Annotated in this window: 39 protein-coding genes and 2 pseudogenes; 14 read left to right on the top strand and 27 right to left on the bottom strand. The window is 60.7% G+C overall.

Features of this window, described 5'->3' with window-relative positions; all coding sequences use genetic code 11:
* Positions 1 to 403: 403 nt before the first annotated feature.
* A complete protein-coding gene (gene pdxB / locus G7020_RS19990) occupies positions 404 to 1,546 on the bottom strand; it encodes a 4-phosphoerythronate dehydrogenase PdxB (protein WP_181086753.1) in 1,143 nt (380 codons plus the stop codon).
* A gap of 109 nt (positions 1,547 to 1,655) precedes the next feature.
* Between pdxB and G7020_RS19985 the strand changes: the two genes are divergently transcribed.
* Positions 1,656 to 3,056, top strand: a complete 1,401-nt coding sequence (locus tag G7020_RS19985; RefSeq protein WP_181086752.1) for an MATE family efflux transporter — start codon at positions 1,656 to 1,658, stop codon at positions 3,054 to 3,056.
* Here the strand turns inward: G7020_RS19985 and G7020_RS19980 are convergent.
* Positions 3,025 to 3,780 carry a sulfite exporter TauE/SafE family protein gene (locus G7020_RS19980; protein ID WP_181086751.1) on the bottom strand — a complete coding sequence of 252 codons (756 nt, stop codon included), beginning with the start codon at positions 3,778 to 3,780 and terminating at the stop codon, positions 3,025 to 3,027. The genes G7020_RS19985 and G7020_RS19980 overlap by 32 nt on opposite strands.
* 109 nt (positions 3,781 to 3,889) lie before the next feature.
* On the opposite strand from G7020_RS19980, the gene G7020_RS19975 reads away from it, so the two are divergent.
* Positions 3,890 to 4,846 carry a LysR family transcriptional regulator gene (locus G7020_RS19975; RefSeq protein WP_181086750.1) on the top strand — a complete coding sequence of 319 codons (957 nt, stop codon included), beginning with the start codon at positions 3,890 to 3,892 and terminating at the stop codon, positions 4,844 to 4,846.
* 5 nt (positions 4,847 to 4,851) lie between these two features.
* On the opposite strand, the gene G7020_RS19970 is transcribed toward G7020_RS19975, so the two are convergent.
* From G7020_RS19970 to aroC, 8 genes are all read right to left on the bottom strand, one after another.
* Positions 4,852 to 5,193, bottom strand: a complete 342-nt coding sequence (locus tag G7020_RS19970; protein ID WP_181086749.1) for a ribonuclease E inhibitor RraB — start codon at positions 5,191 to 5,193, stop codon at positions 4,852 to 4,854.
* Between the two features lie 225 nt (positions 5,194 to 5,418).
* The gene (gene speE / locus G7020_RS19965; RefSeq protein WP_181086748.1) at positions 5,419 to 6,270 is read right to left on the bottom strand and encodes a polyamine aminopropyltransferase; all 852 of its coding nucleotides are present in this window, start codon (positions 6,268 to 6,270) and stop codon (positions 5,419 to 5,421) included.
* A 117-nt stretch (positions 6,271 to 6,387) separates the two neighbouring features.
* On the bottom strand, positions 6,388 to 6,576 hold the full coding sequence (locus G7020_RS19960) for a PLDc N-terminal domain-containing protein (RefSeq protein ID WP_181086747.1): 189 nt from the start codon (positions 6,574 to 6,576) through the stop codon (positions 6,388 to 6,390).
* Positions 6,577 to 6,579: 3 nt separating this feature from the next.
* Positions 6,580 to 6,789 (bottom strand): PLD nuclease N-terminal domain-containing protein, encoded by a 210-nt coding sequence (locus G7020_RS19955; protein ID WP_181086746.1) that lies wholly within the window; start codon positions 6,787 to 6,789, stop codon positions 6,580 to 6,582.
* 158 nt (positions 6,790 to 6,947) lie between these two features.
* Positions 6,948 to 7,256: a hexameric tyrosine-coordinated heme protein gene (locus G7020_RS19950; protein ID WP_181086745.1), complete on the bottom strand. Its 309-nt coding sequence runs from the start codon at positions 7,254 to 7,256 to the stop codon at positions 6,948 to 6,950.
* A gap of 133 nt (positions 7,257 to 7,389) precedes the next feature.
* The gene (locus G7020_RS19945; RefSeq protein WP_181086744.1) at positions 7,390 to 7,935 is read right to left on the bottom strand and encodes a 1,2-dihydroxy-3-keto-5-methylthiopentene dioxygenase; all 546 of its coding nucleotides are present in this window, start codon (positions 7,933 to 7,935) and stop codon (positions 7,390 to 7,392) included.
* 79 nt (positions 7,936 to 8,014) lie between these two features.
* Positions 8,015 to 9,166, bottom strand: coding sequence for an MFS transporter (locus G7020_RS19940; protein ID WP_181086743.1), 1,152 nt, complete (start codon positions 9,164 to 9,166; stop codon positions 8,015 to 8,017).
* 105 nt (positions 9,167 to 9,271) lie between these two features.
* The gene (aroC, locus tag G7020_RS19935) at positions 9,272 to 10,363 is read right to left on the bottom strand and encodes a chorismate synthase (RefSeq protein WP_181086742.1); all 1,092 of its coding nucleotides are present in this window, start codon (positions 10,361 to 10,363) and stop codon (positions 9,272 to 9,274) included.
* A gap of 254 nt (positions 10,364 to 10,617) precedes the next feature.
* Between aroC and G7020_RS19930 the strand changes: the two genes are divergently transcribed.
* The gene (locus G7020_RS19930; protein WP_181086741.1) at positions 10,618 to 11,403 is read left to right on the top strand and encodes a hypothetical protein; all 786 of its coding nucleotides are present in this window, start codon (positions 10,618 to 10,620) and stop codon (positions 11,401 to 11,403) included.
* A gap of 12 nt (positions 11,404 to 11,415) precedes the next feature.
* Here the strand turns inward: G7020_RS19930 and prmB are convergent, their stop codons facing one another.
* Entirely contained in the window at positions 11,416 to 12,336 is a 921-nt protein-coding gene (gene prmB / locus G7020_RS19925) for a 50S ribosomal protein L3 N(5)-glutamine methyltransferase (RefSeq protein ID WP_181086740.1), read from the bottom strand.
* A 191-nt stretch (positions 12,337 to 12,527) separates the two neighbouring features.
* Between prmB and G7020_RS19920 the strand changes: the two genes are divergently transcribed.
* The 4 genes from G7020_RS19920 to folE all read left to right on the top strand — a co-directional run bounded on the left by G7020_RS19920 (position 12,528) and on the right by folE (position 14,869).
* Positions 12,528 to 13,121 (top strand): cysteine hydrolase family protein, encoded by a 594-nt coding sequence (locus G7020_RS19920; RefSeq protein ID WP_181086739.1) that lies wholly within the window; start codon positions 12,528 to 12,530, stop codon positions 13,119 to 13,121.
* Positions 13,122 to 13,205: 84 nt separating this feature from the next.
* A complete protein-coding gene (locus tag G7020_RS19915; RefSeq protein WP_181086738.1) occupies positions 13,206 to 13,523 on the top strand; it encodes a hypothetical protein in 318 nt (105 codons plus the stop codon).
* Between the two features lie 96 nt (positions 13,524 to 13,619).
* Complete coding sequence (locus G7020_RS19910; protein WP_181086737.1) at positions 13,620 to 14,177, top strand: Smr/MutS family protein; 558 nt, start codon at positions 13,620 to 13,622, stop codon at positions 14,175 to 14,177.
* A gap of 146 nt (positions 14,178 to 14,323) precedes the next feature.
* A complete protein-coding gene (folE, locus tag G7020_RS19905) occupies positions 14,324 to 14,869 on the top strand; it encodes a GTP cyclohydrolase I FolE (protein WP_181086736.1) in 546 nt (181 codons plus the stop codon).
* A 205-nt stretch (positions 14,870 to 15,074) separates the two neighbouring features.
* On the opposite strand, the gene G7020_RS19900 is transcribed toward folE, so the two are convergent.
* Positions 15,075 to 15,677, bottom strand: a complete 603-nt coding sequence (locus G7020_RS19900) for a glutathione S-transferase family protein (RefSeq protein ID WP_181086735.1) — start codon at positions 15,675 to 15,677, stop codon at positions 15,075 to 15,077.
* 30 nt (positions 15,678 to 15,707) lie between these two features.
* Positions 15,708 to 16,874: a PLP-dependent aminotransferase family protein gene (locus tag G7020_RS19895; protein WP_181086734.1), complete on the bottom strand. Its 1,167-nt coding sequence runs from the start codon at positions 16,872 to 16,874 to the stop codon at positions 15,708 to 15,710.
* Between the two features lie 80 nt (positions 16,875 to 16,954).
* On the opposite strand from G7020_RS19895, the gene G7020_RS19890 reads away from it, so the two are divergent.
* On the top strand, positions 16,955 to 17,398 hold the full coding sequence (locus tag G7020_RS19890; RefSeq protein ID WP_181086733.1) for a MarR family winged helix-turn-helix transcriptional regulator: 444 nt from the start codon (positions 16,955 to 16,957) through the stop codon (positions 17,396 to 17,398).
* A gap of 82 nt (positions 17,399 to 17,480) precedes the next feature.
* On the opposite strand, the gene rpsA is transcribed toward G7020_RS19890, so the two are convergent.
* The 10 genes from rpsA to G7020_RS19840 form a co-directional block, all read right to left on the bottom strand.
* A complete protein-coding gene (rpsA, locus tag G7020_RS19885) occupies positions 17,481 to 19,166 on the bottom strand; it encodes a 30S ribosomal protein S1 (RefSeq protein WP_181086732.1) in 1,686 nt (561 codons plus the stop codon).
* A gap of 167 nt (positions 19,167 to 19,333) precedes the next feature.
* Positions 19,334 to 20,020 carry a (d)CMP kinase gene (gene cmk / locus G7020_RS19880; protein WP_181086731.1) on the bottom strand — a complete coding sequence of 229 codons (687 nt, stop codon included), beginning with the start codon at positions 20,018 to 20,020 and terminating at the stop codon, positions 19,334 to 19,336.
* Positions 20,017 to 22,242 carry a bifunctional prephenate dehydrogenase/3-phosphoshikimate 1-carboxyvinyltransferase gene (locus tag G7020_RS19875; RefSeq protein ID WP_219852772.1) on the bottom strand — a complete coding sequence of 742 codons (2,226 nt, stop codon included), beginning with the start codon at positions 22,240 to 22,242 and terminating at the stop codon, positions 20,017 to 20,019. Before G7020_RS19875 ends, cmk begins: the two co-directional genes overlap by 4 nt.
* A 14-nt stretch (positions 22,243 to 22,256) precedes the next feature.
* Positions 22,257 to 23,366, bottom strand: coding sequence for a histidinol-phosphate transaminase (gene hisC, locus G7020_RS19870; protein WP_181086729.1), 1,110 nt, complete (start codon positions 23,364 to 23,366; stop codon positions 22,257 to 22,259).
* A gap of 165 nt (positions 23,367 to 23,531) precedes the next feature.
* Entirely contained in the window at positions 23,532 to 24,629 is a 1,098-nt protein-coding gene (gene pheA, locus G7020_RS19865) for a prephenate dehydratase (protein WP_181086728.1), read from the bottom strand.
* Positions 24,629 to 25,714 (bottom strand): 3-phosphoserine/phosphohydroxythreonine transaminase, encoded by a 1,086-nt coding sequence (gene serC, locus G7020_RS19860; RefSeq protein WP_181086727.1) that lies wholly within the window; start codon positions 25,712 to 25,714, stop codon positions 24,629 to 24,631. The genes pheA and serC overlap by 1 nt, the downstream gene beginning before the upstream one ends.
* Positions 25,715 to 25,858: 144 nt before the next feature.
* Positions 25,859 to 28,663 carry a DNA gyrase subunit A gene (gene gyrA / locus G7020_RS19855; RefSeq protein WP_181086726.1) on the bottom strand — a complete coding sequence of 935 codons (2,805 nt, stop codon included), beginning with the start codon at positions 28,661 to 28,663 and terminating at the stop codon, positions 25,859 to 25,861.
* A 165-nt stretch (positions 28,664 to 28,828) separates the two neighbouring features.
* A complete protein-coding gene (gene mtnA, locus G7020_RS19850; RefSeq protein WP_181086725.1) occupies positions 28,829 to 29,905 on the bottom strand; it encodes an S-methyl-5-thioribose-1-phosphate isomerase in 1,077 nt (358 codons plus the stop codon).
* Between the two features lie 293 nt (positions 29,906 to 30,198).
* Positions 30,199 to 31,644 carry a cytochrome-c oxidase, cbb3-type subunit I gene (gene ccoN / locus G7020_RS19845; RefSeq protein WP_181086754.1) on the bottom strand — a complete coding sequence of 482 codons (1,446 nt, stop codon included), beginning with the start codon at positions 31,642 to 31,644 and terminating at the stop codon, positions 30,199 to 30,201.
* Positions 31,645 to 31,945: 301 nt separating this feature from the next.
* Positions 31,946 to 32,335, bottom strand: a complete 390-nt coding sequence (locus G7020_RS19840) for a hypothetical protein (RefSeq protein ID WP_181086724.1) — start codon at positions 32,333 to 32,335, stop codon at positions 31,946 to 31,948.
* Positions 32,336 to 32,928: 593 nt separating this feature from the next.
* Between G7020_RS19840 and G7020_RS19835 the strand changes: the two genes are divergently transcribed.
* The 4 genes and pseudogenes from G7020_RS19835 to G7020_RS19820 all read left to right on the top strand — a co-directional run bounded on the left by G7020_RS19835 (position 32,929) and on the right by G7020_RS19820 (position 38,436).
* Positions 32,929 to 34,407, top strand: a complete 1,479-nt coding sequence (locus G7020_RS19835; protein ID WP_021018595.1) for a benzaldehyde dehydrogenase — start codon at positions 32,929 to 32,931, stop codon at positions 34,405 to 34,407.
* Between the two features lie 20 nt (positions 34,408 to 34,427).
* A pseudogene (locus G7020_RS19830) lies at positions 34,428 to 35,552 on the top strand (NAD(P)-dependent alcohol dehydrogenase).
* Between the two features lie 67 nt (positions 35,553 to 35,619).
* On the top strand, positions 35,620 to 36,510 hold the full coding sequence (locus G7020_RS19825; protein ID WP_110995835.1) for a transporter: 891 nt from the start codon (positions 35,620 to 35,622) through the stop codon (positions 36,508 to 36,510).
* 96 nt (positions 36,511 to 36,606) lie between these two features.
* Positions 36,607 to 38,436 carry a sigma-54-dependent Fis family transcriptional regulator gene (locus G7020_RS19820; protein ID WP_021018598.1) on the top strand — a complete coding sequence of 610 codons (1,830 nt, stop codon included), beginning with the start codon at positions 36,607 to 36,609 and terminating at the stop codon, positions 38,434 to 38,436.
* 18 nt (positions 38,437 to 38,454) lie between these two features.
* Here G7020_RS19820 and G7020_RS24260 read toward each other — a convergent pair whose 3' ends face one another.
* The 3 genes from G7020_RS24260 to G7020_RS19805 all read right to left on the bottom strand — a co-directional run bounded on the left by G7020_RS24260 (position 38,455) and on the right by G7020_RS19805 (position 39,257).
* The gene (locus tag G7020_RS24260; protein WP_272872418.1) at positions 38,455 to 38,613 is read right to left on the bottom strand and encodes a hypothetical protein; all 159 of its coding nucleotides are present in this window, start codon (positions 38,611 to 38,613) and stop codon (positions 38,455 to 38,457) included.
* A 237-nt stretch (positions 38,614 to 38,850) separates the two neighbouring features.
* A complete protein-coding gene (locus tag G7020_RS24375) occupies positions 38,851 to 39,018 on the bottom strand; it encodes a transposase (protein ID WP_356632538.1) in 168 nt (55 codons plus the stop codon).
* Positions 39,015 to 39,257: a transposase gene (locus G7020_RS19805; RefSeq protein ID WP_079386423.1), complete on the bottom strand. Its 243-nt coding sequence runs from the start codon at positions 39,255 to 39,257 to the stop codon at positions 39,015 to 39,017. Before G7020_RS19805 ends, G7020_RS24375 begins: the two co-directional genes overlap by 4 nt.
* A gap of 133 nt (positions 39,258 to 39,390) precedes the next feature.
* Between G7020_RS19805 and G7020_RS19800 the strand changes: the two are divergent.
* Positions 39,391 to 40,011 (top strand): annotated as a pseudogene (locus tag G7020_RS19800) (Tn3 family transposase); the annotation flags it as partial.
* 198 nt (positions 40,012 to 40,209) lie between these two features.
* Here the strand turns inward: G7020_RS19800 and G7020_RS19795 are convergent.
* Positions 40,210 to 40,521 (bottom strand): hypothetical protein, encoded by a 312-nt coding sequence (locus tag G7020_RS19795; RefSeq protein WP_181086723.1) that lies wholly within the window; start codon positions 40,519 to 40,521, stop codon positions 40,210 to 40,212.
* Between G7020_RS19795 and G7020_RS19790 the strand changes: the two genes are divergently transcribed.
* The gene (locus G7020_RS19790; protein ID WP_181086722.1) at positions 40,509 to 41,897 is read left to right on the top strand and encodes a hypothetical protein; all 1,389 of its coding nucleotides are present in this window, start codon (positions 40,509 to 40,511) and stop codon (positions 41,895 to 41,897) included. The two genes, G7020_RS19795 and G7020_RS19790, sit on opposite strands and share 13 nt — an antisense overlap.
* The last annotated feature ends 195 nt before the right edge of the window (positions 41,898 to 42,092 follow it).

Here is a 42,092-nt window from a genome sequence, read left to right as displayed (position 1 = left end):
ACGTCTCACGACGGTGATAAAGGCTCTATGCCGAACAAGAGGGACGAAGTTCTACCCTGAGGGCAGAATTCACCCTCAGGGTCAGACATTATTTGTAACAATCCAGGCGGGCCGGAAAGCTACTTTCCTGTGTCTGCACCTCATTCTGAACCCATTTTGGGCGCGAACTGATGCAGATTTATTGCCTAGCTTCGCTAAAACGCAGAGCGTCCGAAGCATAGGTTTACCAGGCAGAGCCGGTACATTGACTGCTGTTTTAAGCATTAACCCCCTGATAGCAAAGGGTTTGGAGCCATGGTGCAGTAAACCAAACCAAGCACGACACGTACACACGTGTCGCACAGGACGGGTAATGCTAGCGGAGCAGGCCGCAAATTGCATCCGGCCTGTCATACCCTGCGCGCTAGCCTTTCAGACTACAGCCCAGCGCCCGGACGATCTGCTGAAGCTGTGCCTGGCCGTCGACATCGACTTGCAGCCCATCGATTTCCCGGCGTGGCGGATAGTCCTTGCGCAGCTGATCGAAAGCCATCCGGCGCTGTTCGTCATCGCCACCAAGACTTCGACGGAAGGCCGCATCGTCCCGACGTGGGTCGTAGACCGCTCGGCAGAGGGTCGTCAGCACCTCTTCCGGGGTAGCGCTGCTCGCGAAGGACAGCCCGCGAAGCGGCGCCTGCGGCATCAGTTCGGCCAGCGCTACCGTCGGTTCCAGCCCTTTGCTGGCGCAGAACGCCTGATAGATCTGCGCGGTGCCGCGCAACTTGCCATCCAGGCTGTAGCCGGCGATGTGCGGCGTCGCGATCCAGCACAGCTCGGCCAGCCCGACATCCACCTGTGGCTCGCTTTCCCAGACGTCCAGCACGGCCTGGATATCCTGGCGCAGGGCCAGTTGGCCGCGCAGTGCCGCGTTGTCCACTACCGCGCCTCGGCTGGCGTTGATCAGCCAACTGCCAGGGCGCAGCTGTTCGAGGCGCGCCTGGTCGAGCAGATGCAAGGTGGCATCTTCGCCCTCCAGCGTCAGCGGCACGTGCAGGCTGATGACGTCGCAGGTCTCGATGATTTCGTCGAGACTGGCGAAATCACCGGCCTCCCGCGCCTGACGCGGCGGATCACAAACCCGCACATCCCAGCCCAGGCCACGCAACACCTCCACCAGCCGCCCGCCGACCTCACCGGCGCCGACCACGCCATAACGCCGGCTGGCCAGCTCGACGCCCTCACCTTCGGCCAGCGTCAACAGGCTGCCAAGCACATAATCCACCACGCCACGGGCGTTGCAGCCCGGTGCGCTGGCCCAGGCGATGCCGGCTTGCGCAAAGTAATCCAGGTCCAGATGATCGGTGCCGATGGTGCAGGTGCCGACGAAGCTCACCTGACTGCCTTCCAGCAGTTCGCGATCGACCCGCGTCACCGAGCGCACCAGGAGCACGTCCACCTGCTCCAGCGCGGCCCGGTTGATGCGGCGCCCTGGCATGCGCCGGATCTCGCCACATTCGGCGAAGAAGGATTCAACCAGAGGGATGTTTTCGTCAGCAAGAATACGCATGTGCGGCTCCATCAGTGATAGGCCTATTCTAGACCGCCCGCACCTTCCGGGGGCGCTTCGCCGGGCGTAGACTACGCCGCCTCTTGTATACAACTCGGATTACCCGGAAATGCCTGCTGAGCCAAGACTCAGGCGCGTGCGCAGCGAACTGCGTGCGCTCTTCGCCATCGCCCTGCCCATGATGATCGGGCAACTGGCCAATACCGCCATGGGTTTCGTCGACACCATGATGGCCGGGCGCGTCAGCCCTCGCGATCTGGCTGCCGTCGCCCTGGGCAATTCGGTCTGGGTGCCGATGTTCCTGCTGACCAGTGGCGTGATCCTGGCGACCACGCCGAACGTGGCGAAGCGTTTCGGTGCCGGCGAGCACGGGCAGATCGGGCCAGTGGTGCGCCAGGCGTTGTGGATGGGGCTGGGGATCGGCGGCTTCTCCGCCGTGCTGATGTGGAATGCCGAGCCGCTGCTGCATCTGTTGCAGGTCGAAACGGATCTGATCGAACCCAGCATGGCCTATCTGCGCGCCGTGGCCTGCGGTTTTCCGGCGATGGCGCTGTATCTGGTACTGCGCTGCTACAGCGATGGCCTGGGGCACAGCCGGCCAAGCATGGTGATCGGCCTGCTCGGCCTGCTGCTGAACATTCCGCTGAACTACATCTTCATCTACGGCAAGCTGGGCGTGCCGGCCATGGGCGGCGTCGGTTGCGGCTGGGCCACGGCGCTGGTGATGCTGTTCATGTGCCTGGCCATGCTGTTCTGGGTACGTCGCGCCGGGTATTACCAGCCAAGCCGGCTGTTCGAGCGTTTCGACGCGCCATCCTGGCCGGAGCTCAGCCACCTGCTGGCCGTCGGTATCCCCATCGGCATCGCGGTATTCGCCGAGGCGAGCATCTTCTCGGTGATCGCCCTGCTGATCGGCGCGCTCGGCGCGACCGTGGTCGCCGGCCATCAGATCGCCCTCAACTTCACCTCGCTGATCTTCATGATTCCACTGTCGCTGGGCATGGCGATCACGGTGCGCATCGGCCAGGCGCTGGGCCGCAACGCGCCGCGCGATGCGCGCTTCGTGGCGGGCCTGGGCATCGCTACCGGTCTGCTTTTTGCCTGCTTCTCGGCCACGGCCATGCTGCTGTTCAGCGAACAGATCGCTCGCATCTACACCACCGATCCGGTGGTCATCCAGGTCGCGGCAGGATTGTTCTTCTATGCGGCGCTGTTCCAGTTCTCCGATGTCGTCCAGGTCACGGCAGCCGGCGCCCTGCGCGGCTATCAGGACACCCGCATGACGATGGTCTTCACCCTGGTCGCCTACTGGGGAATCGGCCTGCCGCTGGGTTACACCCTCGGGCTGACCGATACCTTCGGCACCGCCAGCGGGCCAGTTGGACTCTGGCAGGGGCTGATCGCGGGCCTGAGTTGCGCGGCGCTGCTGCTCAGCGTTCGTCTGGTGCGCAGCGCGCGCAAGGAGATACGTCGCGCGCCTAAACCTCAAGCGCCAGCAGCGCTGCACTGAGTAACAAAAAGCCGCTGAACAGCAGGCGCAACAGGCGCTCCGGCAGGGCGTGCGCCAGCTTCACGCCCAGGCTGATGCTGAGCAGTCCGCCGATGGCCAGCGGCACCCCCAGCGCCCAGTCGACCTGCCCGTGGAGTGCGTAGGTCGCCAGCGTCACCCCGGTGCTGGGCGCTGCCAAGGACAATGACAAGCCCTGCGCAACGACTTGCGAAGTGCCGAATATCGAAGTGAGAACCGGCGTGGCCAGCACCGCGCCTCCCACCCCGAACAATCCGCCCAGAGCGCCCGCGCCTGCCCCCAGGGCACCCAGCCAGGGCCAGGGGTGGCGCAGTTCGGTAGCACCGGTCTGCGGCCTGAGAAAGACGCGCAGCAAGGTATAGATAGCCAGGGCCAGCAGGAAGCCGACAAAGGCGATGCGCATTCGCCCCGCATCCAGCGATACCGCCAGTGCCGCACCGGCGATGGCGAAGCAGAAACTGGAGATTCCCAGCGCTGCCGCATGGCGGACATCGATACGATTGCGCTGGTGATAACGCCAGATCGCCAACAGCACGTTGGGCACCACCATGACCAGCGCCGTACCTTGCGCCAGGTGCTGATCCAGGCCGAACAGCACGCCCAGCACCGGAATCGCGATCAGCCCACCACCGATGCCGAACAGCCCCCCCAATGCGCCCAGCATCAGGCCCAGTGCAATATTCAACGCGATGCTGAACAAATCCATCTCTTAGTTTTTCCGTCAAAAAAAACGATGCTATAGCGCCCAGGTTGTTACGGATACGCACAGCCATGCACAATGACTATGCAATTCTTGCAAAGCCAGTGATGCCCGTATGCAATCAGACCCGCTCTCCGATCAGTTCAGGCTGTTTCTCGATATCCTCGACAGTGGCAGCTTCTCTGCTGCTGGCCGCCTGCATGGCCTGACGCCCTCCACCGTCGCCCGGCGCATCGATGCTCTGGAGAACAGCCTGGGCTGCCAACTGGTCAGCCGCAGTACCCACACCATCAAGCCCACCACGGCAGGCCAGGTGTTCGCCGAACGGGCCAGGCGTATCGTGCAGGAACTGCAGCTGGCCCGTGCTGAAGTCACTTCACTGCAAAACGCGCCGCGCGGTCGTATTCGCATAGACGCACCCGCCCCCTTCGGTCGCCGGCACTTGGCACCTGCGTTGGCAGAATTTCTCCAGAGTTATCCCGAGGTGGATATCCAGCTGCGTCTGATCGACAGCTTCGTCGATCTACGTGGTGAACACCTGGGCGAAGTGGATCTGGTGCTGCGCATCGGCCCGATGGCCGATACCCGACTGGTCGCCACGCCTCTGGCCCCGTTGGTGCGCATCGTTTGCGCCAGCCCCGACTATCTGGCGCGGCGCGGGGCACCACTGGATGCCAATCAATTACCAGCGCATGACGGCCTGGACTGGGATGCCCTGGCACCGCCTCATGCATGGCGTTTCGAGCATGACGGCAAGCGGCAACTGCTGCGCCCCGGTCGCATGCGGATGGTCGCCAACAACGCCGAAGCCTTGCTCAGCGGCACGCTGGCGGGCCTGGGTATCGCACATCTGCCGACCTGGCTGATTGCCGACCACCTGTTGCGCGGCGAGCTGTTGCCCCTGTTCTGCGAAAGCGGGCTACCCCAGCCCGAGCCCAGCGGCATCTATGCCCTGCGCCTGACACGGGAAGCCGATTCGCGCAGTCGTCTGCTGCTGGAGTTCCTGAAGAGCCGCTTCGGCCCGGTCCCACCATGGGACCAGGCACTGCAAGGGGGACTGGGTTTCGGATGAAGCTGTCAGACAGTGCAGCCGGATAGCTCCTGAGTCACGCCCCAGCCATCGACCACACCGCCCAGCGGTTCGACAAGATTCTCCAGATCCTGCTCGAAATCACCGATGCCATCGAAAGTGGCGTACATGACTTTGCTCACCTGAAGATTCCAGGCGCCATCGTCACGGGGAAAAACCTGTGTATTGACGCATTCGCCACGAAAATTGCTGGCGGCTGCGCATGCCTGTTCACGGTCGGAAAACACGGCATAAAACTCGATGGGATGAACGCGGGCGAAATCGAAACCGCCTTCCTTCATCCTCAAGAGCACGTTGCTGCTGACATCCTCATGGAAGGTGGCACTCATCTTTCAACCTCCTTTATGGATGGAATGGCTTTCGCAGAGAAAGCCTTCTTGTCGAGCCTCGTTGCGGGTGTTGAAGGGATGAATCGAGTGTGTGGATGATTTGCTCGGTCAGGCCCGGAACGTTATGGAGCCCAACCGACAGGTTCGAACATAGGGTATCTGGATCAGTGTCGCAATGAACTTGCCGCTTGGTGCATGCCGCAAGCCCCCTGCCAGGCTGCTGAGTCAGTCGTTACTGGCTTTGCCGATGGCCTGCAAAACGTACTGGGGCAGCGCAAAGGCCGCGAGATGGACATGCGGATTGTAGTAGCGCGTCACAACCCCGCTGCCGGCAAAACGCTGGGAAAGGGTTTCCAGCGGCAACCGACGACTGGCTGAATCGCAAGCACCCCAGGCGAAGGTCATCGCTCCACCGCTGCAAGTGGGCGCCGCCGCCTCGTAGAAATGCCAGTCTGCAAACAGGCCATTCATCCGTCTGGCCGCTGCCTGCACCTGCGTGAGCTGCATGAACGGGGTACCGGTGCGGGCGACCAGAATGCCGCCATCGTTCAGGCAGCGCCGGCAGGCCTGATAGAAGCCCTCCAAGGCCTCATCTGCAGCGCCGTTATCGGCGCTGCAGATGATCACATCGAACTTCTCTTCACAGGTATTGAGAACGTGCAGCCCGTCATCGATCAGCAGATTCAGGCGAGAATCGGTGAAAGCGCCTCTGGAATGCTCCGGCAGGAAGGTCTTGCACGCTTCCACCAGGGCGGCATCAGCCGCAACCATGGTGATGCTTTCGACCTCACGGTGCCTGGCGACCTCGCGCACGATGCCACCATCTGCGCCGCCGATGATCAGCACCCGCCGCGCCAGGCCATGGGCCAGGATCGGTACGTGAACAAGCATTTCGTGAGGAATGAACTCATCGGCCTCAGTGGTCTGAATCACCCCATCCAGCGCCATGATACGGCCCATGCGCGCATTCTCGAAGATGGCAAGTTGCTGATGCTCGGTGCGGGCGTCATGCAGCATCCGGTCGATGCTGAAGCGTTGGCCGTATCCCTCATAGAGAGCTTCCTGATAGTCACTCATGGGTGTCTCCCGTGATGGATAGCGTTGCAGAAGGCGCAGCGGCAAGCTGCCTTCGCCTTCAGGAAAGCACCGTATTCTACTTTGGTCCAATGCAGGCTAAACCACGGGGCGCTTTCGCTACAACCTGACCTTGGCGAAACGCCCGACTGCGATGACCCACATGATCAACCCGACCACTGGCAGAAGCGCGATCACCAGGCTCCAGATGATCTTGCGGCCATACTCGATACGGCTGAACCAGACGTGAAGAATCGCCAGAAAGTCCGCAATCAGCACCAGAACGGCCAACAATGGAGTCAGCTCCATCTATCAGCGCCTCAGGCTCATGTCGTCTGGCCGGTTACCGCGCGGGCCCATGAGAGCCCAGAGAATCAGGCCCAGCACCGGCAGGAAGAAGATGAGCAGAACCCAAAGCACTTTCTTCCCGCTGGCGGCATCACTTCGCACCACACTGACAATGGCCCAGATATCCAGCAGCAGAATGATAAGGCCGAAAATACCGCCGAAGGCATCGGTCATGGGTGGCTCCTCATTACGATGGGTTCGCAGTTTGGATGCCTGGCAAGCCCGAGGGTTCAGGCATGCAGACCGAAGCGGCCTGTATCTGCCCGCCGCAAAGAGCGGCACCCTGTCCTTTGGCCATGCCTGTGGACAGCGTTCAACTGGTGGAAACCGGATTATTTCCAGTAATTGTTTGCTGCTGCGACGGTCTGGAAGTGAATGGCGACCACTTCAGAAGCCTGCATCAACGCCTCGCCCTTCTGAGCGTACTTCTCACGTTCCCGGAACAGCACTTCCTTGTCTGGTTGGGTACTTTTGACGCCCATTCTGGACAACTTGACGGCCAGCTCGAAGCCCTCTTGCGGCGTTTCGGTGATCAGGCTGGGCAACCAGCTCTGAGGCGCCTTGTCCTGCGCCTGAAGTGAAAAGGGCAAGCCCAGAACAAGCACAGCGAACCCAATTGCGGCAGTACGTTTGATGGACATCGTTTTCTCCAATTTCCCTGACAGACGAAAGAGGCTTCGTGGTCGCGGTTTGCTCCAGCACCTGCTGGAGCCGTCGCATTAAGGGCCCAAAACGTCGGGTAGCTCAATGCCTCTTTGGAGTGACGACTTTGGATCAATCTTCCAGTCGCGGAAAACGACTCGCGATATCGTCGCCGGTGAACTGCGGAGCACGACCTGCCGGATTAACGAACAGGCAAATGGCAACCAGATACGGGTTTTCACCCCTGTCGAACCAGTGACGAACGCCCGCTGGTATCAGGATCAAGTCGCCTTTCTCACACAGCACGGCATAGACCCGATCTTCGATATGCAAATTGAACAGCCCCCTTCCGGCAATGAAAAGACGCACCTCGTCCCCGGACTGAACGTACTCTTCCAGTTCCTGTGCGCGCGAATCGCCCAGCCCGTAACGCTCCTGGGTCAACCTGAGCACTTCCACACCGGCATGGCCGTACGCGTTCTTCAAAAGGTTGATCTGCGGCTGATAAGCGGCGACCAGTTCTTCATCACTGGCATCCGGGCCGATGGCTGTGCTGGCTTGCCAGCGTTCCAGGTGTACACCCACCTCGGCCAGCGTGGCGGCAACGTCCTCGTGATGCGTGAGCACCTTGAAGGGCTGTTCGGGCGTGCTGTGGTGATAGACACTGAGGATGCTCATGGTCGCTGTCTCCGGGCCGGGCGATGACTGACCCGGTATCTGATCGATGATTCGTTGGCAGGGCGGCAGCCGTTGGCGGTCATGCCCGACTGCCCTGCACAGGGGTGGCCATGATAACGGCTGCGGCCAGGGCCGCCAGACTGGCGATGGCAAAGACCCAGACCGGCCCCAGACTGGTCCAGCTGTAACCTGAATACAACGCCCCCAGCGCGCCACCGATACCGGCCAGCGTCGCATACAGGGCCTGGCCCTGCCCCTGCTGGCGATGACCGAAACTGCGCTGGACGAAATGCACCGCGGCGGCATGGAAACTGCCGAAGGTGGCCGCATGCATCAGTTGCGCCAGCAGCAGCACGACGAGGTGATCGGCCAGCGTTCCCAGCAGCAGCCAGCGCAGCGCCGCCAGCAGGAAGCTCGCCACCAGCACCTGGCGCAGGGAAAAGCGCTTGAGCAGCGCCGCCATCACCAGGAACACCAGAATCTCGGCGATCACGCCCAAGGCCCAGAGCAGGCCGATGGTGCCTCGATCATAGCCGAGCGCTTCCAGGTGGATGCTGAAAAAGGTGTAGTAAGGCCCGTGGCTGACCTGCATCAGACCGACACAGGCATAGAACGCCAGCACGCCGGGGCGGCGCAGCTGACGCAGGAAACCGCCCTGCCCGGCGGCTTCCGGTCGCTGTTCGGGCTGCGCATTGGGCACCCAGACGCTGCTGAGGACGATGCCTGCCATGATCACCATGATCGCCACCGGATAGACATCCAGGCTGAGTCGCTCGAACAGCATGCCCAGCCCCACCACCGTAACGATGAAACCGATGCTGCCCCACAGGCGAATCTGGCTGTAGCGCGCCGCCTGTTCGCGCAGATGCGCCAGGGTGATCACCTCGAACTGCGGCAGCACCGCATGCCAGAAGAAGGCATGCAGGGCCATCACCAGTACCAGCCAGGCGTAGCTCTTGTCGAAGAAGATCAGCCCGAACGACAGCAGCGTGCACAGCGCCCCGAGGCGCACGATAGCCAGCCGCTGCCCCGTCGCATCCCCCAGCCAGCCCCACAGGTTCGGCGCCAGGCAGCGCATCAGCATGGGAATCGCCACCATCTCGCCGATGCGCTCGGCGGAAAAGCCGAGGTGGGCGAAATACAAACCGAAAAACGGCGCCGCCGCGCCAAGCAGCGCGAAATAGAAAAAGTAGAAGCCCGAGAGACGCCAGTAGGGTAGCTGTAAGGACATGCGATCTGCCATTTCGCTGAAAGCTGGAGGCTGAACGCTGGACGAAAAAGCGGCTTGTACTGTCCAGCCCTCCAGCGTCCAGCCTTACGCCACAGGCGTCGACCGTCAGGCCTGCCCCAATACCGGCGTCGTTACCTGCACATCGGCATTCTGCCCACGGTGGCGCAGTAGATGATCCAGCAGCACGATGGCCATCATCGCCTCGGCGATGGGCGTGGCGCGGATGCCGACGCAGGGGTCGTGACGGCCCTTGGTGATGACCTCCACCGGATTACCCTGGGTGTCGATGGAACGGCCCGGCGTGGTGATGCTCGACGTGGGCTTGAGCGCCAGGTGGGCAATGATCGGCTGGCCGGACGAAATCCCGCCGAGAATGCCACCGGCCTGGTTGGATAGAAAGCCTTCCGGCGTCAGTTCGTCACGATGTTCGGTGCCGCGCTGGGCGATGCTGGCGAAACCGGCGCCGATCTCCACGCCCTTGACCGCATTGATGCTCATCAGCGCATGGGCCAGCTCGGCATCCAGGCGATCGAAGATCGGCTCACCCAACCCCGGCGGTACGCCCTCGGCCACTACGGTGATCTTCGCGCCGACCGAATCCTGGTCACGGCGCAGCTGATCCATGTAGGTCTCCAGCTCGGGCACCTTGTCCGGATCAGGGCTGAAGAAGGCGTTCTGCTCCACCGAATCCCATGTCTTGAAAGGAATCTCGATTGGTCCCAGCTGGCTCATGTAGCCACGCACCTGGATACCCAGGCTCGCCAGGTATTTCTTGGCGATGGCACCGGCGGCGACGCGCATGGCCGTCTCGCGCGCGGAGCTGCGACCGCCACCACGGTAGTCGCGAACGCCATATTTGTGGTGGTAGCTGTAATCGGCATGGGCCGGGCGGAACTGATCCTTGATCGCCGAATAGTCCTTGGACTTCTGGTCGGTATTGCGGATCAACAGGCCAATCGGGCAACCCGTGGTACGCCCCTCGAAAACCCCCGACAGGATTTCGACTTCATCGGCTTCCCGGCGCTGGGTGGTGTGACGACTGGTGCCGGGCTTGCGCCGGTCGAGGTCACGCTGCAGGTCTTGCACAGACAGCTCCAGCCCCGGCGGGCAGCCATCGACGATGGCGACCAGCGCCGGCCCATGGCTCTCGCCAGCGGTGGTGACGGTGAACAGCTTGCCGTATGTGTTGCCGGACATGCAGGGAGCTCCGCGATCGACCTGAACAAAGGGCGCAAAGTATACCCGAGCCGCTGCGTATTTCGTCGTATCCGATGCCGACGCCACTTTCCGCAAGCGTTTATGGCACATCGCTACCCTTCAGTTGACAGGTCGACAGCCGACACGCACTTTAACAAGCCGTTGAAAAATGAAGTCTTGCCAACGCAGGTAGTTTTTCTACGGCCTTTAACCCGTCAGTAACGACTGATACCCACAAGGCCACGGACGCCATAATGACCGACAGCACAGCACCGACCGATAGCGACGCCCAGGCGCCTGATTCGCCGCAATCTCATCCCTGGGAAGAACTCGCACCGGATCGCTTTCGCCTGCTGCGCCTGGCGCCGTTGCCGACCGACAGTGACAGCGGTGCACGCCCGCTACGCTTCGTCGAACTGGGGCAGATCGAACGGCATTCACGGCAACTGAGCCTGCTGAAGCTCAGCATCAGGCTTCCAGGCCAGGTCCTGTCTAAAAAGTACAATGTGCTGGAAATCTGGGTGGATCATGAAGCCAAGGAGCTGCGCTTCGGCCCGGACTCGGGTCTGCATCTTGAGCCGAGCAATCGTGGCCTCGGACGCTTTCTGCTGGCCCAGGGCGCGCTCTGGGCGCAGAAACGCTGGGCGCACTACCTGGTCAAAGAGGGCGTCCTGCCTGCGGGGGATGTAGCCAACGACGATATGCGTCTGCGGCGGGATCATTGCCTACAGAGCCAGGGCCTCGACGTGACCTACCCCGATTCACAGCAGCTCAAGGCGCTCTACAGCGTGCCGCGCGTCAGCACGCTGCGCCCCGACTGGAACGCCGAGAAAGTACAGATCATCGAGCTGACCGATGCCGCGGCCATGCTCGAACAGGCCGACCGCAACCTGCTCGAACAGGAAAACACCATTCGCGACATTCAGGAACGGCTCAACCGGTTTCGTCGCGAAGACGGCACGCTACGCTTCACCATCGCCTGCCTGATCGCCTTTTCACTGTTTCAGGCGGGCCTGCTGATCTGGATCGCGACCCGCTGAAAGCACTGCCGCTCAGGGCCTGCTGCGTTCGCGAAATAGCGCCTGATGCTCACGACACTGGCTTGCCGCCAGTAGAAACACCCCATGCCCGCCCTCGGCGAATTCCAGCCAGGTGAAGTCCACCTCCGGGTAAAGCGCCTTGACGTGCACCTGGCTGTTGCCAACCTCGACGATCAGGCTGCCGCTATCGGTCAGGTGATCCGCCGCCTCGGCCAGCATCCGCCGCACCAGATCCAGACCATCGCTACCGCAGGCCAGCCCCAGCGCAGGCTCATGATGATATTCATCGGGCATATCGGCGAAGTCCTCCGCATCCACATAGGGCGGGTTGGACACGATCAGATCGAAGCGTTGCCCAGGCAAGCCCTCGAAACCATCGCCCTGCACCGTATAGACACGCTCGTCCAGACCATGATGCTCGATGTTGCGGTTGGCCACTTCGAGCGCTTCGAAGGAAATATCCGCCAGCACCACTTCGGCATCGAGGAACTCATAGGCGCAGGCAATGCCGATGCAACCCGAGCCGGTGCACATATCCAGAATGCGCGCCGGTTTCTGCGCCAGCCAGGGCTCGAAGCGCCGCTCGATCAGCTCGCCGATGGGTGAACGGGGAATCAGCACACGCTCATCGACGATGAACGGCAGGCCACAGAACCAGGTTTGCCCAAGCAGGTAGGCGGTGGGCACGCGCTCCTCGATACGCCGTCGCAGCAGGTTCTGGAGGTGCTCGCGCTCATCATCCTCCAGGCGGCAATCGAGGTAACTGTCGGCAATTTCCCAAGGCAAATGCAGCGCACCCAGTACCAACTGACGCGCCTCATCCCAGGCATTGTCAGTGCCATGACCGTGGAACAGCTGTTCGGCATGAAAATGGCTGACGGCCCAGCGTATGTAATCGCGCAGCGTACGCAATCGGGAAGGCGAAGCGGTCACGTCGGCATCTCCGGTCAAAAGTGCGAAAGTTTAGCCGATAGTGTGCAAGGTTTCTCAGCCTTCTGCTCGCCATCGGCGCTGGCCTATCGCCAGGATAAGATCCATTCAGCGAGCGAATCATGGGTTTCGACGGTTCACATATCCGTCATCTGAGGCCACAATCAGGCCCCTCACACAACAAGGAGTCAGTCATGTCCAAGCCACAGACCTTGCTACAGCTCAGTGGCCGCAGTTATGCACCGGCGACTCTGGCCAACGCGACGCTCGTGGTTATCGACGCGCAAGAGGAATATCGCACTGGAGCGATGGCCTTGCCGAACCTGGCGCCGGCGCTCGAGGAAATTACCCGCTTGCTGGCGCTTGCCCGTAAAAACGGCACGCCCATCGTGCATGTCCACCACCTGGGCATCACTGGCGGCCTGTTCGATCCTCAAGGCCTGCGCGGCCAGATCATGCCGGAAGCAGCCCCTCTGGCCGGCGAAGGCGTGATAGGCAAAACGCTCCCCAATGCCTTTGCCGGCACGCAGTTGCATGAACTGCTGCAGCAGCATGGCCGCCTCGATCTTGTCGTTTGCGGTTTCATGACTCACTCCAGCGTCAGCACCACCGTCCGCGCCGCCAAGGACTACGGCTACCGCTGCACCCTGGTCGACAAGGCCTGCGCCACCCGCGACCTGCCAATGGGCGATGGCTCGATCGATGCCGAACAGGTGCACCGCATGGAAATGACCATCCTTGCCGACAATTTCGCTGTCTGCGTGGCCGATGCCGGAGCGTTGGCCTGAATCGAATCGGAAAACGTACCTGACGGGCAAGTGAACCTGGCCGGGCTTCCTCGGTCACAGCCCTGCCCCTGAGAGGTAACCGAAATGAAACTGACCGATAGCTTCGATGCGCGCCGCCTCCGGCCACGCGAACCACGGCGATGGCGCTCACGCATCGGCATGCTTCTCGGTCTGCTGCTGATCATTCTCGGCATGCTTCTGGCACTTGCGGGTGCCGCATCCCTGCTTGGCAACAACGATACCCTTGGCAGTCTGACGCTTGATCCTGAAACGGCGATCGCCTCGCTGCTACCGGGGCTGGTTATGCTCTGGATTGGATTGCTTGTCAGGCGTCGGGTACGCCGCCGCCTCTACGGCCCGGGCAGCATCAGCCTGTCGCCTCGCCTCGGCAGGAAACGCTGAGCGCCCACCTTCTGCATCTGCAAAGACCAACGACCGAATCTCAAGTGCCATACGGCCAACCCCTGGGATAAAATTGCCGGCAAATGCGGAGGCAGCATGCAAGAAGACGATTTTTCCCTTTTCAAAGCAGCAGTTCGCGGCGTCAAACCCATCGAACACGATCGGGCCGACACCGGCAAACCACGCAGCAACAAGGCCCAGATCGCCACCCGTCGAGCGAATGCCAGCATCAGCAACGATGAAACCCGCATCGATGGTCTGTCCGATCAATTTGTCATCGACGTGGCCGCTGAAGACGAGCTCTACTGGGCGCGCGACGGCGTGCAGGAAAGCCAGATACGCAAACTCAAGGCCGGTCAGATCCCCTTCGAGGGCAGCCTCGACCTGCATGGGCTGAGCGTGGAAAAGGCGCGTGAGCTGCTCTGGGATTTTCTCGCCGAAGCCAGCAAGTTCGAAATCCGTTGCGTGCGCGTCACGCACGGCAAGGCCGCACGCATCGATGGCAGGCGGCCTCTCATCAAAAGCCATGTGAATACCTGGCTTCGTCAGCATCCCCAGGTGCTCGGCTTCACCTCATGCCTGCCCCGCCACGGCGGTACTGGCGCGATCTACCTGTTGCTCAAGCGAACCATGCTCGACGGACGAGACGAGTAAAGATTCTCAAGCTTCAAGTGAATGAGCCTCATGTCTCCTCTTGCGGCATATGGCTTGCGGCCCGCCGTTGGTTTTTCCCCTTGCCAGCGCGGCGGGTGCGTCCTACCCTTCGCGCTTGCGCTCACATGAAGCCCACAGGTAGCTCAATGTCACTGGAACAACATTACACCGCGATCCTTGGCCAGCTCGGCGAGGACGTTACCCGCGAAGGTCTGCTCGATACACCCAAGCGCGCCGCCAAAGCCATGCAGTATCTGTGCAAGGGCTACCAGCAGACGCTGGAGGAAGTCACCAACGGCGCGCTGTTCAGCTCCGACAACAGCGAAATGGTGCTGGTGAAGAACATCGAGTTGTACTCGCTGTGCGAACATCACATGCTGCCGTTCATTGGCAAGGCACATGTCGCCTATCTGCCCAACGGCAAGGTGCTGGGCCTGTCCAAGGTTGCGCGGATCGTCGACATGTATGCCCGACGCCTGCAGATTCAGGAAAACCTCACCCGCGAAATCGCCGAAGCAATTCAGCAAGTAACCGGCGCCTGGGGCGTTGCCGTGGTGATCGAAGCACAGCACATGTGCATGATGATGCGCGGCGTGGAAAAGCAGAACTCCTCGATGGTCACCTCGGTGATGCTCGGCCAGTTCCGCGAAAACCCCGCCACCCGCAGCGAGTTTCTCGGCCTGGTCAGATAATGGAGGCTGGAGGCTGGAGGCTGGAGGCTGGAGGCTGGAGGCTGGAGGCTGGAGGCTGGAGGCTGGAGGCTGGAGGCTGGACAGCGTGCGGCCTAATGCCAAAACTCCGTCAAGCTTTTCCGTCCAGCCTTCCAGCTTCCAGCGCTCTTAATCGGCTTTTCTCGTCCAGCCTTCCAGCCTCCAGCGCTTTTATCGTCTTTTACCTTTAATCGAACATGCCCACATGTCGCGGATGGCTCGCAACTCGCTGCAACCAGGTGCGGATTGCCGGATAGCCTTCCAGCTCGAAACCACCCTCCTCGGCGACGTGGGTATAGGCATACAACGCCACATCTGCAATCGAATAGTGCTCACCCACCAGGTACGGGGTGCGCAGCAATTGCTGCTCCATCACGTTCAGCGCGTGATAGCCATCGTAGCGCTTGGCCTCATATTCTTCACGACGCTCTTCCGGCATACCGAGATGCACTTTGATGTACCTGGCAACCGCCAGAAACGGCTCGTGACTGTACTGCTCGAAAAACTGCCACTGCAGCACCTGGGTACGCAGTCGCGCCTCGCCCGGTAGAAATTCGCTGCCCTCAGCGAGAAAGTTGAGGATGGCGTTCGACTCCCAGAGGCAGGAGCCATCCTCCAATTGCAAAACCGGTATCTTGCCGTTGGGGTTAAGCTTGAGAAACGCCTCTTCGCGCGTTTCACCGCGCAGGATATTCACCGGCACCCACTCATAAGGTTGCTCAAGCAAGTGCAGCATGAGCTTGACCTTGTAGCAGTTGCCGGAACGATAGTCGCCGTAAACCTTGTACATTTCATTCGCCCCTATGAGTGCACGTCGAAGCTAGGCCGCTTCGGCGGTAGATGCCTGACGAACCACAGCTGCCAGGCGGCATATCCCTTCAGCCAGCCGCTCCGGTGCCACGTGGCTGAAGTTAAGCCGCAAATAGCCCAGGTTGCAGTCAGGATTCACGAAGAAAGGCTCGCCGGGCATGAACACCACATCCTGCTCCAACGCTGCATCGAGCAGCGTGCGCGTATCCACGGGCTGATTCAATTTCAACCAGAAGAACAAGCCACCCTGGGGAAGCTGCCACTGGGCAAGATCGACGAAATGCTCGCTCAGCGCTGCCTGCATGGCATCGCGGCGTAACCGGTAGAAGCCGCGCAGCTCGGCCAGATGCTCGCGGTAGCGCTCACTGCCCAGCCACTGCAGGGCCTGCCACTGGCCAACACGGTTGGTATGCAGATCCGCAGACTGCTTCAGGCGCAACAGATAGGGAAACAGGTCAGGCGTTGCGATCAGGTAGCCGACGCGCAGCCCCGGCAGCAGCGTCTTGGACACCGTGCCGGTATAGATCCAGCTGGCGCTTCGCAAGCGGCCTGCAATAGGCCGTGCGAGTTCCTCATCGAAAACCAGCTCACGGTAGGGCTCGTCCTCGATCAGGGTCAAACCGAACTCGTCGAGCAAGGCCGCGACGGCATCGCGCTTCTCTTCGCTGTAACGCACCCCGGACGGATTCTGAAACGTCGGGATCAGATAGGCGAAGGCCGGCTTGTGACGCTCCAGTCGCTCGCACAAGGCCTGCAACTGCGGACCATCGTCCTCTTGCGGCACCGCCAGGCAGTCGGCGCCGAACAGCTGGAACGCCTGCAGCGCCGCCAGGTAGGTCGGTGCCTCGAGCAGCACTTCGGTGCCCGGATCGATGAACAGCTTGGCCGCCAGATCGAGCGTCTGCTGCGAGCCACTGACGATCAGCACCTGCTCCGCGCGACAAGGCACGCCGCGCTCGCGTGCCTCGGCGGCGATGGCTTCGCGCAGCGCCGACTCGCCCTCGCTCATCCCGTACTGCCCCATGTCCGCCGGCATATCCGCCCACTCGATGCTGGGCAGCATCGCCGCAGCCGGCAAGCCACCGGCGAAAGACATCACCTCGGGGCGCTGCGCCGCAGCGAGGATTTCACGGATGAGCGAGCTTTTCAGGCGGTCGATGCGTTCGGAGAAGGCCATTGGGGTACCGGATGCGAAGGCGAGAGAAATAAGTCAAACTACTTGACCGAAATTACGCCCACTCCAACAAATACGTCAATATGCCTGACCTAAAAAAAAGCAGCGATCAGCGCCTGATCATGGAGCGTTTCTTTCTCGGCTACCAGGCGTTCACCGCCAAGCCGGACGAGATGCTCGCGCGCCGCGGCCTGTCCCGCGTACACCACCGCATCCTGTTCTTCATCGCCAGCTATCCCGACCTGAGCGTCAAGCAGTTACTCGGCTACCTGGGGGTCAGCAAACAGGCGCTGAATACCCCGCTGCGCCAACTCATCGAGATGCATCTGGTGGAGAGCCTCACCGCCGAGGACGACAAGCGCAAACGCATGCTGCGCTTCACCAGGGAAGGCGCAAAACTGGAACAGGCGCTGCGCCGGGAACAGATACGCCTTATCGAGAAGGCATTCAACGAGGTGGGCGAGGACGCCGTCAGCGGCTGGCTGGCGGTCAATCAGGCCCTGACCAACCTCGCCCACCGCAACTAAAGACCACTGCGCACGCAAGAAATCCCAGGCACAAAAAAGGGCGAACCGAAGTTCGCCCTTTTCATTCAGCTGGAATCAGAACTCAGTTCTGGTTTTCCATCTGTGCGCGGATCAGATCACCAATGGTGGTCGGGCCGGCGGAAGGTTCTACGTCCTGCTTGGTACGCAGTTCCTTCATTGCGTCTTTCTCGTCCTCGACGTCTTTCGACTTGATGGACAGGCTGATGACGCGGCTCTTGCGGTCGATGCTGATGATCTTGGCTTCGACTTCTTCGCCTTCCTTCAGCACATTGCGCGCATCTTCAACGCGGTCGCGGCTGATTTCGGAGGCTTTCAGCGTGGCTTCGATATCGTTGCCCAGATCGATGATGGCGCCTTTGGCGTCAACTTCCTTCACGGTGCCACGAACGATGCTGCCCTTGTCGTTGACGGCGGCGTAGTTGGAGAACGGATCGTCTTCCAGCTGCTTGATGCCCAGGGAGATGCGCTCGCGCTCCGGATCGACCGACAGGATGACGGTATCCAGCTCGTCGCCCTTCTTGAAGCGACGCACGGCTTCTTCACCGACTTCGTTCCAGGAGATGTCGGACAGGTGAACCAGACCGTCGATGCCGCCGTCCAGACCAATGAAGATACCGAAATCGGTGATCGACTTGATGGTGCCGGAGATACGGTCGCCCTTGTTGAACTGGCCAGAGAAGTCTTCCCATGGGTTGGACTTGCACTGCTTGATGCCCAGGGAGATACGACGACGTTCTTCGTCGATGTCCAGAACCATGACTTCCACTTCGTCGCCGACCTGTACGACCTTCGACGGGTGGATGTTCTTGTTGGTCCAGTCCATTTCGGAGACGTGCACCAGGCCTTCCACACCCTCTTCCAGCTCGGCGAAGCAGCCGTAGTCGGTGAGGTTGGTGACCTTGGCCATGACGCGGGTGTTTTCCGGGTAACGGGCCTTGATGGCAACCCATGGATCTTCGCCCAGCTGCTTCAGACCCAGGGAGACGCGGTTGCGCTCGCGGTCGAACTTCAGCACCTTGACGTCGATCTCGTCGCCGACGTTGACGATTTCGGAAGGATGCTTGATGCGCTTCCAGGCCATGTCGGTGATGTGCAGCAGGCCGTCCACGCCGCCCAGATCGACGAATGCGCCGTAGTCGGTGAGGTTCTTGACGATACCCTTGACCTGCTGGCCTTCCTGCAGCGATTCCAGCAGCGCTTCGCGCTCGGCGCTGTTCTCGGCTTCCAGGACGCTACGACGGGAAACGACAACGTTGTTGCGCTTCTGGTCGAGCTTGATGACCTTGAACTCGAGTTCCTTGCCTTCCAGGTGAGTGGTATCACGCACCGGACGGACATCGACCAGGGAACCTGGCAGGAACGCACGGATGCCGTTAACGTCGACCGTGAAGCCGCCCTTAACCTTACCGTTGATAACGCCCTTGACCACTTCCTCAGCTGCGAAAGCCGCTTCCAGAACAATCCAGCACTCGGCACGCTTGGCTTTCTCGCGGGACAGCTTGGTCTCACCGAAGCCATCTTCAACCGCGTCCAGCGCAACGTGAACTTCGTCACCCACGCTGATGGTCAGCTCGCCCTGCTCGTTGTAGAACTGCTCGACCGGGATGACGCCCTCGGACTTCAGACCGGCATGGACGGTGACCCAGTCACCATCGATGTCGACCACGATGCCGGTGATGATGGCGCCCGGCTGCATGTCGAGGGATTTCAGGCTTTCTTCAAAAAGTTCTGCAAAGCTTTCGCTCATGTTTATTCCTGCTGTTTTCAGGCGAGAATCCGCCCAATCTCCACGCCCCAGATAACGTGGGTTCATTCATATAAAAAAAGGCCTGCGGGACTGGACCTGGTCTCCCACATGCCTCCTTGTTGACGGCCCTGAATCAGGCCGCTGAGACGCCTTTCGACGCCTGATCATCAGGCGAAATCGCGCTTGTCGACTTCGCTCAGAATCTGTCCCAATACCTGCTCGATGGACAGTGCAGTGGAATCCAGCTGGATGGCATCGTCTGCCGGCTTCAGCGGCGCCACTGCACGCTGGGTATCGCGCTCATCGCGCGCCCGTATCTCGTCGAGAAGACTCGCGAGGTTAACATCATCGCCCTTGGCCTTCAACTGCAGGAAGCGCCGACGCGCCCTTTCCTCGGCGCTGGCGGTGAGGAATATCTTCAGCGTAGCATCGGGAAAAACCACCGTTCCCATGTCCCGACCATCGGCCACCAGCCCGGGTGCCTCACGAAAAGCCTTCTGCCGCTGCAGCAGGGCTTCACGCACCACCGGCAGGGCTGCGACCTGGGAAGCCCCGGCACCGACGACCTCGTTGCGGATGGCCTCGGTGACGTCTTCGCCTTCGAGCACGATGCGCATGCCATGCCCATCCTGCGCCGCACCGAACTGCACATCCAGATGGGCGGCCAGTGCCTTGAGGGCTTCCTCGTTGGTCAGATCGACGCCGTGGTTGCGAGCGGCGAAGGCAAGCAAGCGATACAGCGCGCCGGAATCGAGAAAATTCCAGCCCAGCTTGCCGGCAAGCAAAGCCGCGACCGTGCCTTTGCCCGAACCGCTCGGGCCGTCGATGGTAATGACCGGAACCGGACTGATCATGAAGCCTCCTCTACCGCAACCCGCATACCTGCGCGCTCAGCCAACGCCAGGAAGTTGGGGAACGAGGTCGCGACGTTGGCGCAATCGTGGATGCGGATCGACGCACTGGCGCGCAGTGCCGCAACGCTGAATGACATGGCGATGCGATGGTCGCCATGCGCCCAGACTTCACCGCCGCCCATGATTCCGCCGTCGATGACGATACCGTCGGGCGTCGGCTCGGCCTTGACGCCCAGGGTCTGCAAACCGTCGGCCATCACCTGGATACGATCCGACTCCTTGACCCGCAGTTCCTCGGCGCCACGCAGCAGCGTGCGGCCTTCGGCGCAGGCGGCGGCGATGAACAGCACCGGGAATTCGTCGATGGCCAGCGGCACCAGCGCTTCGGGAATCTCGATGCCCTTGAGCTGCGCGGCCCGCACACGAATGTCGGCCACCGGCTCGCCACCCACTTCACGCTGATTGGTCAGCTCGATGTTGGCGCCCATCAGCTTGAGGATGTCGATCACGCCGGTGCGCGTGGGGTTGATGCCCACATGTTCCAGAGTGACATCCGACCCCTCGGCAATACTGGCAGCGACCATGAAGAAGGCGGCGGACGAGATATCGGCCGGTACTTCGATCTGCGTGGCGCTCAGCGTGTGGCCCGGTTCGACGGTTGCGGTGCTGCCTTCCACCAGAACCGGATAGCCGAAGCCCTGGAGCATACGCTCGGTGTGGTCGCGGGTGGGCGCAGGCTCGGTCACTGACGTCCGGCCTGCAGCATAGAGCCCGGCGAGCAGCAGGCAGGATTTGACCTGGGCGCTGGCCATGGGCATGTCGTAATGCATGCCGGACAGCTTCTGGCCACCACGGATGGTCAGCGGCGGACGGCCCTCGGCGGCGGTTTCGATGATCGCGCCCATCTCGCGCAAGGGGTTGGCGACGCGGTTCATCGGTCGCTTGGAGAGCGAGGCATCGCCGGTCAGCGTGGTATCGAACGGCTGCGCGGCGAGCAAGCCGGCCAGCAGGCGCATGGAGGTGCCGGAGTTGCCCAGATAGATCGGACCGGGCGGCGTCTTCAGGCCGTGCAGGCCGACGCCATGCACGGTCACGCGGCCCTGGTGCGGCCCTTCGATGACCACGCCCATGTCGCGGAAGGCCTGGATGGTGGCCAGCGCGTCTTCGCCTTCGAGAAAGCCCTCGACCTCGGTGGTGCCTTCGGCCAGCGAGCCGAGCATGATCGAGCGGTGGGAAATGGATTTGTCGCCTGGCACACGCAACTGGCCAGTCAGGCTGCCGCCAGGGTTGGCGAGGAAGATCAGGTCATTGGAATGCATAACGTCCACATAGGCTCTGCGAGCCAGTATTTTGCTGAAATGTTCCCGGGCAGCCCTGGCGCGCGTGAATACGCCCAGCAGTGTATGCCCGTCTCCTTCATCGACTGCGGCGCGCAGGGCGTCGAGGTCGGTACGAAAATCATCCAGGGTAGCCAGCACCGCTTCACGATTGGCCAGGAAGATGTCGTGCCACATCACCGGATCGCTGCCCGCTATGCGGGTGAAATCGCGAAAACCGCCGGCAGCATAACGAAAGATCTCCAGATTCTCATGACGTTTGGCCAGCGAATCCACCAGCCCGAACGCCAGCAGGTGCGGCAGATGACTGGTGGCCGCCAGCACCTCGTCATGGTGGGCGACTTCCATGTGCTCGACAGACGCGCCCAGCGCCGTCCATAACTGATCGACCAGCGCCAGCGCCTGCGGATCGGTGCCGGCCACGGGCGTCAGGATTACCTTGTGCCGCCGGAACAGCGAAGCATCGGCGGCGCTGATGCCACTGCGCTCGGAACCCGCGATGGGATGGCCCGGCACGAAACGCGCCGGCATGGCGCCGAACGCTCGCGTCGCACAGCGCACCAGATTGCCCTTGGCGCTGCCGACATCGGTCAGGACCGCATCGCCCAGCTCCAGTTGCGACAACTGTTCCAGCAGTTTTTCCATCGCCAGGATCGGCGCGGCCAGCTGGATCACGCTGGCGCCACGGCACGCCTCCTCCAGCGTCTCGGCGCAACGATCCACCACACCCAGCTCGACGGCCAACTGGCGGCTGTTGGCATTCGGATCGAAACCCACCACCTCGTTGCACAGCCTCTGCTCGCGCAGCCCCTTGGCGAACGAGCCGCCAATCAGGCCAAGCCCGATCACCACCAGGCGGTCGACGACAGGTTTCTGTTGTTGCAAGCTGAGGCCCCGGGTCACTGATCGAGCACTACACGCAAGGCTTCGAGGAAGCGGGCATTTTCCGTTTCGGTGCCGATGGAAACCCGCAGGAAGGTCGGCATGCCGTAACCGGCAATCGGTCGGACGATCACGCCCTCGCGCAGCAATCCGGCATTGACCGGCGCCGCATCGCGCCCCAGATCGACCGCCAGGAAGTTGCCACGCGAAGGAATCCACTCCAGCCCCAGCTCGCGCAGGCCGTTTTCCAGCTGCGCCATGCCGGCACGGTTCACCCGCCGCCCTTCGGCCAGATAGTCCTCATCGTCCAGCGCAACGCAGGCCGCCGTCAGGGCGAGGCTGTTGACGTTGAATGGCAGGCGCACCCGGTTGAGCACATCGGCAATCTGCGGCGACGAGGCCGAGTAACCGACCCGCAGCCCCGCCAGGCCGTAGGCCTTGCACAACGTGCGCGACACCAGCAGGTTGGGATAGCGATCCAGGTAGTTTAGGCCGTTGGGCAATTCGTCGCCCTCGGTGAACTCGATATAGGCCTCGTCCAGCACCACCAGAACGCTCGCAGGAACGCGGTCGAGGAAAGCCTCCAGCGCCTGCGGGCCGAACCAGGTGCCCGTGGGGTTGTTCGGATTGGCGACGAAGACCACGCCGGTCTGCTCGTCGATGGCGTCGAGCATGCCGTTCAGGTCGTGACCGTAGTCGATGGCCGGCACCACGCGGCTTTCGGCACCCGCGGCTTGCGTGCACAGCGGATAGGCAGCAAAGGCATGAGCACTGAACACCGCATTGCGGCCCGGTGCCAGCCAGCAGCGCGCGACCAGATCGAGGATATCGTTGGAACCATTGCCCAGGGTGATCTGCTCGGGCTTGAGGCCGAAACGCTCGGCCAGCTTGGCTTTCAGCCGGTAGCCACTGCCATCGGGATAACGCGTCAGCTCGGGCAGCTCGGCGGCAATCGCTTCCAGCACGCGAGGATTCGGGCCAAGCGGATTTTCATTGCTGGCCAGTTTGACGATCTGCGCCGGATCGATACCCAACTCACGCGCCAGCTCATCGATCGGCTTGCCGGTGACGTAGGGAGAAAGTTTCTGTACGCCCGGTACGGTCAGGGCGAGGAAATCGGCACTCATGTTCAGCTCCGCTCACAGCCGGCTGAGCCGGCGCTTGAGGCTGTAGGCTTGAGGTTGGACGATCAGCCTCAAGCCCACCCTCATGTTCATCGGCACGCTTGCCTTCAACAGCGCACCATACTTATCGTCGAGCCTTCAGCCTCAAGCCTCCAGCCAAAGCCGTGCTTACAGCACGGCTTTCGGGTACGACCCCAGCACCTTGAGCGCCACGGCTTCGTTGCCGATCTTTTCCAGCACGTCCCTGATCAGCGGGTCCTGGTGATGGCCGATGCAGTCGATGAAGAACACATAGGTCCACTTGCCGCTGCGCGACGGGCGGGTTTCGATGCGGGTCAGGTCGATGCCGTTGGCATGGAACGGCATCAGCAGTTCATGCAGCGCGCCCGGCTTGTTGCGCATGGAGACGATGATCGAGGTCTTGTCGTCGCCGGTCGGCGGCACTTCCTGGCTGCCGATGATCAGAAAGCGCGTGGAGTTGTCCGGGCGATCCTCGATCTTTTCCGCCAGCTTGGTCAGCCCGTACAGCTGTGCCGCCATGTCGCCGGCGATGGCCGCCGAGTTCCACTCGCTCTTTACCCGTCTGGCGGCGTCGGCATTGCTCGATACCGCCACGCGCTCGACATTCGGGTAGTGCGCGTCCAGCCACTTGCGGCACTGCGCGAGTGATTGTGCATGGGAATAGATGCGGGTGATGCGATCGGTCTTGGTCGTTTCGCCCACCAGCAGGTGGTGGTGGATGCGCAGCTCGACTTCACCGCAGATGACGATGTCATGTTCGAGGAAGCTGTCCAGGGTGTGGTTGACCGCACCCTCGGTGGAGTTTTCCACCGGCACCACGCCGAAATTCACCGCGCCGGCGACCACTTCGCGGAACACCTCATCGATGGCCGCCATCGGCTTGCTGACCACAGACTGACCGAAATGCTTGAGCGCCGCCGCTTGCGAGAAGGTGCCCTCCGGACCGAGATAGGCGACTCGCAACGGCTGCTCCAGGGCCAGACAGGAAGACATTATCTCGCGGAACAGACGCGCCATTTCTTCATTGTCCAGCGGCCCCCTGTTCAGCTCCATGATGCGCTTGAGCACCTGCGCCTCGCGCTCGGGGCGATAGAACACCACCTCCTCGCCCTCGGCCAGCGACGCGGTCTTGACCCGCGCCACATCCTGGGCACAACGCGCACGCTCGCTGATCAGGTCGAGAATCCGCTCGTCCAGATTGTCGATGCGTACGCGCAGGGCCTTGAGCTGATCGGCTTCACTCATCAGCCGTGCTCCTTCTCGAATTCGGCCATGTAGGCGACCAGCGATTCGACGGCATCCAGACCCACCGCGTTATAGATGGAAGCACGCATGCCGCCGACCGAACGATGGCCTTTCAGGTTGAGCAGACCGCGCGCATCGGCGCCAGCCAGGAAGGTCTTGTCCAGACGCTCGTCAGCCAGACGGAACGGCACGTTCATCCAGGAACGGGCATTCACGGCAATCGGGTTGGTGTAGAACTCGCTGGCGTCGATGACGCCGTAGAGCAGCTCCTTCTTGGCGCGGTTGCGCTGCTCCATCGCTTCGACGCCACCCTGCTCCTTGAGCCACTCGAAGACCAGTCCCGACAGATACCAGGAAAAGGTCGCCGGCGTGTTGTACATCGAGCCGTTGTCGGCGGCGATCTTGTAATCGAGCATCGTCGGGCAACTGGAGCGCGCCTTGCCGAGCAGGTCTTCACGGACAATCACCACCACCAGCCCGGAGGGGCCGATGTTCTTCTGCGCGCCGGCGTAGATCAGGCCGAACTTCGAGACGTCGATGGGACGCGACAGGATGTCCGAGGACATGTCGACCACCAGCGGCGTATCGCCGAGGTCCGGCACCCAGTCGAACTGCAGCCCGCCAATGGTTTCGTTGCTGGCGTAATGCAGGTAGGCGGCGTTGTCGCTCAGCTGCCACTCGTTCTGCCCCGGAATGGCGAAGTAGTCGTAAGGCTTGGCGCTGGCGGCCAGGTTGACGTTGCCGAAGCGCCGCGCTTCCTCGATGCTCTTGCGCGACCAGATGCCGGTGTCGACGTAATCGGCGATGCCGTCCTCGGGCAGCAGGTTCAGCGGAATCTCGGCGAACTGCTGGCTCGCGCCGCCCTGCAGGAACAGCACCTTGTAGTTCGACGGGATCGCCAGCAGGTCGCGCAGGTCCTGCTCGGCCTTCTCGGCTATCGCTACGTATGCGTCGCTGCGATGACTCATTTCCATCACCGACAGACCACGACCCTGCCAGTCCAGCAGTTCGGCCTGGGCGCGTTGCAACACCGCTTCGGGCAGCGCGGCGGGGCCGGCGCAGAAGTTAAAGGCGCGTTTGCTCATCTTCGTTCTCTCAAAAACGGTCGATACCATGTTCGCTCCGCCCGTCGCCTGAAGGCCAAGGGCCAGCGCTTGCAATGCTTTCGGCCCAGCGGCACGGGCAATCCGCAACGAAGGCGAGGCCTTGCGACCTCGCCTTCGCGCGAATCAGTTCTCGTCGTCGGTCGGCACTACATCAGGCGGCACATCACCGCCACCACCGAGCAGTTCGTCTTCATCGGGTTCGGTGCTGACGACAGGCATTTCCTTTTCTAGCGCCTCGTCATCCAGACTCGCCTCGATCTCTTCAAGCACCTCCTCCTCGGAAGGTTCCTGAACACGCTCGAGACTGACCAGATGCTCGTTCTTGGCCAGCTTGATCAGTGTCACGCCCTGGGTATTGCGGCCCAGCGATGAGACCTCATCGACACGGGTACGCACCAGCGTGCCCTGGTCGGAAATCAGCATGATTTCCTCGCCAGACTGCACCTGCACCGCGCCGACCAGAGGCCCGTTGCGCTCATTGGTGACCATGGCGATCACGCCCTGACCACCACGACCGCGCCGCGGGAACTCGTCGATCACCGTGCGCTTGCCATAGCCATTGAGGCTGGCAGTAAGAATCTGCGCCTCGGGTTCCGGAATCAGCATGGAAATCAGGCGCTGACCTTCCGGCAGGCGCATGCCGCGCACGCCACGGGCGGTACGGCCCATGGTGCGCACGTGTTTTTCCTTGAAGCGGATGACCTTGCCGCCATCGGAGAACAGCATGACTTCGCGGGCGCCATCGGTAATCGCAGCGGCGATCAGGGTGTCGCCCTCTTCCAGGCCGAGCGCGATCAGGCCGACGCTGCGCGGACGGCTGAACTGCGACAGCGGGGTCTTCTTTACGGTGCCCTTGGCGGTCGCCATGAAGATATAGGTGCCGGTAGGCTCGTCCACCGAATCATCGGCTTCCTCGCCGTCGAGCGACTCTTGCGTCTCATCGCTTTCGCCGATGTTTTCCGCATCTTCGACGTCATCGTCCTCATGCAACTGCTGACGCGCCGCCTCGATGTCGATCTGCAGCATCGCGGTGATGCTTTCGCCGTCATCCAGCGGCAGCAGATTCACCAGCGGACGGCCACGCGAAGTACGCGACGCCTCGGGGATTTCGTAGGTCTTGAGCCAGTACACCTTGCCCTTGCTGGAAAACAGCAACAGCGTGGCGTGGCTGTTGGCGACCAGCAGATGCTCGACGTAATCCTCTTCCTTGACGCCGGTTGCCGCCTTGCCGCGACCGCCCCGGCGCTGCGCCTGATAGGCCGCCAGGGGTTGCGACTTGGCATAGCCACCGTGGGAAATGGTGACGACGCGCTCTTCTTCGGTGATCAGGTCGGCCAGGGTCAGATCCAGACGCGCTTCGAGAATCTCGGTGCGACGTGCATCGCCGAACTCGGCCTTGACGCCTTCCAGCTCCTCGCAAATGACTTCCATCAGACGCACAGGGCTGGTCAGGATGCGAATCAGCTCGCCGATCTGGGTCAGGATTTCCTGGTATTCGCTCAGCAGCTTCTCGTGCTCGAGACCGGTCAGGCGGTGCAGGCGCAGATCGAGGATGGCCTGAGCCTGCTCCGGCGACAGGTAGTAGCGACCGTCGCGCAGCCCGTACTGCGGATCGAGGTCTTCGGGACGGCAGGAGTCGGCGCCGGCACGCTCGACCATCGACTCCACCGCGCTGGACTCCCAGGCCGTGGCGATCAGCGCATCCTTGGCTTCGGCCGGGGTCGGCGAGGCCTTGATCAGGGCGATGACCGGATCGATATTGGACAGCGCAACCGCCTGCCCTTCGAGGATGTGCCCACGCTCACGCGCCTTGCGCAGCTCGAATACCGTACGCCGCGTCACCACCTCACGGCGGTGGCGAACGAAGGCTTCCAGCAGCTCCTTGAGGTTCAGCGTACGCGGCTGACCATCGACCAGCGCCACCACGTTGATGCCGAACACGCTCTGCAGCTGGGTCTGCGCATAGAGGTTGTTGAGAATGACTTCCGGCACTTCGCCGCGGCGCAGCTCGATGACGACGCGCATGCCGTCCTTGTCGGACTCGTCGCGCAGCTCGGTGATGCCTTCGAGCTTCTTCTCTTTCACCAGCTCGGCGATCTTCTCGATCAGCCGCGCCTTGTTCAGCTGGTACGGCAGCTCGGTGATGACGATCTGCTGACGGCCACCCACCTTGTCGATGTCCTCGATGGTCGAGCGGGCGCGCATGTAGATGCGACCGCGACCGGTGCGGTAGGCCTCAATGATGCCGGCGCGACCATTGATGATGCCGGCGGTGGGAAAATCCGGACCGGGAATATGGGCCATCAGTTCGTCGATGCTGATATCCGGATTGGCGATCAACGCCAGGCAACCGTCGATGACTTCACCCAGGTTGTGCGGCGGGATGTTGGTCGCCATGCCCACCGCGATACCGCTGGAACCGTTGACCAGCAGGTTCGGGATCTTGGTCGGCATGACCGCCGGAATCTGCTCGGTGCCGTCGTAGTTCGGCACCCAATCCACGGTTTCCTTGTGCAGGTCGGCCAGCAGCTCGTGAGCCAGCTTGGCCATGCGCACTTCGGTGTAACGCATGGCCGCGGCGCTGTCGCCATCGACCGAACCGAAGTTGCCCTGGCCGTCGACCAGCAGGTAGCGCAGCGAGAACGGCTGAGCCATACGGACGATGGTGTCGTAAACCGCCGAGTCGCCGTGAGGGTGGTATTTACCGATCACGTCACCGACCACACGGGCCGATTTCTTGTACGGCTTGTTCCAGTCGTTACCCAGCTCGCTCATGGCAAAAAGCACACGACGATGCACGGGCTTCAAGCCGTCGCGCGCATCGGGCAGCGCCCGCCCGACGATTACGCTCATTGCGTAATCGAGGTAGGACTGCTTGAGTTCGTCTTCGATATTGACCGGGAGGATTTCTTTGGCCAGTTCGCCCATGGAAGCCTGGTTCCTTATAGTCAGCAGGGTCCTGCGATTAAGCGCGGAATGTTATCACAAGGCAGAGAGGCGCTGGAGGCTGGAGGCTTAACGAAGAAAGCACTCGATCGACGCTACTCGTCCAGCTTCCCAGCCTCCAGCCGCTTTTCCCGGCTTTTTTGCCTGCTAATGCAGCCGCTTGTGGCTCATCAACGCCGCTATCTTCGCCGCATTGGGACGTTCGACGAGGCCTTTTTCGGTGATGATGGCGTCGATCAGGTCGGCGGGTGTCACATCGAAGGCCGGGTTGAATGCCTCGACATCCGCGGCGAAACGCTGACCGTCGAGCGCCAGCAACTCGCTGCCAGCCCGCTCTTCGATGGCAATTTCCTCGCCGCTTTCCAGTGCCAGGTCGATGACCGAACTCGGCGCCACCACCATGAAGCGCGTCCCATGGTGCATGGCGAGCACGGAAAGCTGATAGGTGCCAATCATGCCGAGAATGTCGCCATTGGCGGCGATCCGTTCCGCCCCGACGATGACCCAGGTGATGCCACGGGTCTTCATCAGGTGTGCCGCGCATGAATCGACAGTCAGCGTTACCGGCACGCCTTCGGCATCCAGCTCCCAGGCCGTCAGCCGAGCGCCCTGCAGATCGGGGCGGGTTTCATCGACATAGACCCGTTCGACCAGCCCTTCCAGATGCGCTGCGCGGATCACGCCGAGCGCCGTGCCGAAACCGCCGGTGGCCAGCGCACCGTTGCCGCAATGGGTCAGCAGGTTCTGCAGATTGCCCTGGTGCCGGCGGATCAGCTCGACCCCCTGCTGCGCCATGCCGAGGTTGATTTCGCGATCACTGGCCAGCATGGATGCCGCCTGTTCCTCGGCGATGGCAAAAGGGTCCTCGCCAGGCTTGAGACGATCCAGCCGCTCGCGCATCCGGCTCAGCGCGCCGAAGGGACCGACCGACGCCGGGCACGCAGCAGCCAGCACCTGAACATCCTCTTCCAGCGCCGCACGCCAATCGCCACCTGTGGCCAGCCGCGCACGCAACCCCAGCAGCAGTCCATAGGCCGCCGTGATCTCGCTTGATGCAGCGCCACGCACGACCCCTTCGTCAATGGCGGTCGCCACAGCGGCGGCGCACTCACAGGTATGCCACACCTCGGCCAACGGCAACCGGCGCTGGTCGATCAGGCTCAGCTGGCCGTCCCGCCACTCGATGGCCTTCACCTTTTCCGCGCTCAGCAAACGCTCGCGCATGACAATACTTCTTTTCAAATTGGCGTCCTGACGATCGGGAGTGGAAGCGGCCAGCCGCCCGGAATATGCGAACCGCACAGAAAAGCCCGGCCATTCGCGGACCGGGCTTGTGCGTTTCAGAGATGATGGCGCGCGACTCGAACACTCACGCGCCAGACAGGCGGCGAATCCTAATCGACTGATTTTCCTGGCACAAGGAAAGCACACGATGGGCGCTCACCGCTGCGCTGCAGGCTTCGCGCAGCGCATACCGGGACCCGCTCAAAGCCTGTCCAGTGCCGATAACGTTCTATCTATACCGCCGCACCCGCTTCCAGAGGTTCTAGAACCTGCCGGGGAGCCGCCTGGCGCACAGTCCGCCAGGTGTTGTAGGCCATCAGCAGCATCCCCAGAACGAAGGTGCCGCCGCCGACCAGCCGCACCACATACCCTGGATGGCTGGCGTCCAGCGCCTCGACGAACGAATAGGTCAGGGTGCCGTCATCATTGACCGCCCGCCACATCAGGCCCTGGGCGATGCCGTTGACCCACATCGAGGCGATATAAAGGACGGTGCCGATGGTTGCCAGCCAGAAATGCGCATTGATCAGCCGGACGCTGTACATCCGCTCCTGCCCCCAGAGCGCGGGAACCATGTGATAGAGCGTCCCGATGGAAATCATCGCCACCCAACCCAGCGCGCCGGCGTGCACGTGACCGATGGTCCAGTCGGTGTAATGGGACAGCGCGTTGACGGTCTTGATCGCCATCATCGGCCCCTCGAAGGTGGACATGCCGTAGAACGCCAGCGATACCACCAAGAAGCGCAGGATCGGATCGGTGCGCAACTTATGCCAGGCGCCGGAGAGCGTCATCATGCCGTTGATCATGCCGCCCCAGCTCGGCGCCAGCAGCACGACGGACATCGCCATGCCCAGGCTCTGCGCCCAGTCCGGCAGCGCGGTGTAATGCAGATGGTGCGGCCCGGCCCAGATATAAAGGCTGATGATCGCCCAGAAATGCACGATGGACAGACGATAGGAATACACCGGGCGTTCGGCCTGCTTGGGCACGAAGTAATACATCATCCCGAGGAACCCCACCGACAGGATGAAGCCCACCACGCTGTGCCCGTACCACCACTGGATCATCGCGTCCGTCGCCCCGGAATAGTAAGAATAGGACTTGAGCAGCGTCACCGGAATGGCGACGTGATTGATCACATGCACCATCGCCGTGACGACGATGAAAGCGCCATAGAACCAGTTGGCGACATAGATATGTCGCATCCGGCGCCGCGCAATGGTCCCGAAGAAAAGGTACGCATAAGCCACCCAGACCAGCGTGACCCACAGGGCGATGGGCCACTCCATTTCGGCGTACTCCTTGGACGAGGTGAAACCCAGCGGATAGCTGACCAGCATCGCCACGATCGCGATCTGCCAGCCCCAGAAGACGAAATTCGCCAGCCCATCGGAGATCAGCCGCGCCTTGCAGGTGCGCTGCACCACGTAAAACGAGGTGGCGAACAGCGCACCGCCGCCAAAGGCGAATATCACCAGGTTGGTATGAACCGGACGAATGCGTCCGAAACTGGTCCAGGGCAGTCCCAAATTGAGTTCGGGCCATACCAGCTGGGCCGCGATGACCGCGCCCATGCCCATCCCGACAACACCCCAGAACAGGGTCATCAGCGTGAAGCGCCGAACGACCTCGTAGTTGTATGTCGGGGCGGTTTCATCAAAAGCAGCGTCGACCATGGCGATTCCAGGCAGGTTGAAGATCATCCTTCGTCACCTCATTCCTGACCGGAAACGCCAGGTATGTGAAATGACGACCAAACAAAGCCTGGAAAGTGTGCAACCTAGATTTTAATAAAACCAACGAATATTAATGAACATTTAATTCATTAATATTCATATAAATATTCGTCTGGCATGATCTTGCCTTCGTGCGAATCACCGTACTGCACGCGCGATAAATCATTAAGAGCCGAACCCGGCAAATGCGCGCCTCCTTTTTCCGCACTCGGCAGCCGTTCGCGCCCTCAGTCGCATGTGTTCAGAGCGCCCGGTCGAAAAAGGTGTCGAGTCCGCAGCGCTGGGCCTGGGCCACGGTGTAGGCGCGCACCTTCTCGGGCCACTCGATGGCTTTCACCACGCTCAGGCTGCGTAGCATGGGAAATAGCGTGACGTCGTCCCAGCGCGGATGCTCGAGGGTCGGTGTCAGGTCGATGATCTCCGGCAAGCGCTTCAGTTGTGCTTCGACCTCGCGAGCCTTGGCCTCGGTGTTGGCCAGCGCCTCGTCGAAGTCGCCGATGGTTTCGGTTTTCTTTTCGCGGAAATGCGCGTATGCCGAGGGGCTTGCGAACTCCTCCAGACCGATCTGCGTCCAGCGCGGGTAACCGAGGTATTGCAGGTTCGGCACAAAGGGCTCGAGCCACTGATTCACTGCGGCAGTATCCGGCTCCTGAATCATGGGCTGGCCATCGAGATAATCGAGGTATTTGGGGCGAATAGAGAAAACGGAAATTTTTGTACGCTAAGCGCTCTGTCAGGTTATCCAGACTTTGTTTTCGGCAACGGCGACTCTAACTAAGCCTTACGTTGGTTGGTTCCGTTGCTCCCCAAACCCCATCATCTAGCTTTATCTTGGGGATTGCAGGAGGGGCTTGGGTTGAAGGTGCAAGCGACGCTTCCCTATCAGACCCGCCACTAACGAAATGAACAGAAAGGAACCCCCACGACATGACCAATACCGAGCCCCCCCCGAGCAGCTTCAAGCGCGCATCGCCGAGCTGGAAGCGCAGGGGGTCATGACTGCGTCTCCGTCTCTTGCATCACAATGTCCAGATACTGACCACCGTCCACCCCACGCATTGTCCAGTAACTGAACAACTCCACTTCGAACACAGCGAAGAACACTGTAAATACCACTGTCTGTAGCTACCAGAAAGCTGGCACGACCTCTGCTATATGTTTTTCATCGCAGCCAATGACGGCTGGCCCCCAAATCACAAGATCAAAAAAAGAGGGATATACCCGATGAGTAGCACGTCCTTGCCTGCCATTTTTTTACCTGCCGAACTCTGGAACGATCGCCTGTTCACCGGGACTTGGGAGGCTGGCCCCATCGCAGCCACGCAAGTACTCGAACCCGCCACCGGCAACCTCTTGGGCTACGTCGCCAATGCCGATGCCGCGCGAGTGGCTGCTTCGGCCAAAACCGCCAGCGCCGCACAGACCTCTTGGCACCAGCAGCCTTACGACGAGCGCGCGGCGTTGTTCCGTAAAGCCGCGAAAATCGCCGAACAACACTTCGAGGCCATCGTCGACTGGCTGGTGCGTGAAAGCGGTTCGACCCGTGCCAAGGCCGCATTCGAAACCAGTATCAGCATCAAAGTCCTGCACGAAAGCGCTGGTCTGCCCTCGCGTAGTCAAGGTGAAGTGTTGCCTTCGGTACCTGGCCGTCTGAGCCTTGCTCGCCGCCGTCCACTGGGTGTGGTGGGAGTGATCTCGCCCTTCAACTTCCCGCTGTATCTGGCCATTCGGGCGGTTGCTCCGGCGCTGGCAACAGGTAACGCCGTCGTACTCAAACCAGATCCACGCACGGCGGTATGTGGCGGTTTCGTGATTGCCCGGTTGTTCGAACTGGCGGGGTTGCCTGCTGGCTTGCTGCACGTTTTGCCTGGCGGTGTCGATGCGGGTGCTGCGCTGACCAGTGATCCGCATGTGGCGATGATCCAGTTCACCGGTTCGACCGGTGCCGGGCGCAAGGTTGGTGAAGCTGCAGGTCGTCATTTGAAAAAAGTTTCGTTGGAACTGGGCGGTAAAAACTCATTGATCGTGCTTGATGACGCCGATCTCGACTTGGCCCTGGCCAACGCCACGTGGGGCGTTTACCTGCACCAGGGACAAATTTGCATGTCCACAGGTCGCCTGCTGGTACAACGTGCAATCTATGACCGCTTCCTTGAGCGCCTAGTGGCCAAGGCCAAGAGCCTGACGGTCGGCGACCCAGCCACCAGCGAAGTACACCTGGGCCCGCTGATCAACGCCCAGCAGCGTGATCACGCTCACCGCGTAGTGCAAGCCGCGCAACAAGCCGGTGCGACGCTGGAAGCAGGTGGTGGTTATGAAGGGCTGTTTTTCGAACCGACCGTGCTCGGAGGCGTTACCCGCGACAATCCGGCCTTCAACGAAGAAATTTTTGGCCCTGTGGCCGTAGTTGTGCCTTTCGATACCGACGAAGAGGCCGTTGCTCTGGCCAACGATACGGCATACGGCTTGTCTGCTGCCGTACTGTCCCGGGATGTTGGTCGCGCACTCAAGCTCGGTGAGCAACTGCGTGTAGGCCTGCTGCACATCAATGACCAGACGGTTAACGACGAGGTCATCAATCCGTTCGGCGGTGTGGGCGCATCAGGCAATGGCACCAGCATCGGCGGCGCTGCCAACTGGGAAGAATTCACGCAATGGCAATGGCTCACCGTCAAGGGTGAAGCACCGGCCTACCCACTGTAAAAACCTGGAGAAAAATAATAATGAACACACCTGTCTACCGCCCGATCACTGCTGCTGTCACTCGTGGCAAAGGCGCACCTTTTGCACTGGAAGCCGCGCAGATCCGCAATCCCCGGGGCGATGAAGTGTTGGTGCGCATCGTCGCCACCGGCATGTGCCACACCGACATGATCGTCCGAGATCAGTATTACCCAGTGCCGCTGCCTGCAGTGCTGGGCCATGAGGGCGCGGGAGTAGTGGAAGCCATTGGCCCACTGGTCAAAGGGCTTCAAGTGGGCGATCACGTAGTAATGAGTTAAGGTTATTGCGGGCATTGCCTGTCCTGTGGAAGTGGCCACACCGCATATTGCCAGGACTTTTTCGGGCGTAATTTCAGTGGGGCAGACCCACAGGGTGAAAGTGCCCTGCAGGACAAGGACGGCGCGCGTCTGAACGATCACTTCTTTGCCCAGTCCTCCTTTGCCACGCTGGCACTGAGTCGGGAGAACAACGCAGTGAAGGTGAGCCGCGAAGCACCGCTGGAGTTACTGGGGCCACTGGGCTGCGGTATCCAGACGGGGGCAGGAGCAGTGATCAACTCACTCAAGGTTACTCCCGGTAGCAGCTTTGCCGCCTTCGGCGGTGGCGCGGTGGGGCTGAGTGCCGTGCTGGCGGCCCGGGTGGCGGGTGCCACCACGATCATTGTGGTCGATGTCGTCCCTTCGCGTCTGGCGCTGGCTACCGAGTTAGGCGCGACTCACGTGGTCAACAGCAAGGACGCCGATCCGGTGGCATTCATACGCGAAATCACCGGTGGTGGCGTCAATTTCGCCCTTGAATCCACGGGTCGCCCAGCGGTATTACGCCAAGCCGTCGATGCACTGGGTAGCCGCGGCAGTCTGGGGGTCGTCGGCGCACCGGCGCTAGGTACCACAGCGGAGTTTGACGTCAATGACCTGCTCTTGGGAGGCAAGACTATTCGAGGCATTGTTGAAGGTGACAGTGTGCCGCAGAAGTTCATTCCCGAGCTCGTCTCCCTTTACCTGCAAGGGCGTTTCCCCTTCGACAAGCTGGTGAAGTTCTATAGCTTCGAGGACATCAACCAGGCAGCCGAAGACAGCGAAAAAGGCATCACTCTCAAACCGATCATTCGCATTGGCGGCTGAGTGACATACCCGGAGCGCATAGCGCTCCGGTGCTTCTCTAATAACAAAAAAAAGCAGGAATCCCTTCGTGCATATCATTTCCCGAAATTCCTTGGGCTTACTGGCGTTCGCGCTGAGTTCAACAAAAGCTCTGGCCGTCGACGTCAATGCTGGCGACTACACCGCCCTGCCCGCCGGTACCAATGTCGCCGCCTGGTATCAGCAATATAGCCATGCTGATCGCTTCAACGCTGATGGTGCGCCCGATAACCGGCGGGATACCAGTCTAAAATCGAATATCAGCATCCTGCGATTGATCCACTTCATGGACATCGGCGGTATGACCGTCGACCCGCAAATACTCCTGCCCTTCGGCCATGTGTACGACGCGCGTATCGCAGGCCAGTCGTTGGGTAGCGCCAGTGGTCTGGCCGACCCGATCATCGGCGCTACCTTCTGGCTGGTCAATCAGCCTGCCGCCGGGGCCAGTGGCCGCTACTTCGGAATTACCCCTTTTCTATACCTGCCGTGGGGCAGCTATGACAAACACGACACACTGAACCTTGGCGAGAACCGTTTTAAGGGCGATTTGCAGTTGGGCTGGGTTGAGCCACTGTGGGGTAAGGTATCCATGGAGCTGTACGGTGATGCCGTGGTGTATGGACATAATGATGATGCTGGCACCGGCAACCAGACGCTCAAACAAGACGCGACCTATCAGCTACAAGGCAACTTGCGCTATGACTTCAATCCGGCCCAACGCGTGGCTCTGGGCTACAGCACCAGCACGGGTGGCAAACAGTATCTAGATGGTAATTACACCGGGCAAAAAACCGAGGTGCAGCAAGTGCGCGCTGAATTCCAGCAAATGGTCGGTCGTACTGTGCAGCTCAGTGCGCAGCTAACCCATGATATCCATGTGGTAGGTGGTTTTCAGGAGGACATAGGCGTCAACCTAAGGGCGCTGCTGCCGTTTTGATCTTGACGTTGGTTTAACGAAGGTATACATCAAAGCGTGTCGTGACCAGCCTATAGCGGTCAACGGCACGACTCCAACCAATAAAAAGGTGTCTCGATGGATGCCCACACCCTGCACGATCAGCAACGTCTGGTAATTGCCCGCCAGCGTTTCGTCGAAGGTGTCGCCCTGCCCTCCAATCTTCTGCCGAGCACCATCGCTCACTCCTGGGCGCGATCACGTGAAGCCGGCCTGTTGCCCTGGCAATCCTGGCTGGCAGAACAGGACGACAGTCTGCTGCCGCTTGATGAGTCAGACCAGCAACTTGCAGAGTGTGTACGACCAGAAATCGACCGACTCTGGCAGCAAATCGGCGGTGCTTCATGGACAATTTTCTGCGTCAATACGCGGGGGGTCATCGTCCACGCGCGCCAAGCACGCACGCTCGACGGGCCACTGCTGCCGTTGCAAATTGGACGTCGCATTCAGGAATCCGACATTGGCACCACAGCACCCAGCTGCACCTTGGCCGAAGGTGTTCCGATGGTACTGATCGGCAACCAGCATTACCTCAGTGACTTCGAGCATTTCTTTTGCGTGAGTGTGCCCATCCGGGGCCTGCATGGTGAAGTGATTGGCGTGCTGGACATCACGGGGATCGGTGACCGTCAGGCTGGTGCTGTATTGGAACAATTGAGTCACGCGGCGATGGCGGCCGAAAATCGCTTTTTTACCACGCTGGGCGATTGCCGGATCCTGTCGCTGCAGCATGACCCACGACTGTTGGGTACGCCATTGCAGGGCCTCTTGGCAGTTGACCAGACAGGACGCATTCAAAATGCCAATCGCGCTGCCCAGCGATTGTTGGGACTTGAACAATTTCGCCCCATAGGCAAACGCCTGGATCAACTGTTCGAAGAAAGCAGCGCTATCGATCTGCACCGAGCACAGCAACAATTGACCCTCAGCGACGGTTCCCGGTTGTATGCACAGGTGATTGAGCAACGTCGAGAATCAACTGCGCTGCACGTCTGCTCCCCGCTCCTTTGCGTGTCCATACTGGGCGCCGACCCTCAGCTCAATCGCCAGTTGGACAACGCCCGCAAGGCCTTCGCTGCAGGCGTCCCCATTTTGCTGCAGGGCGAAACGGGCACCGGTAAAGAGGTATTCGCCCGAGCCTTACATGATCAATGGAACGCCCAAGCTCCCTTCGTTGCGATCAACTGCTCGGCGATCCCGGAAAGCCTGATCGAGGCTGAGCTTTTCGGTTATGTGGAAGGCACTTTCACCGGTGCGCGCAAAGGCGGGGCCAGCGGGCAACTGGAAGCTGCACATGGCGGAACCCTGTTATTAGACGAAATTGGTGATATGCCGGCGGCGCTGCAAACCCGGTTATTGCGGGTGCTCCAAGAGCGCGAGATCACTCGTCTGGGTAGCACGACACGGCGAGCCCTGGATGTACGGGTGATCAGTGCCACCCATTGCGATCTGCAGCAACGCATGCTTGATAAAAGTTTTCGTGAAGACCTTTATTACCGCCTCAATGGCCTGAAAATCCGCTTGCCGGCCTTGCGTGAACGTCAGGATCTGAACACCTTGATCGACCTCCTGCGCCAACGCTACGGCGCTCCACCGCTGGAGCACCAGGCATTAATGGCTCTGCACCGCCAGGTCTGGCCAGGCAACATTCGCCAACTGGAACAGACACTGCGCCTTGCGGCGGCGCTGGCCAGTGACCAACCGATGATACTGCTGGAGCACCTTCCAGCAGATATGCGAGCTGAAAGTGAGCAGGAGAGAGGGAGCGATTTGCAGGACGCCGTGCGCCGTACTGTCGAATCAGCGCTGCAGGCCAACGCTGGAAACATTTCTGCCACCGCCAGCCAGCTCGGTATCTCCAGGACCACGTTGTACAAAAAGCTGGGGCGGATTACCAAGTCTGAGTAATCAGCATCACAATAGGCTTCACGCCTTCCAGACCTCGATCAACGCATGAGCAACGCAAGGCAAGTTCGTCCCGTTGAGCCCAGCCATACACATGCGACCGCTGCCAAAGAGATAAACACCAAACTCATCGCGCAACCGTTCCACTTGCGAATGGGAGAGGCCAGTAAAGCTGAACATGCCCTTCTGCTGAACAAAAAAATCGAAGTTCCGTTCGGGCAATGCTTCTCTCAGGAGTGCTGCCTACATCTGCCGCATACTTGCAATCCGCAGACGTATTGCTTCTACCTCTTGTAACCACAACGCAAAAAGCATGGGATCGCTCAGCACCTGGGCGACAATTTCGGCACCGAAACGCGGGGGCTGGAGGAATTGCGTCTTACGGTCGCTTTCAGCTGGCCTAGGTGGTGTTCTCAATCAGGCCAGCCATATGACGGCTGACACTAGGCTCAACATCGACTGATAGTTTCTTGCCAGTCGTTCATACCTTGTTGCGATCCGGCGAAACTGCTTCAGCTTCTGGAAAAAGCGCTCCACCAAGTTGCGCGCCTTGTAGAGATGCCGATCCAGCTGGCGAGGTTTCAGGCGATTTCTTTTCGAGGGGATGACCGCTTCCGCGCCCCTGCGCTGGATAGCCCAATGAAGGCGTCAGAGTCATAGCCTTTGTCAGCCAATACCGCCTCGGGGGTAAAACCCTCGATCAGCGCTTCGGCTTGTCTGTATTTCGAGGCTTGACCAGGCGTCAGTAGCAGACGCACCGGATTGCCCATGGCATCTACGGCTGCGTAAATCTTGGTGCTCAGTCCCCCTCGGGATTTGCCCATGGCTTCGACGTCCTGATCGGTTTTTTTGCCGCGCCATGCTGATGAACGCGCACGATGCTGCCATCCACCATCAGATGCTCCAGATCAGCGTCAGCCGCGAGTGACGCCATGATTCGCAACCAAACGCCCTTGCGAAACCAAGCTGTATGTACCACAGAGTGTCCAGGACTACCCGACACTGCGGCCAATGATCGGAGGCACCCCACCATCAAGCACATCCGCGCTCACTGGGACGAGATTCTGCGTCTGGCAGCATCGATCAAGCAGGGCACCGTCACCGCCTCGCTGATGTTGCGTAAGCTGGGCAGCTATCCGCGCCAGAATGGCTTGGCCGTGGCCCTGCGGAAGCTGGGCCGGATTGAACGCACGCTGTTTATCCTGGACTGGCTGCAAAGTGTCGAGTTGCGTCGTCGTGTGCATGCCGGGTTGAACAAGGGCGAGGCGCGCAACTCCCTGGCCAGTGCGGTGTTCTTCGACCGCCTCAGTGAAATCAGGGATCGGAGCTTCGAGCAGCAGCGCTACCGGGCCAGCGGCCTCAACCTGATCACCGCCGCTATTGTGCTGTGGAGTCTACCTGGAGCGGGCAACCCAGGGGCTGACTGACGCCGGAAAGCCGGTGAACACCGACCTGTTGCAATACCTTTCGCCGCTGGGCTGGGAGCACATTAACCTGACCGGCGATTACGTCTGGCGGCAGAGCCGCAAGCTGGAAGACGGTAAATTCAGGCCGCTACGGCAGGTCGGAAAACCTTAGCGTACGATTTTTTCCGAATTCTGCGGGCTCCCCTCTTACATACGTAAGTACGGTTATGCCCGCGTCATCGATGAGGTTCCAGGTTCTGGCGCATTCAACTTTGCGGATCTCGACGGCTTAGACTATGCGCCGCGCGCTCATGGTCTAGAACCTGATTACCTCAACACTGCGTCCAACTACACTGACAGCCTGTCGGCACTACCCCAGTTCCTGTCCGACGGCATCGTGCTCAGTGATGAAGGACTGCAGAAGCGCCATGCTCACGTTGAGACGCTGCGCAGGTTTCTGACACATCGTGAACACCAGATCCTCCGCCTGGCTGTTCTTGAGCAACATTGCTCCGTAGACATGAGCTCGATGCTTGGGCTTAGTGAAAAGCAGGTATGGAAGGTGCGTCGCCAACTCAAGGTCAAACTCGGTGAAATAGCGATTGACCAGGGCATCTGCCCTCGCGTCGTCGCAAGCCTGAGAGGGAAAGAGACGGCGGCGGCCGGCGAATGAAGCAATCAATCACAGACTTCATCAAAGACGCCGTATACCCGAAGCTAGATGCAGTGGATCGTGGCCTTCTTAATCACCTGCACCCCAAAAAGCTATCAGCCAATGGCTCCTATGTCCTCGACTGTCCAGCCTGTGGTAAAGACCGCGCTTTCTACTACCCATTCAGGTCCGGGATTCAGTGCAATCGTAAGGACAACTGCCCAAGCCCATACACGCCTTTGTGGGACGCCCTCGCCCAGAACGGCATGAGCAACGGCGATATCGTCAAAACCCTTTGTGAGTCCGCAGGTGTTGAACCCCCTGACAACCGGGACAACGAAGCCAAGCAGCAGTCACGCGCAGCCAATGGTGGTCGCCCTCCCCTCACGACGGGCCAGGCAATCATTCTGGTGACTCAGCAACTGGCTCAACGCAACAAGGGGATTCTTGACGAATTCCAGCAATCCCGAGGGTATACAAACGAGGTCATGGCTACGCTGCGCCTCGGCGTATTCACTAACAATGATGAAGTGCTTTCGCTTCTTCAGGCTCACGGTGTTACCCGGGAGCAAGCCCGTTCTATTGGGATCGTCAGCTTTGAGGATGAAACCCCTTCATCTGTCTGGTCGGGGATGGAAGGTCGAGTTATCGGTTACTGGCCTCACCCAGACGGCGAGGCCCGTATCTGGGGCAGGATCCCATCAGGACAAGGTGAAGCCAGGTCTAATCCGAAATACCGTTTTTCACCAAAATCGTCCAAAGATATCCCTTACCTTTTCAAGCAGCGGCAGAAGTCCATCCTGGTTTGCGTGGAAGGGACGTTGGATGCTTGGGCTCTGCAGCTCATCAAGGTTTGGGGATGCGCCATTGGGCAAGCATCAATTAACTCAGCCCAGGCCGCATACCTAGCCAGCCAAGGAGTTACAGAGGCCGCTCATATGGTCGATGGCGATCATGCCGGCTATGAAGGTGCACTATCGTCGATCCGTGAGGCTGAAGCCGTTGGCATAACCTTGAGCATCATAGCGCTTGGCCGTGGCATGGATGATGCCGATGCCATGCGAACAGCTGGTCGTGAAGACGCACTCAAAGCCCTGATCAACTCAAGGATGAATGCAGGTGAGTATATGGCCAGATATTGTGCCTCTTTACTCGACCAGCCCCTTCCTGACCTACGGCGCGTAGCCAAGATACGAGCCATTGCCAATGGGCTTACCACTGCCTCCAAGCGTAAATGGCTGGATTTCAGCCAGAGCCTAGGCATCGCCGCCGATGAAGAATCTGATGCCCTACGGGCACTGAGCCATCTGGTCTCGGGTGGTCTCACTTTTGAAGAAGCCTCTGGTGTTATTCGCCGCAGGACCGGATACCAAATCACCATCACCAAGGATGCCGCTCATGGCTGAGTCGAGCTCACAGGGGTCGTCATCCGGCCCGATAGTGAAATCTCTCAAGATCGTGCTCTTTGTCTTTCTCTGCGGATTCCACGGTCATCTGGCCACCCATTCCATGAGCATCTGACCACCGATTCCACGCTGATCCGGCCACCCATTCCACGCGCATCCGGCCACTGATTCCACGGCCATCCGGCCACTCAACCG

This window comes from Stutzerimonas stutzeri (assembly GCF_013522825.1).
Lineage (GTDB): Bacteria > Pseudomonadota > Gammaproteobacteria > Pseudomonadales > Pseudomonadaceae > Stutzerimonas > Stutzerimonas stutzeri_AK.
Note: the sequence above shows the minus strand (reverse complement) of the source record. Positions and strands in the feature narration are given on the sequence as shown.

What these genes read in the sequence shown, in the direction of transcription:
- pdxB (WP_181086753.1), bottom strand. Translation starts at nt 1,546, where the DNA reads ATGCGTATTCTTGCTGACGAAAACATCCCTCTGGTTGAATCCTTCTTC.
- G7020_RS19985 (WP_181086752.1), top strand. Translation starts at nt 1,656, where the DNA reads ATGCCTGCTGAGCCAAGACTCAGGCGCGTGCGCAGCGAACTGCGTGCG.
- G7020_RS19980 (WP_181086751.1), bottom strand. Translation starts at nt 3,780, where the DNA reads ATGGATTTGTTCAGCATCGCGTTGAATATTGCACTGGGCCTGATGCTG.
- G7020_RS19975 (WP_181086750.1), top strand. Translation starts at nt 3,890, where the DNA reads ATGCAATCAGACCCGCTCTCCGATCAGTTCAGGCTGTTTCTCGATATC.
- G7020_RS19970 (WP_181086749.1), bottom strand. Translation starts at nt 5,193, where the DNA reads ATGAGTGCCACCTTCCATGAGGATGTCAGCAGCAACGTGCTCTTGAGG.
- speE (WP_181086748.1), bottom strand. Translation starts at nt 6,270, where the DNA reads ATGAGTGACTATCAGGAAGCTCTCTATGAGGGATACGGCCAACGCTTC.
- G7020_RS19960 (WP_181086747.1), bottom strand. Translation starts at nt 6,576, where the DNA reads ATGGAGCTGACTCCATTGTTGGCCGTTCTGGTGCTGATTGCGGACTTT.
- G7020_RS19955 (WP_181086746.1), bottom strand. Translation starts at nt 6,789, where the DNA reads ATGACCGATGCCTTCGGCGGTATTTTCGGCCTTATCATTCTGCTGCTG.
- G7020_RS19950 (WP_181086745.1), bottom strand. Translation starts at nt 7,256, where the DNA reads ATGTCCATCAAACGTACTGCCGCAATTGGGTTCGCTGTGCTTGTTCTG.
- G7020_RS19945 (WP_181086744.1), bottom strand. Translation starts at nt 7,935, where the DNA reads ATGAGCATCCTCAGTGTCTATCACCACAGCACGCCCGAACAGCCCTTC.
- G7020_RS19940 (WP_181086743.1), bottom strand. Translation starts at nt 9,166, where the DNA reads ATGTCCTTACAGCTACCCTACTGGCGTCTCTCGGGCTTCTACTTTTTC.
- aroC (WP_181086742.1), bottom strand. Translation starts at nt 10,363, where the DNA reads ATGTCCGGCAACACATACGGCAAGCTGTTCACCGTCACCACCGCTGGC.
- G7020_RS19930 (WP_181086741.1), top strand. Translation starts at nt 10,618, where the DNA reads ATGACCGACAGCACAGCACCGACCGATAGCGACGCCCAGGCGCCTGAT.
- G7020_RS19920 (WP_181086739.1), top strand. Translation starts at nt 12,528, where the DNA reads ATGTCCAAGCCACAGACCTTGCTACAGCTCAGTGGCCGCAGTTATGCA.
- G7020_RS19915 (WP_181086738.1), top strand. Translation starts at nt 13,206, where the DNA reads ATGAAACTGACCGATAGCTTCGATGCGCGCCGCCTCCGGCCACGCGAA.
- G7020_RS19910 (WP_181086737.1), top strand. Translation starts at nt 13,620, where the DNA reads ATGCAAGAAGACGATTTTTCCCTTTTCAAAGCAGCAGTTCGCGGCGTC.
- folE (WP_181086736.1), top strand. Translation starts at nt 14,324, where the DNA reads ATGTCACTGGAACAACATTACACCGCGATCCTTGGCCAGCTCGGCGAG.
- G7020_RS19900 (WP_181086735.1), bottom strand. Translation starts at nt 15,677, where the DNA reads ATGTACAAGGTTTACGGCGACTATCGTTCCGGCAACTGCTACAAGGTC.
- G7020_RS19895 (WP_181086734.1), bottom strand. Translation starts at nt 16,874, where the DNA reads ATGGCCTTCTCCGAACGCATCGACCGCCTGAAAAGCTCGCTCATCCGT.
- G7020_RS19890 (WP_181086733.1), top strand. Translation starts at nt 16,955, where the DNA reads ATGCCTGACCTAAAAAAAAGCAGCGATCAGCGCCTGATCATGGAGCGT.
- rpsA (WP_181086732.1), bottom strand. Translation starts at nt 19,166, where the DNA reads ATGAGCGAAAGCTTTGCAGAACTTTTTGAAGAAAGCCTGAAATCCCTC.
- cmk (WP_181086731.1), bottom strand. Translation starts at nt 20,020, where the DNA reads ATGATCAGTCCGGTTCCGGTCATTACCATCGACGGCCCGAGCGGTTCG.
- hisC (WP_181086729.1), bottom strand. Translation starts at nt 23,366, where the DNA reads ATGAGTGCCGATTTCCTCGCCCTGACCGTACCGGGCGTACAGAAACTT.
- pheA (WP_181086728.1), bottom strand. Translation starts at nt 24,629, where the DNA reads ATGAGTGAAGCCGATCAGCTCAAGGCCCTGCGCGTACGCATCGACAAT.
- serC (WP_181086727.1), bottom strand. Translation starts at nt 25,714, where the DNA reads ATGAGCAAACGCGCCTTTAACTTCTGCGCCGGCCCCGCCGCGCTGCCC.
- gyrA (WP_181086726.1), bottom strand. Translation starts at nt 28,663, where the DNA reads ATGGGCGAACTGGCCAAAGAAATCCTCCCGGTCAATATCGAAGACGAA.
- mtnA (WP_181086725.1), bottom strand. Translation starts at nt 29,905, where the DNA reads ATGCGCGAGCGTTTGCTGAGCGCGGAAAAGGTGAAGGCCATCGAGTGG.
- ccoN (WP_181086754.1), bottom strand. Translation starts at nt 31,644, where the DNA reads ATGGTCGACGCTGCTTTTGATGAAACCGCCCCGACATACAACTACGAG.
- G7020_RS19835 (WP_021018595.1), top strand. Translation starts at nt 32,929, where the DNA reads ATGAGTAGCACGTCCTTGCCTGCCATTTTTTTACCTGCCGAACTCTGG.
- G7020_RS19820 (WP_021018598.1), top strand. Translation starts at nt 36,607, where the DNA reads ATGGATGCCCACACCCTGCACGATCAGCAACGTCTGGTAATTGCCCGC.
- G7020_RS24260 (WP_272872418.1), bottom strand. Translation starts at nt 38,613, where the DNA reads ATGTTCAGCTTTACTGGCCTCTCCCATTCGCAAGTGGAACGGTTGCGC.
- G7020_RS19805 (WP_079386423.1), bottom strand. Translation starts at nt 39,257, where the DNA reads ATGGGCAAATCCCGAGGGGGACTGAGCACCAAGATTTACGCAGCCGTA.
- G7020_RS19790 (WP_181086722.1), top strand. Translation starts at nt 40,509, where the DNA reads ATGAAGCAATCAATCACAGACTTCATCAAAGACGCCGTATACCCGAAG.